Origin of the sequence: Aliiglaciecola lipolytica E3 (assembly GCF_000314975.1) — a bacterium.
Taxonomy (GTDB): Bacteria; Pseudomonadota; Gammaproteobacteria; order Enterobacterales; family Alteromonadaceae; genus Aliiglaciecola; species Aliiglaciecola lipolytica.
In genome coordinates this window covers 114374-172044 of record NZ_BAEN01000035.1, presented here as the reverse complement: position 1 = coordinate 172044, position 57671 = coordinate 114374, and the positions used below count along the sequence as shown (strand labels likewise).

Here is a 57671-nt window from a genome sequence, read left to right as displayed (position 1 = left end):
AACACGTATAATTTAAATTTGTTGGTAATATTTTCATGCAACATCGCGCTTGTAAAAGCCCTCGTATTCAAACACTTGCTATTCCATCGACAACGGACATAACAGAATTGTTTGCGCACTTTTGCCAAACAAAATGGGCTATTTTGCTCGATTCAGCCAATAGCCAACACACAAATGCACGTTTCGATATATTTGTCGCGAACCCACTGGCAACGATTAGTGCTAAACACACAACCTGTGAAATCACATACCATAATGATAAACAGTCAACCGAAATCGTCGTCGGTCAACCCATTGATGTGTTGCGCAATTTACTCAACACAACACTACCGAATACCAGTTCAAGTGAACACAACAATGAGTATGAACTCCCCTTTACTTGCGGTGCAGTCGGTTATTTTGGCTATGACTTAGGACGATGTTATGAAACCTTACCTAGTCACGCATTAGATAACTACATAACGCCTGACATGGCCGTTGGCATCTACGCCTGGAGTGTCATAAAGGATAATCAATCAGGTGTATTTTATTTGGCCGATTTACCTGACTCTGGCGCGCCCAGCAAAGCGCAAATAGAAGCGTTGATAAGTGCGACTCGCCCCACTGAAAATGATAGCTCATTTAAGCTAACTACTCCTTGGCAGGCAAACATGTCAAAACCTGCATATCTTGAAAAGTTGCAACGCATACTCGACTACTTACGTAGTGGAGACTGCTACCAAGTCAACTTAGCACAACGATTTAGCGCCCAATATACAGGAGCAGATTGGCAGGCGTATTTACGTTTACGGCACGCAAATCAAGCACCATTTTCAGCTTATATCCAACTAGGCAATAGTAGTATTTTAAGTATTTCACCAGAACGATTCTTGTCAGTGAAAGATAAGCAGGTACAAAGCCAACCAATCAAAGGCACTCGACCGCGAGATCCAGACACGCGTGTCGATCAACAAAATATTCAAGATTTATTGCATTCAGAAAAAGATCGCGCAGAGAACCTCATGATTGTGGATTTACTGCGCAATGACCTCAGTAAATCTTGTCAGGATCATTCTATTCGCGTACCAACCCTGTTTGCGATCGAAACCTTCGAAGCAGTACACCATCTGGTTAGCACAGTATGTGGCGAATTAACCCCAGAAAATGACAGTTTACATCTGTTAGCAGGGGCCTTTCCGGGGGGCTCTATTACTGGCGCACCAAAAATACGTGCAATGGAAATAATAGATGAGTTAGAGCCTGATAGACGCAATATTTATTGCGGCAGTATCGGCTATATAGACAGAAGCGGTAACATGGATACTAGCATTTGTATCCGCACTCTATTGTGTGAAGACAACAATATTTATTGCTGGGCAGGCGGCGGCATCGTTTTAGATTCAAATCCACAGGATGAATATCAGGAAAGTTTAGATAAAGTATCTAAAATACTGCCTATATTGGAATCTGAAGTATGAACAAACAAGAATTTATACGACGATTTCAACACCCAAGAAGAGTATTGCCTGAAGCCGACTTTCCCCTCGTTGGGCCGGGAAAACCTGCCGCTGTTTTAATTCCAATTATTGAACGCGCTGACGCATTAACTGTTCTGTTTACCCAGCGCGCGCTGCATCTAAAAAATCATCCTGGACAAGTCAGCTTCCCCGGTGGAAAACAAGAAAAAAGCGATACCGATTTGGCACATACCGCCCTTCGCGAAACCCAAGAAGAAATCGGCATAGCAGCAGATAAAATAACCCTTCTGGGTAACTTGCCCAAATTTCGTACCGTCAGCCGGTTTGAAGTTACGCCGTTTGTTAGTTTAGTCCAACCCGAATTCAAATTAATATTAGATCGCAATGAAGTGGATAACGTGTTTGAAGTGCCATTGGTGCATCTGTTAGACAAAAATAATCACCTAATCCATTGGGTAAAACGCAATGGAAAAAGACATCCAATTTATTTTATTAGTTGGCAAGAAAAAACCATTTGGGGGGCAACAGCGTCTTTTATTCGCCTATTGTCCAATCACATCAATTCACCGCTTTCAGAACGTTAAACTCAAGCCTCTTTCACGCCTGTAATACTCGCTGTATAAGTTTTGTTTACATAGTCATTAACAATTATCGTCTATAATTAGGCTGCAAATACTTGCCCCTTTGACTAAGTATCAGCATAGTAATATGCAATCTAATTAAGCTAGGAAATACTCTAATGATCAGCGTTTTTGACATGTTCAGCATTGGCATAGGACCTTCGAGTTCTCATACCGTTGGCCCTATGCGAGCAGCAAGTGCATTCTGCCAGCAGCTCATATCAGACAATCAATTGACTGATGTTGATCAAGTATGTGTTGAATTATTTGGTTCTTTGGGTCAAACCGGTAAAGGTCACGGCACAGGTAAAGCTGTTATCTTGGGACTGCTAGGGCATGATCCTGAAACGGTTGATGTAACCAAAGTGAATGGTTGGTTGTCGGAAATCGAAAATACCCAACGGCTCACATTAAACGGCGAACATGAGGTCAAATTCCCGCGCGAAGGGGCAATCGTGTTCCATCGCCGTAAAACCCTACCCCTACATTCCAACGGTATGACATTGCATGCTTACAAAAATAAGCAAATCTTATTGAGTCAAACTTATTATTCTATTGGCGGCGGCTTTATCGTTAAACAAGAGGATTTTCAGTCTGTAAAGAACATGTCTCTCGAAAAAGAGCAAAAGCCTCTGCCATACCCGTTTGCCAGCTCATTAGAACTTATCCAACAATGCAAAGAACATGGCCTGTCGATCAGTTCACTGATGCTTGAAAATGAATCCACTGTACAACCTAAAGCAGACGTAATCGATAAGCTTTGGAATATATGGCAAGTGATGTTGGAATCAGTTAACAATGGCATTCATACAGAAGGTATTCTACCGGGCGGTCTTAAAGTAACCAGACGTGCCCCTGCCCTATATCGTCGTCTTGAAACAGAACAAACAGCTGATCCTATGCAAGCTATGGATTGGGTTAACCTTTTTGCACTGGCCGTCAACGAAGAAAACGCCGCAGGTGGCAGAGTCGTAACAGCGCCGACAAATGGAGCGGCGGGCATCATTCCTGCCGTGCTTTGTTATTTCGATAAATTTGTTAGAAAAGTAGAAAAAGCAACCGCCGCGCGATATTTACTCACCGCTTCAGCAATTGGCATACTGTATAAAAAGAACGCGTCCATATCTGGAGCAGAAGTCGGCTGCCAAGGAGAAGTTGGCGTAGCCTGTTCAATGGCAGCTGGTGCGTTAACAGAAATCATAGGAGGTTCTGTTGATGCAGTAGAAAATGCTGCTGAAATAGGAATGGAGCATAATCTAGGTCTGACTTGCGATCCGGTAGGTGGATTGGTTCAAGTACCTTGTATCGAGCGCAATGCAATGGGTGCAATCAAAGCCATTAACGCGTCTAGATTGGCATTAAGAGGAACCGGACAACACAAGGTGTCGCTCGACAAAGTCATTAAAACTATGTGGGACACGGGCAATGATATGAAATCTAAATATAAAGAAACCGCGCGCGGCGGTTTAGCTGTCAATATTATCGAGTGTTAATTAAGCAAAACTAAACACCCTCAAACGTAAATGTTACCCGTTTATTTAACGGGTAACGTTAAACCTTTGAACATTTTTTCAACTTCATCATTATTTTTCAGCATCATCGCTTTTTCTACCACATCTTTGGTTAAATGCGGGGCAAAACGTTCGATAAACTCATACATGTAGCTACGTAAAAATGAGCCCTTTCTGAAGCCTATTTTGGTCGTGCTATATTCAAACAAATGGCTTGCATCTATTTTAACCAGATCACCGTCTAATTTATCATCCACCGCCATTGATGCGATAACACCGATGCCCACTCCCAATCTGACATACGTTTTAATCACATCAGCATCTGTAGCAGTAAAAACAATCTTAGGCTCAAGACCTGCGCGATCAAACGCCTGATCCAGCTCAGAACGTCCTGTAAAGCCAAAAACATAGGTGACCAATGAATATTCAGCAATATCTTGAATAGTTATAGAGGTTTTCTTCGCTAACGGATGGTCGCGGTTAACAATAATACTGCGATTCCAATGATAACAAGGCAACATCACTAAATCGTTGTACAAATGCAACGCTTCTGTGGCGATTGCAAAGTCTGCTTCGCCTTTTGCCGCCAAATCACTTATCTGCGATGGGGTCCCTTGATGCATGTGCAACGATACTTTTTTATATTTGCCCATAAAACCTTTGATTACATCAGGCAACGCATATCGCGCTTGGGTATGAGTTGTGGCAATGTTGAGCTTTCCCTGATCGGGTAAGGTATGCTCTCTAGCTACCGCCTTGATACTTTCAACTTTAGCCAAGATCTCACGAGATATGTTGATGACGTCCTGTCCAGCATCAGTAACATGAGTTAAATGTTTGCCACTTCTTCCAAAAATTTGAACACCCAACTCATCTTCAAGCATGCGTACTTGCTTACTGATTCCAGGTTGTGAGGTATATAGATTTTCTGCTGTTGCAGAAACATTCAGATTATTATTTAGGACTTCGACAATGTATCTTAGCTGCTGTAATTTCATTTTTATTAACCAAATACCTTTAGACGTATATGCTTATATTCAAAATATATATACCTAAGGTTACATTAATTCCATAAAATTTTAATAAAAATCTGCTTTTTTATTCCATTTTTTTGCAAAATTTTTGGTAAATACCCCTTAGTTCATGGATACTTGATATTTTGTAGCATCGTTTAAAGAGTATTAATGTGTCAGTAAAAGAGCAGCAATTAATAGACTTTTCTACCGTACTAGCGGCTGCAGTACACGATATGAAAAGTTCACTCAACCTGTTACAGCAATCAATCGATGGTCTTAATTCCTGCGTCACTGCAGATAATCAACCTGCCCAACAGTTTCTGTCAACTGCTCACTACGAATCATCCCGATTAAATACAGGATTAGTGCAACTTTTATCATTATATAGGGCGGAAATGGAAAATCTGCCGATAAATGAAGATGAATGTTTTATTGATGATTTACTCGATAATATTTTTATCACCCATGAGCAATATTTAGGTCATAAAAATATGACTATCGAAATAGAGCAGACTGAGGATTTGGTTCGTTATTTAGATCAAGATTTAATCACGCTTTTGCTCAACGATATTTTGGTAAATGCAATGCGCTATGGCAGTCATAAGTTGCGAATTTCAGCGTTTGAAGAAGATGACTGGCTAGTCATTAAAGTGGAAGATGACGGTGAAGGATATCCAAACAAGATGTTGGCCAGCAACAATGTAGACATGCAGGATATGAAGTTAAGTAATGGAAGAACTGGCTTAGGTTTGTTTTTCGCCAGACTCATTGCTTCAGCGCATCGTCGAGGAGATAGAAAAGGTGAAATTATGCTATCCAATGGTGGTAATCTTGGTGGCAGTGTATTCACTTTAAAATTGCCTTAATTATTTATTAGTTATTTAAACGTCAGTTGTTACAGGATTTATGAGTTAGATGATATTTCCCATCATAATAATTTTAATCGTTTCTTTGGTAGTAGTTGCCATTGTTGTTAATGCTTTGCAGCAACACAAAGAAAAAGTAGAAGCCGAAAAACGAACTGAAATTGCCAAGCAAAAGTCGGTGATAGACGAAACTGAAAATGTACTAATGACAGTAGATACTATACCTGTATCGCAACGTTTAGTGGCAGTTTTGCAAAATCGTATACTCAACGCGTTGAAAATCATTTATGAACTCAACCCTTCCTTGCCCGAGATAAAACAACGATTAAAAGAATCACAAGAACGGCTAAAAATGATTGATATGGAAACGCCCGCCCCCTCTCATGACAACTTCGTTTTACCTGATAGTGACAAAATGGTAATTCAATATATTCAAGCGGTGAAAAAGTTTAGGTCGCTACTGCGCTCAGAGCATGCAAAAGGCAAAATAGATACCCAGTTATATACCTTAGAAGATAGGCAACTATCGTCTTTGCAAATTAAAGTGAATGTAGAGACATTGGCTAAACGCGGCAATGCTGCTTTGCAATCGAATATGCTAGGTTCGGCTAGACAATACTTTGAAAAGGCTATTGCCGCACTCGAAGCTCAAAACCAACCCGACCAATACAATATTGAGCGAAAAGCATCACTTGAAGAGCGATTAAAAGTTATCCAAGACAATTTACGCAATGCCAACGCAAAAGACCGCGAGAAAAAGCAAGAAGAAGAAAGAGATGAATTAGATGAGCTATTTGCACCTAAGAAGAAGTGGTAATAGCTTGCTTATCCCCTTTTACTAATAATTGCCATAAGGTTTCGGCCGGTACCGAAAGCGTCTTTCTTGATGCTTTTATCATTCCAATACGACGTACCAAATTTTCACCACGAATAGGCAAACACACGAGTTCTTTATGATTAAACTGTTGCTGACATATACCGGGTACAACAGACACCCCTAAATCTTGCTTAACACATTCCCCTAAGGTTGCTAATTGATTGGCCTCTGCCACGATATTTAGGGTTATTTTTTGCTGTTCAACAAAACTCTCAATCCACTTTCTAACAGACGAACCACGATTCATCGCCACAAATGGGTAGTTGGATAACTGCTTCCAAGTAATATTTTGCTTGTTTGAAAGGGGGTGATTAGACGCTACCACAGCGATAAAGTTATTGTTTATCAGTGGTTGAAAATCCAATCCTTCTAGTTGCTCATTTTCAAATGTAAACCCAATTTCAGCTCTGCCTTCTCTGACTAGATGTATCACTTCTTCCATGACCACGTCGCGTATAGTCAAATTTATAGCCTGCCATTTTTGATGAAAAGACTTGAGAACTCCGGGCAAAATACTACTTGCAAAAGAAGGCATTGCAGCAATGGTTAGCCGTCCGCGTTGCATCGCAAACAACTCTTGCATGTCGGCAATAGCATGTTCCCAATCGTGCATCAACCTGCGAGCAATTGGCACAAACTCACGCCCTTCATGACTAAGTTCAACTTTACGTGTTGTTCTCGAAAACAGCGGGCCACCTAAATAGGCCTCCAACTTTTTGATAGACGTAGACAATGCAGGCTGTGAAAGGTGTACTTTCTCAGCGGCTTCAGCAAAGGTACTTGATTGCGCTAACGTGATAAAGCACTGAAGTTGTTTATAGGACAACATAAAACACCATTTAATAAATTTTATTTATTAATAACCATATTAAATCAATTTTACTTTAATTTCAGTTGAATTAGTATACGTTAAAATTATGTAAACAAGAGGCGTTTATGAGCGGATTTAATAAAGTTGTGACCAGCTACGAAGAAGCGTTAGCCGGCTTACAAGATGACATGACCGTGATTGCGGGTGGGTTCGGATTGTGTGGAATTCCTGAGGGTTTAATTGCCCAGATTAAAAAAATGGGTACCAAAGGATTGACTGTAGTTTCAAACAACTGTGGTGTCGATGGATTTGGATTGGGCCTATTACTCGAAGACAAACAAATCAAAAAAATGGTGTCTTCGTACGTTGGCGAAAATGCCTTATTTGAAAAACAATTGTTAGACGGCGAGTTAGAAGTCGAACTTACACCGCAAGGTACGCTAGCTGAAAAAATGCGCGCAGGCGGTGCAGGAATACCGGCCTTCTACACTGCAACCGGTTATGGTACGCCTGTAGGCGAAGGCAAAGAAGTAAAAGAATTTAATGGTCGACCGTACATTTTGGAAGAATCAATAACTGGTGACTTCGCCATAGTTAAAGCCTGGAAAGCAGATGTATTCGGTAACTGCGTATATCGTCATACTGCGCAAAACTTTAATCCAATGGCTGCGACAGCCGGTAAAATTACCGTTGTAGAGGTTGAAGAAATTGTTCCTCCTGGCGCAATACCACCGAGTCAGATTCATACCCCAGGTATTTATGTAAATAGAGTAATTCAAGGCAAATTCGAAAAACGAATTGAGCGTCGTGTAGTTGCTAAAACACAAGGAGAAATATAATGGCCTTATCTCGTGATCAAATCGCTATGCGTGTTGCTCAAGAATTCCAAGACGGTGATTATGTTAACTTGGGTATAGGCATTCCAACGCTTGCTGCCAACTACGTACCTGAGGATATTGCGGTGATGCTGCAGTCTGAAAATGGTCTCTTAGGTATGGGCCCCTATCCTTCTGAAGAGCAATTAGATGCTGATATGATTAATGCAGGCAAAGAAACCGTAACCGCAATTACAGGTGCATCTATATTTAGTTCAGCAGAAAGCTTTGCCATGATTAGAGGTGGTCATGTTGACTTTACCGTATTAGGTGCGTTTGAAGTTGATTCAAGTGGCAATATTGCTTCATGGATGATCCCCGGTAAACTGATCAAAGGTATGGGCGGCGCAATGGATTTAGTTGCAGGCGCGAAGAATATCATCGTCACTATGACCCATGCAGACAAGTATGGTAATTCTAAGTTATTAGAAAGTTGTACTTTGCCATTAACAGGCGTCAATTGTATCAACAGAATAATCACTGACTTGGCCGTTGTTGAAGTAAAAGATGGGGCGTTTCATCTTCTTGAGCTAGCCCCTGGGGTTTCGGTAGAAGAAGTAAAAAGCAAAACTGCTGGTAAATTGGTAGTTGGCGACAATGTTAAAGAAATGACCTTCTAACCTTTTTAAGTCACGCATACGCTGGGGGAATTGTCACCTCCCCCAGTAACACAATGTTAAGCTCATTGATCTCCTTTTCGGTTTATAAACTATACCTTAATCAAACCTTTCATCAGTACCTTATTACTCTACCTTTAACGTCAGTTGCAAGGTAAAATTGGCAATCAAGCACCATTACGACATGGTTAGACTATGTGTAATTAAGACAAGTTTTCAGATGAAAATTACATCTGTGTGTTAATATCTCAATTTAGCGAATCTGAAGACATTAAAAGAGAACTAACTTTGCAATTTAAAGACTTTCCCCTTGACCACCGAATTCAAAAGGCCCTTGAAATTAAAGGCTTTGAACAAGCTACTGAAATTCAAGCTCTCGCAATTGGGCAAGGATTGCTTGGTAAAGATTTGTTAGCCTCCTCAAAAACTGGGTCCGGAAAAACCTTAGCCTTTTTAATTCCTGCCTTACAGCGCGTATTAAAACAAAAAGCATTGAGTAGAAAAGATCCGCGAGTTCTTATCTTAGCCCCTACCCGTGAATTGGCTAAACAAGTATTCATGCAATTAAAATGGTTAATCGGCAATCAAAATATTTTTGCGACTTTGGTTTTAGGTGGAGAAAATTTCAATGACCAAGTGAAGGCGCTTAAACGAAATCCGCAATTCGTGGTTGGCACAGCTGGTCGTATCGCAGACCACGTGAAAGACAAAAGCTTATACTTAAATGGATTGGAATTGCTGATTCTGGATGAAGCAGACCGCATGCTAGATTTAGGCTTTGCAGATGAACTAAAGTTAATTGACCGATTCGCCGATCACCGAAAACGCCAAACAATGATGTTTTCCGCTACGTTAGATTCTGCTGAACTACATTATTTAACTGAGCGCATGTTAAACGCACCTCAACGCATAAGCGTGGGCTCTTCAACAGAACAACATAAAGACATCGAACAACACTTTTATCTTGCAGATCATCTTGATCATAAAATTGAATTACTCAAGAAATTATTAGAAAACACAGCAAATAAACAAGTTATTGTATTTACTGCAACACGTGAAGATACCGATAAGTTGTCGCAATTATTAAACGAGTTAGGATTAGACAGCGCGGCTTTAAGTGCTAGTTTAAGTCAATCTCAGCGAAGCAATATCATGAATGCATTTAGTCGTGGTCTACATCAGGTTCTAGTTACCACCGACGTCGCATCTCGTGGTCTGGACTTACGAAAAGTGGAATGGGTAATCAATTTCGATCTTCCTAAACTAGCAGAAGAATATATTCATCGAATCGGACGAACGGGCCGAGCTGGTAGCAAAGGTAATGCAGCTTCACTGGTAGGTCCCAAAGATTGGGCGAGCTTTGTTGCAATTAAGGGGATTTTGCAGCAAAGCATTGAATTTAGTGAATTCGAAGGATTGGAAGCTAAGTTTAAAGGACTAAAACCTATCAAACCTCGTTCTAGCAAAGGGCCTGTTCAGAAGAAACAAGTTAAACCTAAGCAAACTAACGCGGCAAAACCGAAGAAGCGTATTCGTGCGCAAGAAGGCACAGATGTAGGCCATATCCCAATGCGAAAGAAAGCTAAACCATCTGAATCACATGATTAGCATTTTTAAAACGCAATAAAATTAGGCTTGAATATGCAGGTTGAAGATATCAAAGTATTTATTCCTAGCAAGGAATACGATAAATCTATTGAGTTTTACAAAGAAATTGGCTTTGCTTATGAATATGTTTCTGACGAATTGAGTTTGTTTCACAATGGTGATTGTTACTTTTTCTTACAGCGTTTTTATAATCAACAATTAGCTGAAAATTTGATGATGCAATTGTGTGTTAGCAATATCGAGCAAGCTTACGCACTAGTGCAAAAATCAAATCTTAAAACAAAACTTTCCGATATTCGAACTGAAAAATGGGGCCGTGTTTTTTATTTATGGGGACCAGTTGGAGAGCTATGGCATGTGACGCAATTACATCAGCTAGAAAATTAACCCCCTATTTATTGCGCAATGAGCGCGTATTTGGCGTTAACCAACGCGATTAAATCGCTTGCCGCCAACTCAATTTCTAAACCTCTGCGTCCTGCGCTCACAAATATTGAAGGAAAAGTTTGCGCACTCGTATCAACGATGGTTTTTAAACGTTTCTTTTGGCCTAATGGGCTAACTCCGCCCAATACATAACCAGTTGCTCTTTCAACATCAGTGGGATTAGCCATACTAACTTTTTTTGCATTAATGCTTTTCGCCATTAATTTCATGCTAAGAGAAGTATTAACAGGGATTATCGCCACCGCTAATTCATGGCTGTCCAGTTCGACTACTAAAGTTTTAAACACTTGTTCTGCTGGAATACCGAGTTTTTCTGAGGCTTCTAAGCCAAATGATTTTGCATCAGCATCGTGCTCATATTGATGTACAGTAAATGCAATTTTGCGTTGTTTAGCTAAATTAATGGCTGGCGTCATAAGTATCTTTTAAAGCTATGAGCTTTGTTTATCTCCAATTCCTAGGTTACGTTTTAACATATATTCTGCTAACAACTGAGCAACCGGGTTGCTACTTTGTTGCAACGCCGTGTGCACGCCAAGCTGATCTTCTGTTGTACGGTGTTGTCCTAACTTCTCTTTCCCTTGAATATTATCAATAACCAGTTTAAAGCCCACCACGGCTTTGCGTAAACGTTGTTGATACTCCTCAGGCATGACTTGCTCGTTTGCCAACAATTGTGGCTCATAAAGAGATACCAACTGATCCATACTTTGTTGCGTGTCATTTTCATCCAGTAGGCTTATTTTTCCATAACAATGCACTGCAGTATAATTCCATGTGGGAACCGCTGGACGATTAGCGTACCAAGTAGGCGAAATATAAGCGTGAGGACCAGTAAACACCACAAGCGCACGACTCCCCTCACTATTCTTCCAGTGAGGGTTAGCCCTCGCCATATGCGCAAACAAGCAAAGATCGCCATTTTCATCGGCTTCACACATAAAAGGTAAATGTGTTGCGTTAAGATCAGTGGTAATCATGACGCCAAACCGATTATGCGCAATAAACTGTTCCAGTAATTTCTGATCGGTTAATTGAAATTTGTTAGGAACAAACATGACTTTTCACTCATATAAAAATAGTTAAATGCATTAAAAAAACCCCTTTCGGGGCTTTCATAATATCGCTAACGGAGTTGGTTAATATTCCCACCAAGCTTCCTGCCACCATTCTAAGAATTCTTCAAAATCAATAAACCCATCATTGTTGCCATCAATTAAAGAAAAGCCTTCCTGTACATGACTGGCTTTTGTTTTTGGCGACAGGATGGTGAGAAGTTCAATAAACTCAGGTAAATCTATTTGCCCATTTTTATCATGGTCAAAGAAATCAAATTCTTTACGAATCTCAGCAATCTTACTTTCATCCAATGGAGTTTTTTCGGTCATATTTTTGATCTTTTCATTTTACTAAATAAATTAATTCGGCGACCAGTTTAACGCTATATCAGTGTGGATGTCTATGCTGACTTTCCGGCTGCAATACGTCTTTCTCGTCGCTCGGCAGCTTTTTGCTGACGACGCAGTTTAGTCGCTTTTCGCGCTTCAGAACCAACATGCTCTTCATTACGCTCTTTAGCTAGATTAACTTGTTTTTCACGTTCACGAAAACGCGCTATTTGCTCTTCTGTGTGTTTACCAAAACATTTAGGGCAACTTACACCTGGTTCATATTCTGGCGTTTGCTTGTCTTCTTCAGTTATTGGAAGTCGGCAAGCATAACAAGCTTCATAATGACTTTTTTGCAGTTTATGATTTACCGCAACACGATTATCAAAAACAAAACAATCACCTTCCCAAAGCGTATTTTGCTCTGGTACTTCTTCAAGATATTTGAGAATTCCCCCTTCCAAGTGGTAAACCTCATCAAAACCTTGTTCTTTCATAAACGCAGTAGACTTTTCACAACGGATCCCACCGGTGCAAAACATCGCCACTTTCTTGTGTTTTTGCGGATCTAAATTATCTGCAACATATTGGGGGAACTCTCTGAAAGAGTCCGTTTTAGGATTCACCGCATTTTTGAATGTACCGATTTCTATTTCATACTCATTACGGGTATCGATTAAAAGTACATCTGGATCAGAAATAAGTGCGTTCCAGTCGGCTGGCTTGACGTAGGTGCCTACCGTTTTTTGTGGATCAATTCCTTCAACGCCCATAGTGACAATTTCTTTTTTCAATTTCACTTTAGTTCGGTAGAAAGGCTGAACCTCATCTAATGACTCTTTACAGGAAATTGGATTAATACGGTCATCACTATTTAAGTAAGCGATTAGCTGATCAATCGCTTCGCGTGTACCGGAAATGGTGCCGTTGATCCCTTCACTAGCAAGTAACAACGTACCTTTAATATTGTGAGTTTCTAATACATCAAGGAGGGGCTGACGCATTTCTTTATAATTTTCAAGCGCAACAAATTTGTACATTGCGCAAACAATGAATTTAGACATAAATAACCTTTTTGCGAATTGGAACGTAAAACCAAAGCATTTTTTTGCGGCGCGCAGTATATCAATTATTGGTAATTTTGCAAAAACCATAATTAATTTAAGGTTAATATCGATTCAATTAAGCGCGTTTAAAATATCGTAGAGTTTAGTTTCGTCAACGTCTATCTGACTGTCTTGCGCTCCGCTTAGGCGCTGTTGAGTGTGAAAAGCACAATTGATTAGAACGTCAGGGTCAATTCGTTTTGGATCATTATAAATTGACAATGGTTGTGGATGCATTTTTTGCCACAATAGCGCGTCACTCACATTACGAGCCACGAGTTGACTGGTTGTGTCGGCGTTTTCCCAATCTTGTGGTTGTGCTGCAAGGGAGCTTCGCGGATAAAAATGATTTTTAATCGAGCTTGAGTAATTATCAGGTTCTTGAGTAGTGTTGGCTACGTTGGGTCTGCGAAGATAATCATCCTCTAACATAGCCAACAGGAGCGCAAATTTATCGCCATGCCCCAATGCACGATTGAGTTTTCCTGTCCATTCAAGATCATGAATTACAGCATCAGATTGTGGGGTAATTTCAACAGCCAAAATAGATTCCTTTTAATCTATTTCTTATCGTGTTTAAAAAACAATTCTTTAATGCTATTTACAGACTAATTTTTTCTGTTAGTATACGCGCCTCTTTCGGAGGGGTACCCAAGCGGTCAACGGGAGCAGACTGTAAATCTGCCGGCTCAGCCTTCGCAGGTTCGAATCCTGCCCCCTCCACCACTTTTCTTTGCACAACTTCAGGCTCTACCCTGTAAACGGGGGATCAGCATTCACCTTACTCGATTGATAACACCATTCCATCCACAATGGGTCATCACTCTTATTCTGTAATTTTCAAAATTTCATTCAATTATCATCACGCAATAAATTATTCCCTGAAGGGGCTGGACGAGAAGCTGCGATCCGCAGGTCGACTATTTGTTTGTAGGGAGTTTCTAAAGACTCACTTGCGATTAGATTGCAATGGTAAAATATTTTATCAATAGCTTTTTATAGCGCTCTCAGCTAAGGTATGAGAACTAGTAGTTTCTGATTAAACAGAATCAGCCGAGAGAATCCTATGTATCAATCCAAATCCATTCAAACAATTCTAAAAACAGTTGGAACCAGCATATGTTTAATTGCATTGTCATCCTGTGCTAGCAATGACAATCCATGTGAAGAAATTTTGGAAGTGAAACAGCAACATCAAGATTGTGAAAGATTGCGCAAAACCATGTTAAAAACGGATTATCCGCAACAAGCATTAACCGCAAAGTTACAATACGAAGAAGCCTGCGTGAACTTGCGCTACTATCGCGATGAGTTTGATACTATCTGCAAAAAAGATGAAGTTCCCATTGGGCAGCCAACTACAAAAGAATAGTGCACTAAGTTTTAATAACTCAGGTCTAATTTCACGGTTTACAGTTATAGCCTTCCGCGCCTGAGAAGCAGCGAATAGCGAACCCCAGCCAGTCGTTAGCAACTTATGCAACGGGAAGTTCTGCTATCAGACCGTGAGATTTACAATTCGTTTGGATACCAGCTCTGCTGAACGGGCAATAAAATCTAATGGTACAAAGATCACATGAGTGATTAGTGAGCATGATGGGCATCAATTTCAGTTTGAGAAAGCTCCAGAAAGCGAGCGGCATTATGATAAAGAATGCCACGCTTCTCATCTTGAGTTAGAAAATCAAATGACTCTAGTCTTTTTATAGACTTTTCAATCGCATGAGGCCAGACCATTTGATCCGTCCCGAACATAACTCGGTTAAGAATGCCATACTCCTTCGCTCTCTTTAAGAACTCCTCACCATAATGCATTGGCATTGGGTGAACCCACAATACAACGCCGAGATCAGCGTAGACCTGTGGGTATGCAACCATAAGCCGCAGCGCTTCTTTGTGGAATACTTCACCAGCATGCATCAAGTACACCTTAAGTTTAGGATATTTTACAAGAACATCCTCAATGAGAAGTGGGTTGCCCAATACAAGGCGAGCGTTTGGTGATCCTCGATACGTTATCTGCGATGGCCCGCCACCAGTGTGAATAGCCACAGGGATTCCATTTTCTTCACAGATTTTTAGATATGGATCGTACACCGGATCGGCCAGTGTTTTACCGGCGTAAAAAGCACCTATCTCTCCAAAAATATCGACTTTGCCATCTTTGACAAGTCGCTCAAACTTTTGAGGCGTCCAATCTTCTGACGGGATAAAGCCAACACCACGCAGCAGCCTGTGCTCTTTGTCTTTAGATATCCAAAGTTCTTCGGATTTCGAGCTACCACTGATAACCCCCAAGACAATTTTGTGGTGTCGCATTGATTCATAGGTTTGCTCAAAGTGAGCTTCAGCTGTTGGTGGCGCTACTTTTCCGTATTGGTCAGGAGCTACAAAGTAAGTTTCGTCGTTATAACTATGCAGGTGCATGTCGATTATTGGTAAACCAGAAGCCTTTGCAAAAACCGATATAGGCAAAAACAACAGGGCAAACGCACCAAAAATAGAATTCACAAGATCGTTCTCCATTTGAATAAAAAACAGCTATGTATAGGTATAATTAAAGTTCATTTTTTATAAAATGGAAGTAGATGTTGCTTCAAAATTTCCATATTTACTTTTCTCTTATTTCCCTTAGAGAATGAGAGTTGGTAGCTTATCCTCTATTACTCATCCGTTTTTAAATGAAAAAGCGCTTACCAATGTAAGCAAAGCAAGTCAGAAGGTTGCGTTTTTTTCATCATGATGAAGTTGCTCGTATTCAAACATGCTTATCTGAGACTGTGCTAGATTTTCGCCCAAAGATATCCGCTTTTAGCGCGATCTTTATATTTAAACGGTTTGAAAAGCTAATCCTTCCATTGTCTACAATCCCTATCGCACAAATTTGCAATGCAGGTTAAAACGTAGAACGTCTGCAATTTGCTAGAATCACCAAGTCAAGTCAGCCTGCGTTCTAAGACTGTCGATTTTTGGCACCGAGCAGATAACTGGCACGGATTGGATTGTCGGCATCGAACGATAATTTGAGCTTTCACTCAGAGAAGTTAAACTGCGGTTTCCTGCAATCAGCGGACATATGATTATAGATCTTAACGCATCAGATCAGCCGGTTAGGTTAAGCCTGTAGTTTTTGCCTACTATAGCCACTTCACATCGGTTTCACACACGTCATAGCAAGATACAAAATAACTTTGAACAGTATGAGAATTATGCATGAAATCTTTTGTTTCGCTATGGACTATATGCGCTAGCTTTACTCCTGTATCACTTGCTACAACCGCGACAGAATCGCCACATGTTTTGGCTGTAAATGAGCTACAAACTACTATCACCAAAGCGATTACTGGTTTTGAGGCGACGCAACTGCGTCAATGGTCGTTTCAAGTGGAGCGTTATGAAAACGAAGAAGGCGAAGTAACCAGCAGCATTGAGCGCTTTAGTCCGCAGCAAGAGTTATCTCAGCAGTGGCAACTAATTGAAATCAATAAACGCATGCCAACCGCTGATGAACAAGATGATTTTCAACGGCGTAAGCAAGATGCAGAGGTAAATATTTCGCTGCGCTTAAGCGAACTAATTCAAACCGATAGCTTGGCAGTGGTCTCGGAAGATAGCGCCTATATATCAGCATCGTTTAATGTGTATTTAAAAAGGCTCGGGGCTGATGCATCAAAGCATCTGCAAGGAACACTCACATTTGCCAAACATGGCGAATTTATTGAGCACATCGAGATAACCAATACCGATAGTTTCTCACCCATGTTTGCCGCGACTATTGATACCCTATCGCTCAACATGGCGTTCGTAAAAATCGACCAAGCGATATTAACCCAACGTATCGACCTTAAGATGCAAGGAAGCTTTGCTTTATTTACCGAAATAGATGAAGTCTCATCAGATGTATTTTCCGATTATCAGTATATTGGTCCATGCACTTTTAACTGTTAAAACGCAATCTCACTTCTGTACCAGAGGTGCTTCGCACCTCAAGTTGCCAGCCTTGATGCTCACATAAGCGTTTGACGATCGATAAACCAAACCCTAATCCCGTACTTTGCTCACCTTTTACACCACGATCGGTCACGGTCGCAGAAATATTCGCTTGAATACCCGGGCCGGTATCGCTTAACAGTAACACCTGATCAGCAAACGAAATCATTACCTGACCTTCAAGGGTATATTTAAACGCGTTACCAATGATGTTGTCCAAAATCACCTTTAATACGTTAGGTTCGGCTAACACTTGAACTTTACAGCTATCATCAATCTCCACTTCAATCGCTTTATTTTCGAGAAGTAAGTGGTTGTCTAAGATTGCGCGCTCTAAAATCGGCAATAAGTCTATTTGCTGCGCATTTAACACACTGTACTCTTCTCTGGCGAGCACCAATAAGGTTTGAACTGTTTTCTCCATTTGCTCAGCAGCCTGATAAATACGCTGCAGAGGTTGGTTTTCAGCTTTGCTAGCATTGAGCTGAGCAACTTCAACGGCATTTTTAATCACCGCTAGCGGAGTACGTAATTCATGACTAACATCACGGGTAAAACTGCGTTCACGTTCCATCGCAGAGGCAATCCGCTCCAATGTGTGATCAAGGGCATTAGCCAAAATCCCCACCTCATTTTTCGGAAAGTCATTGGCAAAGTTTCTCGGTAAGGTATCTAACGCAACCCCGTCCACCAAGCTGGCAAGTTGACTTAACGGTCGCGCAGTGCGTCTTCCAATCAACCAAGCAATTAAACACGCAATAACGGTAACTATAACGCCACTGCCCACTAAAAATTGGATAATACCACCGCGAATAGGCCGAACTAATAACTGCTCGCTCACTTCAGCGACTAAAAATGTGTTGGGATGATCTTTGAAACGATACAGATGATAATGCAAACCGTGATTGCCGAAAAACTCTTTGCGCCGCGGCTCTTCAATCACTAAAGCACGAATGTCAGTTGGTAATTCATCGACTGAAAATGCCAACTGCATACGAGCGTTTCTCGGTGCGGGCCAGTTGCCAGTCGTCGCATATGACTGGGACAAATAATCTGCTTCTTGCTTTACGCCGCGCTCAATAAAGGAATCTTCTAAGTTGTACATCAGAGATAACGAAATTAAAGCATATATGGCTGAGATAAACAGCGTAAACAAGCAAAACCGCCAGATAATACGGCTGCTTAAACTGTGAAACTTCGTAGTTGCTTGCGTCATTTTAACACTACCTGTTCTTCAATTTTTCAATCTTCATCAATCGCAAGAGTAAAGCCCGCGCCAAATATGGTTTTCACTAAAGGTGTGGCAAAAGGTTTGTCGATAACTGCGCGTAGTTGATACACATGTGAGCGCAGTGCATCTGATTCAGTCGGCTCATCGCCCCATAATTTTTGCGTAAGCTCCGAGCGACTCACTACTTGCGGGTAAGCTTCAGCGAGTATGGTTAAGATCTTAAATCCCATGGAACTTACCGCCAAGGCAACACCATCGCGACTTGCTGATTTGCGTTTGCGGTCGATCACCAAGGGCCCTAAACGCAACTGATCACTGGTTTGCAACCGATGCCGCCGTGATAGCGCCAAGCAGCGCACCTCCAGCTCTTGTAGTGAGAACGGCTTAGTTAAATAGTCATCTGCGCCAACCTGAAAACCCGAGACTTTGTCATCTATACTGTCGCGGGCAGTTAACATTAAAATGGGAATATGACGGTCAGCCTTCTCGCGCAATGCACGACACACCTTTAAACCATCCATGACAGGCAAATTCAAATCGAGGATGACTAAATCATAAAAGCATTCCAGCGCCAAGTCTAAACCTTGATCTCCGCGCGTAGCAAAATCAAAAATATGACCTTTATGCTCCATGTATTCGGCAATATTCTTGGCAATGTTGGCCTCGTCTTCGACCAAAAGTACATGTAAACCGTTTGACTCTGTCATCCTGCAATCCTATGTAATATCAACTGTCCTATATTACTGACCCAAGGTCTTCAATAACTGCTGGGCTGGCTCAAAATCTGGGTGTTGAACTAAAATTTTCTCAACCGTCTTTTGACTTGCTATATTATCACCCAACAGTTGTTGAGTTTTAGCAATCTGTATATCTAGATTCGGGTTATTAATAGCGTCTTGCGCAACCAACATCAGTGCTAACGCATGTTGTTGCTGCTCAGCACCATCAGCTTGCTTTAAATAGTAGAAGCCATACATGCCAGCCAATGCTAGCTGATAACGCTCCGAATCTGCAGCCATTTGTGTTAACGCCGCATCGTTACCGCCTAAGAACTCAGCTACTCGAGCTAAGGTTAAATCATCACTAAAGCGCTCAACCGGTTGCACAGAAACGCCCATCGTTTCTAGCATGGCAATCGCTACACCCACGGTAGACGATGGATTTTGCCCCGTCACCAAACGACCATCTACCGCCACGTGCTCTAGCATAATATCGGATGACTGAAAAACACCACCGCGCTCGCCTAATTTGTCTTCGAGTAAAAACTCAAAGTGAGGCAACCACTTCTTGCCAAACAATTGTTCTTCGTTGTTAGTAAAACCATTTACGCGTTTTCCTGCGACTAAGTATTCGCCATTCGATAACTCAACATCCACCAGCGCCGCAGGACCATGACACACGGCCGCAATTACACCTTTTTGCTCATACACATCGGCAATGATTTGCTGTAACGCAGCATCTTTGGGTAAGTCAAACATTGCGCCTTTGCCACCAACCACAAACACAGCGTCGTAGTCATTAGCATTAAGTGTACTGATCGCTAAGGTATTATTGAGTTTGGTCATTATCTCAGTATCGGCCAACACTTGCGCGTTAAAAGCTTTATTCGGATCGAATTGATCAGCTTCAACCGCCCCGCCTTTCGGGCTAGCCACATCAACGGCAATATTGTGTGCCTGAAATACTAAATAGGCCTTGGCAAATTCATCAAACTCATAGCCCGGCTGCACTTCGCCTTTGGATTGTCCGTTGCCACTAACAACCATTAGTACAGTTAAATCTTGATCCCCATTGGGTGCTGCAGCATGTGCGTGGGTGAAGCTGGCACTTAGAAGGGTAATAAGCATTAATGCTTGGATAATAAAAAGTCGCATAAAGTATCTCCTTGTTTAGTTAGGGCCTGTTTACCCTAGTACAGAGCTACTTTATGCTTTAGTGCGTGAAACGAATGTGAAATCATTTTTGTATAGCTAAAGACTTTATTCGGCTGACGGCTCTTATTCCATTAATAGTTCTCGAATAGAGCTATTTAAGCTGTTGCGACTGGCCAAATGACCAATGATGATAACAATCGACATAATGACTAACAAAGTTGTACCTAACCAAATAAAGTCAGGCGTATAGGGTAGCGAAAATTGCGATTGATAAATCAATATACCGGCTAGCCACGTACTAGCCATTGCTCCTGTAGCGGCAATTCCGCCAGTTATAGTCCACTCTATAAGGTTAATGTGTAAACAGGTACGCTTGGGTAAACCAAAACTCATGATCACACTATTTTTCTTGCGTTCTTGACGCTCGTAAGCCAATACGGATGACACAATCACAATACTGGCTAAGCAAATAATCATCAGTGAAAAACCGCTGATAATTTGCGTGACTAAGGATAAGGTATTATCAAATCGCGCCATCATTTCGCGCATAGATACCATTCTTAATGGTTGGGTGTTGTTGCCAAAGCTCGCCGAGCGTTTCAAAGCTGTCTTCATTGGTTTCAATACTGGCCATAAAGTAATGGGGCGCGCTTAAGTATTTGATAGCGGTATTGGGCATTTGCACCCAAAAGGTAATTGAGCCCCCACCCGGCTTATAGGCATGACTGGCGACAATGGTAAATTCAACCGCTTGTTCACCCACCATAAAGATCAGCTCATCTCCCATACTTAGGCCAATATCGGTCATAACTTCTTGCTCTACCGAAATCTGCTGCCAGTATTGTGGTTCAGAATCCCACCATTGCCCATTAATCACGTGATTATTGGTAGGTACCGCATCGGTCCAATGCATTCTTATTGAGCGCTTTAATGTGGCTAAACTCTCACTAGGTCGAGTGGCAAACTCTTCCAGTGACTGCTGATTAACGCGAATAAGTTTGGCGTACATAAATGGCTTGCGTTGCCGCATCTGCCCCCCCTGCTCCAGCGCCCATGCATCAACTGCATGCATTTGTTCACTATTAGCATGTGAAACAAACAAATTACCATCGTGCTGTCGCTGATAATTGTGCATAGTGTTGCCCAAATCTCGTAGCAACATTAAGGTAAACAGTAACAAAAATGCACATAAGCCAACGCCCATAATTTGGGTTGATTTACTCAGCATGCGCTGACGCATCATAAAGGTCGCAAAAGGAATTAAACCTGAATATCGTTGCGTTAACTTCTCCCCCAGTGTCAAACTCAACCAGCTAACCAGCGCGATCAGTGCCACACAAACGACCATTGAGCCTAACACCATAATGGTTAACAAACCGTTATCTGAATAAATTGCGGTTACCACTAGCAATACAGCGATTGCACTGGCAAGGGAGACAATAGCGCGCTGATGATTAGGAAAGTTTAACACCAACTGTTTTACCGAAGCGTTTTGCAGCGACAACCAAACCGGTAACTGAAATACCGCTAATATCAACGCACCAGCACTAAAGGCAAGCGCAGCGGTTGCGAAATTCGGCTGCCATGTAAGATTGTGCAACGTTGCGGATAACCAATCCACAATCGTCCAATGACATAAGGTGGCTATCGCCAACACAACCGGAAATAGTACGGCGATGTTTAACAGCCACTTATAAATAGATACTTTAAGCCCTTCAAAGCGGGAAGCCCCGACGCTCATACATACCGCGGTAAAGTGCTGCTCTTTGCGGATCTGAATCTGCGAGATTTGATAAATCGCAATCGCTGCCATGAACAGTAAAATTACTGACGCCAAGCCCATAAAATTTTCGGTACGTTGCCAAAATAGCGCCAACGGATGCGAGCCTTGGCGGTGACGGACTTCCGCACTAGGTAGCTGATTTTGTTGCCAACGTAATAGTTGATCAATTTGCGGCTTATCAGCATTAAGCAAATAACGATATTGAATGGTATCGTCAGTAAACCCCATCTGCATAAAGTCATGCCGATGCACTAAGGCGCGCATATCCACATTGTGCCCTTCCATTAGTCGATCAGGTTCGTGATGGACAATGTGTGAAATTAACAGCGGAATACCTGCAATAATCAATCTATCGTTAACCGCTACCTCAAGTCCGGTGGCTAAGCGAGAGTCTAGCCATATCTCACCGGGATTGGGCGCAGTTTCTGCGCTAAAGGCCACCGCACTTTGACTTTTAGAAATCTGCACCTGACCTTGTAGTGGATAGCTCTCATCCACTGCTTTTAGCGTCACTCTTTGCCATTTATCAGCATGAGTCAAAGTGGTTTTTAAACTTTCCGTGTAAATTAGTGCACTACTAGTGTGTTGCAAATAGTCAAATTCATCAGCGCTCAACGCTCCGGTGTGTGTCACCACCGCATCAGCCCCCAATAAATTCGCCATATTATGCTCAAGATGTTTTTGTACCGATTCACTGGTTAAGGTTAGCGTGACAATAAACACCATCAATAAGGTCTGTGTGGCCTGCAATACGCGGTGATTAACCATGCGCGCATCTTCTAAAAACAGCCTCCAGGCCAAAGGTAAAATGAGTTTATGCATGACACTTACTCCCCAGCTCTGTGCTAAGCCACTGGCATTCCCCGGCATTAAATCGCAATTGTTGCTGCGCCTGTTGCGCCAAATAATCACTGTGAGTGACCAACACCAATCCAGCACCTTTATCGCGACAGCAAGCAAACAAGAGATCGGCAATTTCACCCGCACTTTGAGCATCCAAGTTACCAGTGGGCTCATCGGCAAAAATAAATTTGGGGTTAAACACCAGTGCTCTGGCAATAGCTACTCGCTGTTGCTCACCACCACTTAACTGCGCCGGTTTATGTTTGAGTCGGTGCCCCAACCCGACTTTTTCTAGCCATTCCTTGGCAATAGCAAGCGCCTGTTTATCACCACGTAATTTAAGTGGCAGTGCTACGTTATTTAATGCGTCGAACTCGGGCAGCAAATGAAACTGCTGAAAGATAAACCCTATCTCAGAACGAATGTGACTAATGGGTTGGATTTGACCATTGTAGCTATACACAACCTCTCCCGAGAAAGGCTGCTCTAAGCCTGACGCGAGCATCAATAGACTAGACTTACCCGAACCTGAAGGCCCAGTAATAGCGTACGACCGCCCTTGCTCAATCGAAAAACTTAAATCGGAGAACAAACTCACGCTATGCTGGTTAGTAACAAATGATTGACCAACTTTGTGTAGTTCGATTTTTGAATTGCTATGCGATGACATAAACCCGGCTCCTTGACTAGCGTGGCAACCAGGATATGTCTGAGCAAGTGAAATAGATGTGAAAGCAAAAAAGTGGGCCATGAGCAGCTTTATGAACAAAGTTTCAGTGACTGGTGTATTAACCTTTAATGACGATGTTACCGTGTCAGAATCATTTATCATCGATACTGGCAGCAGACACTAGGTTAAATTAATCGCCGCCTATCCAGTGGCACATATGCTGATATTCTGATTAGAGCGTAAAGCAGAAGTAGGTTCTGGTGTTTTCAACCGGCAGCAATAGACAAACAGCGGACATTCACAATCAAACCTATTAAGAATCCCTCTCGTGCCATTGGCAGGCACTGGATTGATGTTTAGATAAATGGCAGCAAACGACCTAAAGCGGTCATTAATATAGCGTTGCATTGACCAATTGAACTCACAACGTAAAGCGGTCGTAATAAGTTATGAGCTTTCAGTCGCAGCGTGCGCAGACGCTGACTCCTTCAAAATTGAATGATCACATTAGGTGGAAATTATCAGGCCAAACAAAACTTCCACAATTTGACATTTAAACAAACTAATCTAGTCAAAACATAGTTGTTGTAGAGGGTAGTAAATTGCGTTGATTCTTCTTATGCTCACAGCATTCAATACAATTTGTTTAATTAACTCTTAACTGTGCGTGGTTGTACACTATGCATGAAGCTCAGGAATGCGTTGAACCAATACATCACCCATTCACATTGTGTTCAGTCAATATCTCCTCTACTTTATAAGTTACTATGATTCGTTTTGTCTTATTAGTTCGTCTATAAATGCTTACTCTACTAGCTTACCAGCGAATTTGATGCAGCTTACCGTTAGGAGACATCTAATGAATGTGCTTTTACCCAGCGTTGCCAGTTTATTGCTCTTAGTAGTCGTCTCTATTTATTCTGCAAATGCTAGCGGACGTGTTGCAGATTGTCCAAAAGGCTATACCAATATCGGTTTACTCTGCTCCCGGGGTGCCGACACGTATAGCAACCCATCTAAAGTCGCGGATTGTCCTAGTGGTTATACCAATATGGGCCTAACTTGTTACAAACCCCCGTTCTCATCTAAAGGCCTCAGCAGTATGAGCTGTCAAGACGGCTGGTTTCGCACTGGGGGACGTTGCTATAAAAGTTGCAAAAGTGGTTACACCAGTGTCGGCGAGGCGTGCATGCGTGGTGTGTCCACGTTAACTTCAGGTAATATGTCGTGTAAACCGCATGAAGTGTTAAATAAAGAGATCGGGCGTTGCTATATTCCACAAGAACCAGGTCATAGTTGCTGGGCTGACGCTCCTTGTGGCAATGGCTTTAAATGCCAACCGATTGCGCAACGTTGTGTTCCTGATGATCTGCCTTTATCGTCTAATCAAATGTGCTCTGCCTTCAAAGTCGATGATTTAGTCAAGGCGGCAAAAAATGCTAATGCCACTATGTCATATGGCGGTGGTACAGCTTCTTCTGCTGCTGGAGCATACAGTCAAGAAGTTGGAACCGTGTACGGGCAGGATGGTGAGTTTGGTTGCTATGTTGCGGTATGCATTGGTGGTGTGTCTGATCTTTCAATCGCTAACTTTGCGAACTTTGGTGTCTTTGACGAATTTAGCAACGTAAGTGGGTTATCCATTGTTTCTTCACAAGGTGCGTCTGCTCCTATTATTGAGGCCGGTTTTACCACCGCACAAGTGCTGAGCACAAAAGGTCAATTCATCGGTTCGCTGAATAGTTTATCAATTGGTGTTGGTGTCTCGCCGATTCAGGTTGGTGTTATGTCGTGTTATACAGAAGTCGTTGACGGCAATCGTGAAATCGCTGAACTGAAGGACTCTGTTGATAAAGCTGAGGCCAATGCTAAAAATTTGCAGGAAGAAAAAGCAATCGAGAAATTTCTGAGCATTCAAAATCGGTGGAAGCAAAACCTGTTTTTAAACAACCAAAACGGACCTTTGTCCGCTTCAGTAGTTAAGCCCAATTGGCACAGTGCACGTTGGATAATTGAGTCCGTGACAGGGACTCAGTACATTAGAATTAAAAATTACTGGAAACAAGAACTTTACATACATAATCAGGATGGGCTAGTCGCAGTAGGAGAGATAAAACCGGGATGGTGGAGCGCGCAGTGGCAAATAGAAAAAGTACCAAACAGTCGTTACGTTCGTTTAAAAAATCGCTGGAAGTCAGATCAATACTTGCACATTCAAAATGGAGAAATTGAAAGTGGTAAAATTAGTTCTGGTTGGTGGAGTGCAATGTGGTTAATAAAATAGGCTAAATTCGGTCCCGATGTATTTTGTGAGGCTTCCATTATTACGGAAATAATGGAAGCTAATGCTAATCCGAAGGTAAACATACAACTATATAGTGGCAAGGTGTTAATGACGCCATTGTGCTTTGGGACAAATATCATCGGGTATACTCCCGCGGCAAACTAAGCTTCTAGTTAAACCAATGAATAATTGACGTTGTTGCGATGCAACTAAACCAGGTATCTCGACTCAATCAGTAATTTTTCGCAATATCGGCAAACACCAACATATTATCGTGTTTGAGCATTTGAACAGTATGTTGTGCATTATTTACACTGTACTGTTAATCTTCTTAAGCATAGAACAAGTTGCTTTAGGCCTTAGGGGCTAGACACAATCGAAATCCAAGTAAGTCTGCCATTTGACGCACACTACTTATTGCTTGGTATAACGCAGTGAATGCTAGTTTGAGGAGAAATATATGATTACAGCGATCAATTCCACCTTTAATGTTAGCCTTCGTACAGTTCAGGTTCTCTATAATGAACTTTGCTGAAGCAAGTGAGTTATTGATGTCTGGCGCAAAAGGCGTAAGTACGTGGAATCAATTACGCTCACTAAGGCAAATCAATGCAATGGACTTCAAAATAGATTTTAACCCTAACTTCGATAAACCGTTAGATTTACGTGGCGTTGATTTAGGGGGCTGTTGTTTAAAAGGATCAAATCTTTCTGATGCTGATTTAACGGGCGCTCATTTATATCAAACCAATCTAGAAAATGTAAATCTGTCTAGAGCGATTTTTACTGGTGCACATCTGGTCGAAGCTAACTTGTCTAGGACTAATCTGGATGGTGCAACTTTCGAACGAGCGGATTTGCATCAAGCACAATTATGTAAAGCAGAGGGGGCGGCTCGGTTTTCACATGCACAAATGGATCGTATTGATATGTTCGGAGGCATGTTCGATGGCTCTGATTTTAGTTCTGCGACATTAGTAGATGCGCGGCTTGAGCAAATATCAGCAATGGGAGCACATTTTATTGGTGCCAACCTATTAAGAGCAAACCTTAAGAATGCAAGACTCAATAGTCCAGTGTCGACGTTTAACCCTGCAAGAACAAGATTTGATAAGGCTGACTTATCTCAAGCAGATTTATCATCTGCTAATATGTCTTTCGTAAACTTAAGTGGTGCTAACTTATCTTATGCTAGCCTTAACAATACAAGCTTAACTCATGCCAATCTTGAGGAAGTAAGAATGATTGGCACTGCGTTAAAGGGTGCAACCCTAACAGGTTCATCTATATATGGTATTTCAGCTTGGGATTTAGGTATTGACGACAGTACGAAACAAGGCGATCTCATTATATCTAGACTCGGCGAGGCAGTGATCTCTGTCGATGACCTAGAAGTTGCTCAATTTATGTACATGCTCATGCATAACGCGGGCTTAAGACGTGTGATTGATACCATAACATCAAAGGTTGTGCTAGTACTAGGCCGATTCAGTGAGGCACGAAAACCAACCCTTGACGCTATTCGGGTTGCGCTAAAAAGTCAGCAATTTGACCTTGTTCCTATAGTATTTGACTTTGGTAAACCTGCAAGTCGATCCACTGCGGAAACCGTGTCTACTCTAGCAGGTATGGCTAGGTTTGTAATTGCTGACCTATCAGATGCTAAATCGGTATTGCAGGAATTGGGGGCAATAGTTCCAAGCATGCCCTCTTTACCGATTCAGTCGGTGATCTTAGACGCTCAACAGGAACCTGGGATGCTTGATTTTTTGAAACGCTATCCTTGGTTTCTTGAAGTGCAAAGCTATGCTGATGAAGCGGACTTAATTACCCGTCTAGATCAGGTGATTTCCCCAGCAATGAATATGTCTAAACAAATCCGCGAAAATGGGTAGTGAGTGAACAATGAATAAATTTGCACTACTCAAATACACCTCAGAACAACAAGGCAAGCAAATAGAAATCGAATTACCTTTTGTGGTTGGCATTGTGGCGGATCTTAATAGATCGGCTGTAGAATCTAAAATACCCTTTAAGGATAGGCAATTCATAGCTATAGATTTAAATAAAACTAGAGATTTTTTTAATATTGTAAAACCGTCTATAACTGTGAATTTAACGAATCTAAGTTATCAAATTCTAATTTCATTTCGTTCGTTTGAAGATATTAAGCCCGCCCGACTTGAACAATACATAGAAGACGAATTAATAAAATATGACACTTTAAATTTGTCTAAAACCGAAATGCACAACGCTTTAAACGAAATATTACAAAACGAAGGTTTACAACAGCTGCTTGGCTCATTGCGCGGTATTTATCAGCTTTTAATAAATAAGCCTAATGAGTCCAATTTAGTAATTAAAGTGTTGGATGTAAGCAAGGAAGAGCTCATAAATGATGTTAACTTAGGTGTAACACAAGAAAGTTATCTATACCGTTTAGTGTATCTACATGAATATGGCACATTTGAAGGGACACCTTACTCATTGGTACTAACAGACTTTGAGTTTAGTCAAAATGATATAGATATGAAAGTCATGGAATACTTAGCACTTCTTGGAATGAAAGCTGACTGTTTTTTCTTTTTAAAAGCTGCATTGACAATATTTGGTGATAGTTTTCAGCATGACAGTTTAGATTGGACAAAAGTTGATACTAATTTTAGCTCCAGAGAGTTTCTACGATGGCGTGCATTGCGTGATCACGAATCTTCGAGATTCGTTGCTATGATGGCAGCATTAAGACACGAAAGCACTGTTAATCTTCACGACATCGTCAACCCAGTTTTTGCGGCTGCGCTTAATTTGGTCCCGTGTTTTACGGGCACTGACTTATGGAATTTCACAAACAAGAATAATGCTTCTTTTACTGAAACTGAATCAATAAATCACCAATCTGTTAAAGCACTTACACGCTTAGGCTTTAATACCGTGAAAACTGATACAGGCACTTTACTGACTCCTGTTAGCGGCATAGTTGCGTTGCAAAGCCCCCGAAAATATTTTGAACAGAGCGCCAATCAAATTGCTAGTTTAATGGTTTCAGTACCTTATAATCTATTTGTTACAGCGTTTGTTCGATATATTACGATGATTATTAGAGAAACACTTGGTAGAGACTTGGATATTGACTCGCTAACTAGAATGGTAAATCAATGGCTTAAATTTTACATTGATGACAGAGTTAACCAGAAACAAAGAAGCGTTGATTTATTGAAACCGCTTTCTAAAGCAAGCGTTTCGATTGAAGAGGTCGCTGGCGTGCCTGGTGTTTATAAAGGTCTACTCAAAATACAGTTAAGGATTGAAGGTTTCGAACATCCACCATGCACACAACATGAATTCAACGTATTAAGCATTTATTGATAATATATTTTTTAATTTTACGTAGCGAATGAACAATGAAATCGTCTGAGATAAATGACAAATTGTATAGTGGTCTTGATCCTGCTGCTTACGATGCAAATAGCCAGTATAAGGCTCATCTTTTTGAGCAATACAAAATATACTTAGCGTCCACAGAAAATATAAGCAATAGACGACAAACCGCCAATGCTTTTTTTGTGTCGCTTAACGCAGCGCTTGTATCTCTACTTAGCTATTTATCTTTGGGTAATTCGAACTCCTTCTGGGTTGTTGCAATTGTTGGCGCTACGGTTTCATATATGTGGTATCGCTTAGTGCGATCCTATAAAGATTTAAACAACGCAAAGTTTAGAGTGATCAATGAAATAGAAAAAGTGCTTCCTATTAGACCATACAATGCCGAATGGGAAGCAGTGGGCAAAGGTGAAAAACCTGATTTATATATGCCATTTACAATCATTGAGCTTTACATTCCTCGTGTATTTATGCTGCTCCATATATTTGTTTTTTGCATTAGCGTTTATACAGTTTTGCCACAATGATCTATTGATACTTTGGTGACTTTCCCATCAGCCGATCCTATAGCGTATTCGCACCTTAAAGCAAGCTTCGTGCTTATGTGACCGTTTCACAACAAAGGAAAAATAGCCCTAGATTCATTACCCAAGTAAAGGAACAATCAGATAAGCCTTAACATGCCTTAAATATCAGTTGGGCCCATAGACAGGCTACCGACTTGTCAGAATGGATATGTAACAAACCGACCTGTTCCAATTGTAGGAAAGAAAAGGTTTCTTTGTCTCAAATTGGCTTAATATTTAAGGTTCGCATAGTTGAAGCAATTAACGTTTACGAATAAGGGCAAGTAATCATGCTCTGCTCCGAGTAATGCTTGTAAGTGGCTCGAAGCATCTTTATTTTGGCCTAAGTTAGCCAATAATAACAAGCCTACTCATGACCGCTAACCATTGAACTGTATACTTATGGACGCAATGCGTTCTGCCTTTGGTGTTTCAATCTTAACCAATACTCGGCTTGGCTTTTCATCTCCATGCTTCCAATCTCTTTTTTGAACGGGAAATGTTTGCAGGTTGATACCGTGACGCTCACGCTTGAACGACTGCATTTGGCATCGAAGCGTTTGTCAGATTTAGTTAAATTTTAGAGCTGCAAAAATGCATAATTGCGTTCCCGTCTGATTCAGCTAAGACCTTTAGAGCATCTTTACTTTTCTCTGAATTGCCTACTTTCTTTTGAGTGCAAATGCACCTAACCTTTGCAGTGCCGACTTGGCCTTAGCGTTCCCTCTATCTGCCGCTTTTTGATACCAGTCAATCGATGTTTTTAAATCCTTCGAGACACCTTTTCCCTTTTCGTACATAACGCCTAACTGATATTGAGGAATGGCATCCCCTTGTTCGGCAGCTTGACGCCACCAATTGACGGCTAGTTCGTCATTTTGTTGTACGCCTGTGCCGGACGCATAAACATTGCCAAGGTTATGTTGCGCGAGGACATGCCCTTCTATAGCGGCTCGTCGATACCAGATAACAGCCTCTTCGTCATTTTTAGTTTTACCTAACCCCTCCGCATAAGCGGTTCCCATAAGAAAGTTAGCTTCAGCTACTTGTTGTTGGGCTAACTGCTCTACATCTGTGATTACTTTAGCTGCAATTTCTTTTGCTTTATCTTTATCAGCTGGAAACCCCATGCGTCCAGTCGAATAAACCCGCGCTATCCACATTATAGCCAGTGGGTCATGTGTAGAAGCAGCTTTTTCTAGCAGTGTTTTCGCTTTACTGTCATCTACTTTCCCAGTTTCTCCTGTATACCACTTTATGGATTCCAACAAATTGGCATCAACTTGGTATTTTGCTTCACTTATATTATGAAACAACATGATTGGAATAAGTGCTATACCCCATAAAATAGAGCGAAAGGTCGCTTTTGATTTGTATGCTGCTTTCATTTCATCCTCGAACTTGATTTCTCGTTTTCACTTGCATTGCTAACTATGTTTAATTTTGTGCCTGTTAAGTGAATCGTCGCGTTTTATTCGACCACGGGTTTAACGACTTTTCGTTTTGCCAATGCGGTGGTCATGGAGCCACAAATAACGCAGATAGCTCCCAATATGACGAAAGCATCTAATTGAATTAGAGAAAATTGTTCCGGTAACAAATACTCGGCAATCAATACACTGATAAATGTAAATAATGGCCCTGTTGCGATCACTGCGCTAACTTTGGCTGCACTCCAGACGTTTAGCGCTTCGGTGAAACAACCATAGGCGATTACTGTATTCAAACAACAAAACAACAATGCAGACCACTGTAAGCCATTCATGTTGGCGACTGGGCTCAAATGAATAAAGGGAAACAACGCTAAAATCCCAATGCAATAAATCAATAAAGTAAGTTGTTTCGCTGTAAAGGAACGCAATAATATTTTTTGTAAAAGTGCATACCCTGCCCACGTGGCGGCTGCGAGCACAATCAGAAATATCCCTAAGTTATAGTCATTTACAGTGTTGAAGAGTAATCCAATTTTAGGACTGAAAAACAATCCTAATCCGGTAAACAATACAATCGCCCCTACTATTTCGAGCAGATTGAGACTCTCTTTAAAAAAAACAATGCCCCCAAGCATTAACAGTATTGGCGCAATTTGCATGACTACCTGTACTGTTTCAGGGCTAACGAACTCCAAGCTATGCACGTTAGATACGTAATTAACCACCAAAGCCAATGCTGCAATCAACAAAATAAATTGCGACTTTGGGACTTGCTTTGATAAGTTTGGCAAGGCCTTAGTGACATATAAATAAACGAAAACGACTATTGCAGCAAACAAAAATCGAATCCAAGTAATGGTCATGCTATCTAACGCTTGCAAAGATATTTGCAAAAATACCGGCAAAACACCCCAAAGTACCGCCGTAATTAACGACAACAAAAATCCGTTCAAGCTATTCCCCAAAAAATGTAACGAGCCAAGTTAAGTTAAAGTGCTAATCTTCAATTAAGTCTTGTATATCGTCAATTAAGTCGTCTATTTCTTTAATTAAATGTCTTTTCTGTTTTTCACTTATCGTGGGGAGCAAATCAGCTAATAAAGCGGCATAAACTTTGCGATTATGCTGACTGGCTTTAATGTAACTCTCACTTTTAAATTGGTCAGGGTTTTGAATTAATTGATTAAACTGTTCAATATAATCGCTTTGTTTCTCTCGATTAAGCATCAGGTTTTTACTTGCACTTTGTATTTCTCTTCGATACTCAATCCAACTTTCGAACGTCGATTCAAACTTTTCAACACTTTCGGATATCAATATTTTTTGTTGTTCGGATAACCTTCCCAACCAATCTTGCATTTGTTCTGTGGTATCTTCTTTATTTTCTTGCCAACGTTCTTGCTCAGTCTTTTTGTTTCGTTTTTCAACCTTTTCCAAGTTGTCTTTTTCTAATGCTTCAAACATATCAATGATTTGTTGATCGTTTAAATAAACCGACAATTCTGACAACTCCAAACTAATCTCGTCTCGAAAACGCTGCCAATGGCTGCTTGCCCTTGCTAAATGCGACAGCCATTGCTCTTCGCTAATATTTCCTTGCTCGACCTGACTTTTTAGCTCTTCTAAATGCTGTCGATAACGAACTAACTCTTCTTGACGATGCCATTTCAGCCATTTCTCGACCTTCACATCCAAGCGCTTTTTTTGTGATTTTTCTAATTCAACATAGTCATCCACATACCAATAGAGCAACCAGTCGACATTGTTATAGGAAAATTTTGAAGTACATCCAGTAAGCAGTAATACAACAGCACAAAAACAAAAAAGTAGATGTTTGAACATAGTAACGTTGATTCCTAGAAATTTAGCATGCGCGTTTATCCATGCGTCATATTTGACCAAAATTAATTACTAAAGCAAGAGAGACACATTAATTCTTACAATTAACTAAGAGCAAATTCGCGATCCATTCTATCCTAATTTTTTTGTCACAAGCGCTATCAAAATCTTTATAGTTCCATAAAAAAAGACTATGTTTAGCAACAGGTTATCCATCGTTGAAATTTAAGGAGCTTTATTTATGCGGAAAATTGCTTTGCTTACATCTGGTGGAGACGCCCCTGGCATGAATGCTTGCATTCGCGCCATAGTGCTTACCAGTTTACGCTATGGTTTAGAAGTATATGGATATCGTCATGGGTTCAACGGTTTATTAGAACAAGAATACCTTAATTTGCGTGCTAAAAATGTGGCAAATATTATTCAGCGCGGTGGCACAATATTAAATAGTGCACGTTGTTTAACGTTTAAATCAGATGATGCCGCAAAAGTGGCTGCTAAAAATTTAGATATTTTAGGCATTGAAGCATTACTGGTGATTGGCGGTGACGGTTCTTTTAGAGGAGCTAAACACCTTGCAAATCACTGGTCAGGACAGGTTATTGGTCTACCGGGCACTATTGATAATGACGTGGATGGCACCGATGCAACTATTGGATATTACACAGCGATCGAAACCGCGCTAGATTCGATTGATAAGGTCAGAGACACAGCAGATGCGTTTGAGCGGATATTCCTTATCGAAGTAATGGGCCGTCATGCAGGGTTTATTGGTTTAAACGCCGCCATTGCATCAGCTGCTGATCACATCATGTTGCCAGAAATATCACGCAGTTGCGACGATGAACTGGAAAATATACTGGCACATATTGAGGCAGTAAAAAAACGTCGCGGAAATACTAGCTATATAGTGGTGGTTACGGAAAACCTATGGCCTGATGGCGTTACCAGCTTAGCGCAAATACTCACAGAAAAAACCCAAATTGAATGTCGTCCGGTGATTCTTGGTTACGTTCAGCGTGGTGGTTCGCCAGTATCACAAGACCGGGTTTTAGCCACAAAACTAGGGGCATTTGCTGTTGAAGCAGCATTGGAAGGTAAAACGGGAGTGATGGTGGGCGAAATTAACCAAGAAATAGTGTGTACTGAATTGGAAAATAGCTGGTTGCAGAAAAAGCCGCTCGATCCTTATTTAGTTAAAATTCAGCAAGATTTGTTCGATATATTAAAACGCCCTTAAATAAGATTCACTGATGCAATGCCAATCAATGTTAACCATTTGATTGGCATTAAATCATTTCACTATTTAAATAACCAAACAGGCTTTAACCACTTTACAGAGTTGCCAACTCTTCAATCGGTTCGTTAAAACGTACCTTTTGGCCTTCTTTAAGTCGTTCCGCCCCTCGAGTGACTACTGGCGATTGATGGTTTAGCTCACCAAACACTTCAATTCTTTCACCTACGCCTATGCCAACTGTGACAGCCACTTGCTTAGCTTCATTTTCACCCACTATTTGATAAACAAATGCGCCTGATTTTCTTAGCACAAGTGCATCTCTGGGAACCGTCATTGCCTGATGAAATTCGCTGTGTGGCAAAGCTACACGCACCGCACCACCAATTGCATATTCCTCTGGCGTTAATTGCACACGAATTTCCATCATACGCGAACGTGCATTCCCAACCGGCACAATGGTGCGAATTGGATGCAAACGTTCGTGGTTGCCGGACAAAACTTTAACGGCTAGCCCTTGCTTAATAAATGGTACCGCAGAGAGTGGCGCTTTAATCGATGCTTCAATATTTCCTGTATCTACTACACGCAATACAGTTTGGCCGGTAGCGATATATTCGCCAGGGCTTTGAATACGTTCCACGACCATTGATTTAAACGGGGCTTTGATGTGACTCTGGGTGATTTTATACTGAGTCAGCTTTTGATCTATCTTGGCTTGATTGAGCTCTTGTCGTGCAACTTCCAACTCAGATACGATTTCATCAAGTTGATCTTTTGAGGTGTTAGCTTTTTGAGCCATGCTGCTAAATCTGGCTTGTTTCCGAGTTAATAAATCAACCCGTGACTCCCACTTAGCTACATTCGCTTTATTCTGTTCAAAATTAAGCTTAAGCATATGATCGTCTACTTTTGCCAGCACTTCCCCAGCTTCAACTAAATCACCTACTTCTGCCATCCAAGTTATCCGCCCCGGCACTTCTGCGGCAATATTTGAATCACTTCGACTCATCACTGTACCTGGCACCCATATTTGCTGCGAAATCATTTCATTACGTACATCTTCAATTTCAACTAAAGTCACCGGATCTTGTTGTGCAAATGCCGCACAACTCACAATGGCGAGACTGCTAATCAGTATTTTTCTAAATTTTAAATTTTGCATTTTGGATTCCTGATAAAACCGAATTTAAGTGTGTCTAATGACAGGTTGAGTATTAGAATTTGAAACCCGTTCTATTTTTTGAACGGCTCCATTGCGTAGACATAACAACGTCGGTAAAAGCAATAAAGTAAAAATAGTACTCACACACATTCCACCGACAATAACAGCCGCCAACCCACGGTAAATTACACTGCCTGCTCCTGGCATCAGTAATAGGGGTAACATGCCAAAAATGCTGGTCAAGGTACTCATGAAAATAGGCCGAAGACGCATTAATAATGCTTGATGCACGGCATCTTGGCGAGACAACCCTTGTCGCTCGCCATTACGAGTTTGATGTACCAGTAAAATTGCATTATTTACCACTAAGCCAAGCAGAATAATGAAACCAATCATGGTCAGTAGATCCATAGGCTGGAAACTAATTAGATTTAAAAGCCGAACGGCTATTACCCCGCCTACTGTCGCTAAAGGGATGCTAAGAATAACCATCAAACTATCGGTCAATGATTTAAACAAACCAGCCATTAACACAAACAACAACGCCATAGCGAAGAGAAAATTCTGACTCATTGTATCGATTGCTTTATTTAAGCTATCTGCGCTGCCACCATAATTAATCGCGCCATCAGTAGGCATCATAGCCATTAATTGCGGCTCAACTTCCTGTTTAATTTTTGCCATTGCTTCTTCCAATGACATGCCTTCCGGTGGGTTTACCGATAGACTTAGAGTACGACGTCGATCCACTCGTTGAATCTGACTTGGTCCAACCGCTCTTACCACATCTACCAACTCTCCTAACTGCACCATCTCACCACTTGGTGTGACAATTGGAGTAACAGCTAACTGCTCTGGATTCGCCCATTCTTGCGATTTAAAAATGATATTCATGCGCTTAATACCATCGAAGTATTCGCCAACGTACATGCCATCGCCCATGGATCGAACCAGACTTGCCACACGTGTGCGATCCATCCCGACTTCCATCATTCTGCCGTCATTAGGATAAAGTTGAATTTCCGGCTCTGCTTGCTCTAAACTCGGATTAGCGCGTACATTCGCTCCAGGGAAAGCTTCTCTGAGTAATTCCAATCCGCGTTGCGCCGCAAAATTCAGCCCTTCTTGATCGGTGGCTTGCAAACGCATATCGATGCTTCGGCCATTACCAAACCCGCCAAACAGGTTCCCTTGCATAGTAAAAGGCTCGGTATCCGGTAAATCTTTTAAAATTTCATCTCGGACCAAGTTTTCCAAATCTCTTACATCATCTTGATTTTTAGCTCGGATACCCAACGTCCCACCGTTTGGCCAAGTGATTATGTAATAGTTTTTAAGTGCAGGTTGTTTTTCGCCGGCCATATAAGGTTTTAAGCGCTCTACCACCAATGACATCACTTCTTGTTGAATAAATCCGTCACTTGCGCCTGCTGGGAAATTAAAAAATGAATCGATGGCATCGCGTTTAACGGGTGGCAGATAATCTAATTTTGGCATTAGCAAAACAGTAAACGTAATGGGCACAACCATTAAAATAAAAATGGTTGCGAATCGACGCTTCGCTGTGGCGTTGAGTAACATAATTTTATTCGCGATTTTAGTCCACAAGCCAGCTAACCTATCTGCGGGCATGTCGTCTTTTAGCCAACGACTCGCGGCAACAGGTAACACACTCACCGCGACGACAAATGAGATCATGACCGCTATCGCAATAGTTAAGGCCAGATCCGCAAACAGTTGACCTTCTACATCTTGTAAAAAGATGACGGGTATAAAAATAGCGACTGTGGTAGCAGTAGAGGCAAGCAATGCACCAAATACCTCTTTGGTAGCACGGTGTGCGGTTTTAATCCCATCTTCATTAGGTTGCTTATGCCTAACAATATTTTCTAACACCACGATAGCCGCATCCAATACCATCCCCACTGCAAACGCCAGTCCAGCTAATGAGATAACATTCAAGGAGCGGCCTGTTAATTGCAGCACAACAAACGTACTAAAAAGGGATATCGGGATGGCCAAGGCGACAATGAATGTGGCGCGTGTTTGTCGCATAAACCACCACAAAATTGCGATAGCTAAAATAATTCCAATGATTAAATTACTAGTAACCAAATTTACTGCACGATAAATGAAAATTGATGCGTCAAACGATTGCTGCATGGTTAACTTCTCGTTTGCCAACACAGATTGGTTTAACTGAGTCACTCGTTCCTTGACTGCTTCTAGTGTTGATAAAACATTGGCTTTATTTTCTCTATCGATGCGAATTGAAATCGCAGGATTACCATTTTGCACACTAAAATTTGATGCATCAGCACGTTGTATTTTGATTTCAGCAATGTCTTGTAATTTTATTGGGCTTCCATCTCGCCACTCTAAAATCATATCGCCCATTTCGGTGGGTGTATATTTGCCCTGAAAACGTATGGTATATTTACGTCTTCCCACATCTACAAATCCACCAGACACGTCATTCGAAGAACCTAACAACCTAGATATGTTGGTAATATCAATACCAAGTTCAGCTGCCAAATACGGATCGAAAACAATTTGAAACTCTTCATTACCGCCTACCCCACTTTCCATACGGACTCGTGCTACGCCATTAATTGACTCTAACTGGGGTCGAATAACATCTTCAAAAAATGTCACATACTGAGAAATTTCTTGGTTATTGCCTGGCAACTTTTGTAAGAAAAAATAAGTGAGGGCTGGCGTCCCTCCTCCGCCTCCTCCCATCATAATATTGGGAGAGAGAGCATCTCTTGGCAGTGGCGGGATACGGTTCATGCGGCTAATCACTTCTATTAACGTGCGCTGCATGTCTGTTTCTAAACCAAACTCTAAATTTACCCAAGCGTTACCTTGATTTGCCCAAGCTCGCATATTGCGAAGTCCGGGTATGCCTTGAAGTACTTCTTCCTGGGGTTCTAATATTTCAGATTCTATTTCTTGAGGTGACGCTGCGCGCCAAAAAGTTTGAATAGAAATGGTTGGTCGTTCAATATCTGGAAACAATTGAATGGGTAATTTAAATAAACTATAAACACCTAAAAAGCCAACGATGCTCACCAATATAGCTACACCGGAAGCGTTTTTTAACGCAGATCTTGTAATATCCATAAACGAATTGTCTGGTTGTTAACTTGCTGTTAACTATAAGTCGCTTTCAATGCGCAAAAAGTTTAAATCTATTAATAACAGATTAAATACGACCAATTACCGAACCCAAAATGAATAACATTTTGGTGCGATGAACGACTTAAAAATGGTAAAAAAAAAGGCCTGAAAAGGCCCTTAAAAAGTCAGTCGTAATTATAAGTGAATTAAATTCTTATCATTTCCTTTACTTTGTCTCGGTGACTGCGGCTAACTTTCAATTCAGTATCGTTACTCAATACAAGATGATATTCACCACTGACGTGACTTACCATTTTGGTGACATATTTTATATTTACGATAGCTGATCGATGTGCACGTACAAACTTTCTAGGGTCGAGTTCTTCTTCAAGTTCTTTCATTGTGCGGCGCATAATGTGAGTACCATCAGATGCGTGCACACACATGTAATCCCCTGCGGCATCAATCCATTGAATATCATCCACTTCAACGCGAGTCACTTCTGAGCCATCTTTAATGGCTAAAATAGATGGATATCTTTTATTATCAATCGCTTCACCTGATGCCAATCGCTGTAAAATATCTTCACAATCATCACCGGTATATTCAGCTACTAACTTTGCTAATTTTACTTTTTGCTCACCTTCGCTATTTTGTCCAAATACGTCAGTGACTTTTTGAATAGACGCTTTTAAACGTTTCTCATCTATCGGCTTTAATACGTAATCTAAGGCATGAATATCAAACGCTTTAATGGCATAAGTATCATAAGCAGTAACAAACACAATAATTGGGATGGGTTGTTGCAACTCTCTTAATTTATTGATGACTTGAAAGCCGTTTAAGCCTGGCATTTGAATATCAAGAAAGACTAAATCTGGTCGAAGTTGAGGAATGGTCGAAACCGCTTCTAACCCATTTTGACATTCGCCCACTAATTCAATATTTTCAAATTCTTGCAACCTAACCGCCAAGCCTTTTCTTGCTAATGGCTCATCATCAACAATTAATGCCTTAATTTTGGTTGTCACGTTCACTTACCTCAAATGGAATTCGAATACTCACTTTAATTCCCGAAGGTTGGTTGTGAGAAACGACATAAGAAAAATTATTAGAATACAACGAATTGAGACGTTCCTGAATATTTGGCAACCCAACCCCATTGCTACGATTTAATTGGCCATTTTCGATTTTTGCACCTGGGCCATTGTCACTAACTTCTAGCATCAAATCTCGACCAAAGGATTTGGCAACAACATTAATTTTGCCGCCATTCTCCATTTTTGAAATGGCGTATTTTATAGCATTTTCAATAATTGGTTGTAAAATCAAGCTTGGCACGAGGGCTTCTAGACAATTTTCGGCAATATCCCACTCCACATCTAATCGATCATCAAAACGTACTTTTTCTATTTCTAAGTACAATTCTAATGCTTGAATTTCATGTTTTAGTGGAATTTTCTTAATCGGATCTTTATCCAATGAATATCGTAAAAAGTCACTTAGCCGGCTCACCATCGCTTCAGCCGTCTTATTGTCTTTAATTAATATTAACGTGCTGATGGCATTCAGCGTATTAAACAGAAAGTGTGGGTTCAATTGGTATCTGAGCATCTTCAAATGGGCTTGATGAGCCATAGTTGACGCTTTGAGTGCATTTTGCTTTTCTTTTTGCAGCATTTGGAAATTCTTTATACCGAAATATAAACCACTCCAACATACCACCATTATCAGGGAGTTAATGGTATTGGTAAAATACATAAACCACGCCTCTGGGCGGTATCCATGTTTGTATATTTCCCAGTAATTAATATTTTTTAACACCGCCCAAAACAGCGCAATAGCATAAGCACTTGCAGCAACCGTAAATAACATTTTCCATGCATTTTGTTGATGTGCCCAGCGGTATATGTAGCGTAAAGGTATGGTAAGTAACCAGCCTGCCATTGCATTTAACGCAATAACAACAATCCAGATGCCTCGGACATCATGAAGAAACGAACCAATATAATAGACGATCGCAAAACCAACCCATCCCCCTGTATGCAGGGTCCAGAATAGCCTTTCACGATTTTCAAACAGTTTTTGCCAATTGATCAATGTACGTCTCAAGTGAACAGATTAAGCACTGATTATAACCTTAGAGATAGGATAAAACTCGTTGTTAATCCCACCCTTAGTTGCGTTAGTCGCAAATTGACTTCTGTGCTTTTTGAGCACACGAATGTTAATACTGAATATTAAAACGTTTTAGCCAATGTACCCACCACCAAGCGGGTCCCACCAGTAAAAATTGTAGATCTTTAAAAAAAGAAGGTTTCTTACCCTCAATTTTGTGACCTACAAATTGCAGAATCCACATTACGATAAATAATGCCAAACTGAATTGCCAAACTGAGATACCTAAATACGCCAATAGACGCACACCACCAAAACAAGCCAGCGTTAACAACGTCATTGCAGCACCAATTGGCCCCGACAATTTAAAGTAATACCACAACACGGGAATCGAAATGACATGCGCCCAAGTAATATCAAAGTGATTTAAAAACTCTGGAGTGGGAATCGACCAAACCAGCGCAAAGGTGACGAAATAAATAGCCGGAACGGCTATGGCATGAATTAAAATATTGGTTTTATGTTGATGGCTTTCGCCATATTCATTTAGTAACGTTTCAACTTTGCGCATATCAACCTCATACTTAGAGCTTCTGCTCCGTATTTATTTTTGTTGTTATTATTGATGTATTGGCGATGACACAAAAGCCGGCGTGTTCCCACCAAGTTATCTAGTTCAGGTTTAAGCGATCATCAATTGATGCAGCAAACCTTCAACTACTTTTTCTGAGGCCTCAAATTTCACACCAAAGTAAAAACGAGTCTCATCCACCTTCTGATTCATCACAACACCTATTAACTCTGAAATTTTCCCGTCGGGATTTTTAACCGCTAACGTAATGTGCTGCTTCAATTCTAGTTTTTGTTTAACAAGTTTACGGTCAACCGAGACACGACAGCCACTTAACGATAAATCGACTATCATGCCATCAAATAGCATCACGTCAGTTTGTGTTTCAACCACAGTAACAAATACATGCGCTTGAGCTCTTTGTTCACTTCTTAACGCATGGCACTGCAGAGACAAGGGAAAAGACGTAAATATATAATTGGCAGGCTTACTTAAAATGACATTTGTTTTCACTTTAAATGCCACCACCTCACCAGCGTCTTCTTCATGAATATACCGCACTACAAGCATACTATCTGCGTAGATTGCGTCGCGTAAACTACCCCACCTAGCTTCGTCGGGAAACTTTATAATTAAGCTACGTGTTCCATCCATACCAATAAACTCGGTCTTAATTCTCTTAATTCCAGATGCAGCCATAACCTGAAGATCTAAAGATAAACCTGGTCTCATTGCACGCAATTTACGCAAATCCTCCCGAGTTAAACCTACTTTTTCCTTCAAAATCGCCACGTAACAGAATTCCCCAAAAAGTTTAGTTGCTTATTAATATTTAAAACATAAATCCTTATAAAGTGTATGTTTTTTATCATTTAAACTAAAACTCTACAACTTTTTTAAGGTTTATACAGGGTTTCGATGCTTTATACTTAACTCGTCATATTCTATCGGGTATGCTTAAACATCGAATAGACCTTAAATTAACGGTCTAACAAACACATGTATTCACCTTACTACTGAGCGTTATTTTGCAAAAAATTAAACAAGTACATTATTCTGTCAGTGTGGACTCGATCGCAGGGCATACTTTTAAAGTTACTCAGTCCATTATTGAGCCCAGTGAAAGCGAATTAATAATTAAGTTACCTGCTTGGATCCCCGGCAGCTACATGATTCGGGATTTTGCTAAAAATATTGTTTCCATTAATGCATATGATGATCAGCAAAATGACTTAGAACTGCAAAAGTTAGATAAGCAAACGTGGAAGGTAAAAGCAGGTAGCGGCAATATTTATATTGAGAGCATTATATATGCGTTCGATTTGTCTGTCAGAAGTGCCTATATATGTGATGAGTACGCTTTTTTTAACGGCACAAGTGTATTTTTTGAAGTTGAAGGATATCAAGGTGAATGCACCGTCGATGTTACAATTCCAGCAGAGCAATTGTCGAAATGGTCGATTGCCACCGCGATGCAAGAATCGCATTCCACAACTGAGACAAAACATTTTACTGCCGAAAATTATACCACGCTGATTGATCATCCACTGATCATGGGTGAGCTAGATATCACTTGTTTTACCGTTAAAGGCGTGCAATTTGAATTTATTTTAACTGGCTCTCATCAAGCAGACACTGACAGAATATGCTCTGATTTACCCAAAATATGTGAACATCACTTAGATTTGTTTGAACATGCCGTTCCGATTACCCGATACTTGTTCATAACCCTGCTCTGCCATACGGGGTTTGGTGGTCTTGAGCACAATAGCTCAACAGTATTGCAATACGCACGCAATCAACTCCCCACTAAAAATCAAAAACATAAAATGCCTGATGGTTATCGCGCATTTTTAAGCTTGTGTAGCCATGAGCTTTTTCATACTTGGCATGTTAAACGAAATAAACCGGCTGAATTTATCCAACTCGATTTAAGCAAAGAAACCTACTCCGAACAGTTATGGATTTATGAAGGGTTTACCAGCTATATCGATGATCTAAGTTTATTGCGATGTAAGTTGATCGATGAATCCAGTTATTTTGAGATGTTAGGACAGAATTTAACTAGACTAAATCGAAATCCGGGAAACCGAAAACAAACAGTGACTGAATCAAGTTTTGATGCTTGGACACGCTTTTATCAGCAAGACGCAAGTGCGGCCAATAATATTGTAAGTTATTACGCAAAAGGTGCTGAGATTGCATTGTGCTTAGATCTGCTAATTCGCAAACATTCTCATCACCGCTATAGCATGTTTGATTTGCTCAAGTTACTTTGGCGCGATTTTGGCGCAATCAACAAAGGCACACAAAATAATTCAATTCAGCAAATCCTAAAACTAGAGCTTAATCTTGATTTAGATGCATTTTTAGAACAGGCACTGTATTCAACGTCACCTTTACCTACGCAAAGTTTACTCGCAGAATTTGGTGTAAATATGCTATTTCGTGCTCGGAAAGATGCCGCAGATAAAGGCGGTAAAGCAGCTGACGAAACCTTATTAACGGCGTTTGGAGCAACCTTCGAGGCGGCCCCGACAGGCGTCAATATACAACAAGTTCTAGAAGGTACACCTGCATTTTCAGCTGGGCTACAGGTAAAAGATAACTTAGTCGCTATTGAACAGTGGCAAGTGAATAAAGATACTGTGCGCACAATTTTAGATAACTACTCAGCAAGTGCTTCTGTAAAACTAGCTGTTTTCAGAGACGGGAAATTAAAAATATTTGAAATGCCAATCGAAAGCGCCGCGAAAGATACAATTTATTTAAACACTATAGACCCAGAAAAACAGCGATTGTGGCTTGAATAGAAGAATAGACGAATAGAAGAATAGAAGAATAGAAGAATAGAAGAATAGAAGAATAGAAGAATAGTAAATATTAAGTAGACGTACTAAAACAATAAGCGTTTTCTTGGCGTTTTAGCAAGATTCAAAACAGGCAAAGAGTGGTCATGATTGTAAGTAGCAATTTTGCGAAGCGGCGGTGACCGGTTAAAAATAACCGCCGTTTTTATTAACAATTGCTGACAACATAAAGCCAATAGTCGAACTGCAAAGAATTAGTCCAATCAAAAATAAAGGCGTGAATTTAGCAATCGCAAAGCGCACATTACGTCTTTCTATACTATCAATTACCTCATCCAAATCAGATTCATCATAATGATATCTGTTGACTATATAACGAGACGAATCCCCAACTTCAGTAAAGTAAAAATGATATTTGTCTAATAATTCTCTTAACCGAACCGGGTCCATTTTGGTTTTTTCTAACACATCCTCAAATGCAACACCATAAGGCTCGTACCCATCTAATACTTGGTGGATTTTAACTACCTCAGAAGCCTTCATGGGTTTAATGCCGATAATTGTGCTCATGGCCATATCGTATTTCATCGCTAAAACCTTTATTGTTTAATTCAAACTAAATATATCACCAAAACAATACCCCCATGGTACAGTTTTTAGTCATAATTTTGTTTAATTATTAGGTCTTGCCGGAACTAATAGTGCGGGATCGATTCGTTGACTATGCCAGTTCATACGCCAATCTAAATGTGCTCCAGTGACTCGACCAGTGGCACCAATCTCGGCGACCAGTTGTCCTTGTTTTACACTGTCACCCACTTTCACGTGTCCAGCACTTAGATGCAGAAATGTAGAAGAAACGCCATGCCCATGATCGATGATCATAGTGCCTCCCGAATAGTACATATCAGGAACCCATAGGGTGACGACACCATCTGCTGGCGCGAGCACCGGTGTGCCAGTTGGAGCAGCCACGTCGACACCAAAGTGCGGCCTTTTAGGTTGTCCGTTAAGGATTCGTTGACTTCCGTATACTCCACTGATGGGACCTTCAGCAGGCCAAATAAATGGTTGCATAAAATCCGTTCGCGGATCACGGGATAATCTTGCGGTAGCCACTTGTTGATTGTCTAAACGAATACGCGCCAATACTTCTTCAGGGGGAGTAACCATTTTAGGCGGCAGCCCTTCTATACTCTGAACAGCATACTCTCGTTTTTTTAGCTCTATTTTTTTAACCTGTTTAACTTCATCAGGTGTTTTCCAGCTTATTTCGTGATCCAATGTTGCATCGCGGCCAAAGCCAAACACAAAATACCCTTCTTTAGATACTTGCAGTTCTTCACCATCCAACCAAACCTGACTGCCGCTTTGCACCACGCCTCTAATTAAGCTTCCTTGCGATAATTCTCCGCGCAACTCGATGGCAGACACGTTTGCGCACAACATTAGTCCGATCAATACATGCAAAACATTTCTAAGCATACGCAATGGCTCCTTTTCCAACGCCTTCATAGGCTAGCACTTTGAAATCACTATCCGGTCGCTGCTGCTTTAATTCAACCGCAATATATTGCGCTAGACACTCAACAGTCGAGTCTGTATTGACAATCTCACATTCAGCTTTCGGTATGGCAAGGCTAAATTCGCCTTGCGACGATTCATATGCAAACAAAAAGTGTTGTGACGAATCAGATAAACTTTGTGTAAACAGGCCACTCTGATGCGAGATGATATCTTCTTCACTTCCGATATAGATATCACTCCAACGTTGTGCCCAATATTCTTGCCAATCTAGACTCAACTCGTCGTTTTCATACACTATTATTTTAGAACGGTGGCCGTGAGCTATTCGTTGGCAATTACCATCATGCTTTTTTAAACCATGGGTATAGTGATAAAACGGGGTATTTATGACTTCAGGTCGTAAAATTAATTCGATGCCTTCAACATTACTAGGCAAATGCGTTGCAATGACTTCCTTTAAATATTGTCCCACAGATACAATATCTACTTCTTCTGCATAAACAAAAGCATAAGCTTCAGCAGGACACAATAGGTGAATCGACTTGCCATCAGGCCGCAGAAAATCCACTTTAACTTCATCTGTGTTGGGATCTCTATTGATAATACTGAAAGGATGTTCCGCTGGCACTAACAGTTTGTGATCGACATATTCATCAATCAGAAATTTGAGCTCTTTTTTAACCTTACCAAAATCCAGCACCATACTTTCTTCGTTAAGTTCGCCATCCAAAATGACGTCGACTATCCAACTTTCACCAACCATTCCTCTTTGGGCACAAAGGTAGGAAAAGTCCATTACGGTTAAATCGTTAACAAAAAGCTGCATAGTGTAAAAGAATCCTGTGGTTCAAGCGTTATATACGCCGTAAAGTATATCGTATTGTGTTGTGCTAAGCATGTAACAAGTCAATCAACCTAACTATTATGTCGTGTAAGTTGATCTTTTAGATTTGGTGGGACACCTTTAATTAATAGTGTGTCAGAGTTGGCATCATATTGCACTCGGTCGCCATACAAAGCACGGTCGAAACTCAGGCTTATACCACCACCTTGGCCACTAAACTTTGCCAAGGTTTTTAATGCACTTCGGTCTGCTTGAAAAGACGTTTCTAGCGGTGTTTCACTTTGCTGATTAAAGTCAATAAAATTGCGTCCACCTTCTTGCGGTAGACTTTGCGACAGCTCTTCTATTTGAATATCATCGCCCTGTTCCAATTTAGCTTTATAATAATCTGACACTATTTGGCGTGTTTGTTGTTGTTCACTTTTATCTAGTTGCTCAGATGCAATATATTCATCTACGGTTTTTAACAATTGTTTATTCTGTTGTTTGATATCAACTAATTCTTCACAGCCAATAAAATGCATAAAAAAGTCAGATACTTTTCTGCCCATTCGACCTTTAATAAAACTCACGTAACGATTTTGTTCTGGTTGAGTTTTTAATTGCGTTAAGTCAATTCTTACCGCAAGTTGCATTTTGGCAAGATCGAGGTGATCACTGTAGGTCAATTCTAAGGTGTCTGTAATCTCAACATGTTGTTTAGTATTTAGCAGCGCAATCATTAAATATTCGGTGGCAAGAAATTCATAGTGGCTAAAAATAACAAAGCCCGTTTCTACACTTGCCATTTCCACCATGCTCTTTTTCAGTTTTTCACAACTGGCAACGCTGAAATCAATAAAACTATCCGGATCAGCTACCATTGCCAAAAGTTCGTTTTGAAATTCGCTATTTGCAACTACATCATTTTGCTCTTCACCTTCTGAAGATGAGTCGGTTTCTTGAATAAAGCTACCTACTCCCTTACCTGGCTTCTGATTGAACACCTGATTAATCTGATGCGCTAAGGTTTCAATATCGGGACTGATATCAAAGCACGAACTTTTAGGGACAACTGTTAATTCTTGTTGTTCATTGATCCCCAATTGATGCACGACAAAATGATGAATAACAGCACTCATGAAACTCTAACCTTCTTTTAATTATGGAAAATACGAAAACCGACTATTGAAAAACCAGCACCTAGTTACTATCTGCTCAAATACTTGTTATTATTTATATAAATCGGCTTAAAGGTTCTTACATGCCCCAACAATCCAAATATTCAGACGCTCAATTTGAAGCGCTAATGAATGACATCGTTTTTGCGCTCGAAAAAAACGAAGCAAATCGCGACTTATCTTTAATGGCGTTGGGTAATGTAATTACCAACATTTTTTTGCATCAGGTAAACGAAAGCCAGCGCGAAAAAATGGCCGCTCAGTTTACACAAATCTTGATGAAAAGTATCAATGGAAATCAAAAATAAATGATACTCTCAGAAACACCTCGTCGTATCTTGTTAACTAAGTTAGTTACCTGGGGACACTGGTTTACGCTTTCAAATATTCTCGTGGCACTTGTTATTGCTGGCATTTATGTTTTTGCTTCACCGCTACCAGATTCATTATTGGGCATTACGTTTTTATTGGTTAATTGGATTAGCCATATCGGCTTTTTGACCTTTTTTGCCTTTGTCATTCTGGTACTGCCACTTATCTATGCATTTCCCAAATCACGCTTTATCCGCGGGGCAGCCTCTACTATTGCGGCATTGGGCTTAGCGCTCTTAGCTTTTGATGCACTGCTTTACACCAAGTATGGATTACACATTAATCTGGGTTCAGCAGATTTAATTAAAAGTGAAACTCAACCGGTTATCAATGCATTTGGCTGGCAACAATGGGGTTTTTTATTGTTGTTGTTTGTGGTGTGGTTATCTTTTCAACTTATTCTAGCAAATGCACTTTGGAAGCGTATTGAACGCCTCCAACGTATCCGCTTGGGTATGCCCATCAGTGCGTTGTTTGTTGCCTGTTTTGTATGCAGTCATGCCTTACATATCTGGGCAGATGCCAACCTTTATCAACCTATTGTCAAACAAGATAATCTTTTCCCGTTGTCTTATCCTGCAACCGCTAAAGCCCTTATGTCTAAGTATGGCTTGCTAGATATTGAGAATTATAAACAACGTAAAGCGCTACTGTTTGATCGTAATGTAAAAGGCATCAAATACCCGTCTAACCCTGTGTATTGCAGCATCAATAAAAATGAACAGTTTGTCTTGTTAATTCAAACCGATGCAACTGAATTGGATTTAAGTAATACCAATCTGTCACAATACCAAGGTCATTATGATTTAAGTTCAAACGATCATTCCTCACAATTCTCAAGTCTGTTCGGGTTACCTGAAATCTATTTATCCGATTTAAACAACAAAACGCCGCTGATGCTCGAATTACCTCAGAAGTTAGGGCTACCGGTGTATTTGTATTCGCAAATACCACTTGAGCATTCGATATTATCCGGTTTAAGTACAGATTATGACGCCTTTGAACAAGCTACCCTCTCCGATAAACCAAAGCTGGCTGTCGGATTTGTAACTCATCAACAAATTCAGTCGCTACTAAATTCAGAGTTACTTGATAATAATCATGTGGTTATTTCATCCTTTGCCGCAAACCGAGAGACAATTGAACAAGTTCCTTTGTATGCTAATTTTGATTTAAAACAGAACTTATCAACTCACTTAGATTTTCCAGCCACAGTTTTAGAGCGTTTAGGGTGTGACGCACTTTCAGATGATTACTCAATTGGGCAATCACTGCATAACCCTCGTCGAAACTGGTTAGTTGGCACTAAAGGCAGCAAAGTCATTGTGATGCAAAATGGCAATCGAATTGAAGTATTATCTAATGGCAGTTATAAAATCTATGACCGTAAAACAGGTGAAGAAACGGTAGAAACACTCAATACTGGGTTGTTAAGCCAAGCCATTAAACATTTAATGCACTTTTATTGAGAGTAATTTAAAGCGGGATAATATCTGATAGAGAATTTACTTGGGTAAATCCGATATTTGTTGTGTCATCCTTTTCACTGTCAGAAAACAAATAGCGATGAGCAACGCCAGCGCTTGCGGCAGCGAGCATATCGGATAGATTATCCCCGATCATAAATGATGCCGCCATATCTACCTGATATTTTTTCCTTGCCTGCATCAGCATGCCTGGAGCAGGTTTACGACAATCACATTCTTGCAGATATTCACCAATAGCCTCACTTGGATGATGCGGGCAATAAAAAAACTCAGTTAACTGAATGCCCTGACGTTTAAACGTCACAGTCATCCAATCTGATAATTGAAGGAAATCCTCTTCCGTGTAATAACCACGCCCTATGCCCGATTGATTAGTCACAACTAAAATCAGATATCCTTGCTTTTGAAATCGTCGACAAAGGGTGAAAATTTCGTCGATAAAATCAATTTGTTCAGGTTTAGATGCATAACCGTGATCAACATTTATTACACCGTCCCTATCAAGAAACAATGCTTTAACTGTCATGATTTTTTCTCAACACCTGAATATCAAATTCAGTTTGACAAACACTGCTAGATTGTAAAAATTGATTTTTACTCTGCTCGCTTGCATGCCAATAAAAAGGGGTCATTTTAAGCAAATTTAAACGTTCTTCTGAATCTTTAAAGGCCATATCAAACCCGACTGATTCTCTTACGTGTAAACTGAAGTTGGTTGACTCTAATTGAGTCAAACTATGTTGTTTCGACTCATTGTATATGCTTTGTTTTAGTTGCTGTAAATGTGCAGGTCCAGGATTAACCAGAAGCCAAAGCCCGCCTGGCTTTAAAATTCTCGCAATTTCTTGTTCACTTGAAGGTGCAAATACTTGAATTACGGTGTCTAGCGAACTGCTTTGCACGGGAATTTTAAATGTACTGGCTACGGCAAAATGACACTTTTTGTGCGCTTTCGCTGCTTTTTGAATAGCCACTTTTGAGATATCACAGCCTGCAGCACGACAATTAAGCAAAGTATTATCCAGTTTCGAGCGGATCTGCTCTAAATAATAGCCTTCACCACAACCCGCATCAAACAGACTCACATTGTCGGTGTTACAATGGCTTTTAATTAATTGCGCCAAACGTTCAACTAAAGGATCATAAAAACCTTTTTCAAGAAACGCACGGCGCGCCACAATCATCTCTTTATTGTCACCCGGTGCTTTGCTATTGCGTTCTTGGGCTAACTGTAGATTAACGTAACCTTCTTTAGCTTGATCAAAGGTGTGATTGGATTCACATCTCCACGTACCATTTTCAAATTGCAATTGAAGGCCACAAGCCGGACAGCACCACATAAAATAACAACTACCTTGTCTAGAAAATACTGGATATATAACCCCAGCGCCTGAAAGTGGCTCTATTAAACCCTTGTTCCACCATCTAATTCAAGTGTACGTCCAGTAAAATACTCATTCTCGAAAATAAATTTAGCCGCATGGCCTAGTTCTTCAACTTCTGCCAATCGCCCAGCAGGCACTGTGGATAAAAATCGTTCGATCATTTCTGGGCGCATTTGCGCCGCCATAGCAGTATTCACTAATCCCGGTGCAATGCAACCAGTGCGGATATTGAAACGCGCCAATTCTTTTGCCCAAGTAACTGTCATAGTTGCCACCGCGGATTTTGAAGCAGAATAATTAGTTTGCCCCATATTGCCTCCGCGCGACACCGAAGATAAGTTGATAATAACGCCTGCACTTTTAGTTTCGATCATCTGAGCGGCAGCTTCTCGGGCACATAAAAAAGTGCCTGTCACATTTACATCTAACACAGATTGAAATTGCTGTTTAGACATTTTATCAACGACTTTTCCCTCTTTAACTTTCAACAACATTCCATCACGCATGATGCCGGCGCTGTTAATTAGGCCATTTAATTGTCCAAAATCACTTTTAATTTGAGAGAATACATATTCCACATCAGATTCGTCAGTTACGTTAACTGCGTAGCCTTTAGCGGTTACGCCTAACTCTGATATTTGTTCAGCGGCCGATTTAACAGCAATATCTTGCATATCTAACAACGCTAATTGCGCTCCCGCCTCTGCAAACATTTTTGCCATTGCAAGACCTAACCCTTGTGCTGCACCAGTGATAGCAATTACTTTGTTTTTAAGTTCCATAGCTCACCTTTAGTTACTTTATATTTTCACTTATTTGTTTCGACTGAATAGTTTAAAAATACTGGAGAAATCTTTTTTACCGTTTCCCTGCATGCTGTGCATCGAAAACAAGTTTTGCGCCAATGATCCCATTGGTGTGACAGATTGACTTTTGAGCGCAGTATCTAATGCTAAACCTAAATCTTTGCGCATCAAATCAACCATAAAACCACCTTGATACTCATTTGATGAGGGCACATTTTCCATAACATTAGGACACGGATTATATAATTCCAAGGTCCAATTTCGTCCGGAGCTTTGCAACATAATGTCCGACATCACTTTTGGATCAAGTCCATTATCAATAGCTAATTGCAGTGCTTCTGATGTACCGGCCATTAAGATAGACAACAGCATATTGTTACAAATTTTAGCGACTTGCCCTGCCCCTTGATCACCTGCGTGAAAAATATTTTTTCCCATGTCCTGCAGCACTATTTTGCTTTGTAAAAAATGTTCTTCGCTACCACCAACAATAAAGGTTAAGGTCCCCGCCTTGGCACCAGCAACGCCACCAGAAACAGGCGCATCAACAAATGCGATGCCTTTGGCAGATAATTGTTTGCCAACATGTTTCGCCGTATTCGCGTCAATAGTACTCGAATCGATGACTATCGTATCTTTGGCTAAATATTCTTGTAGACCTTCATTAGGATCTAAATATAAGCTTTCTACATGTTTACTGGCAGGCAACATAGAAATAACGTATTGCACTCCCCTTACCGCTTCTTTTGCGCTCGCCGCTTGGCTGGCACCTTGATCTGTTAATTGCTGCAAAGCATCGGCTGATAAGTCAAACACGCAAACTTGATGGCCAGCTTTTAATAAATTGGCAGCCATAGGACCGCCCATGTTACCTAAGCCTATAAAAGCAATGTTAGCCATTGCAATCTCCTTACATTTAAATTTGTTCTATTTAACGTTTCTAATTACAAGTCGCGTAATGGATGTGCATTCTGTGCCCATGGCGATTCAAAAAACTGCTCAATGGTTTGTTTATCTACGTCACTTGTAGATGAAAACGCCCAATTTGGATTGCGATCTTTATCAATTAAAAGTGCCCTGACACCTTCTTGAAACTCGCCATAAGTAGCGCAGCGACATGACATAATAAGTTCCATTTTAAAACACTCAGCTAACGACAACTCTCGTCCTCTTCTAAGCTGTTCAAAAACTAAATGCATAGTAATGGGTGAGCTGTAAGTTAATGAACTTTGTGCTTTTTTAAGCCACTTATCACCTGTCGAGTCAATATTTTGCAGCGCCTCAATGTAGGTAGAAACATTCTCGTTTTTGTCGATATCAGCCAACATTTCACGGTGATTCTGTAAATTCCCTTCGCGCTCAGCTTGCGAAAATTGCTTGCACAAATTGTGTAAAAGATCTGCATTCTGCTGATGACTTTGTGTCCAACTAACTGATTTCATCTTCCTTAAAAGATCTAATTTATCGGCGTGGTCAATGATGTGATCGGCTAAGTTTGCGTATATTGCATCGTGGCAATCGATACTTGCACCGGTTATCCCCAAGAAGCGACCTACACCTGCTGGCATTTTGTTAAGGAACCAACTGCCTCCTACATCGGGATAAAGCCCGATACTGGCTTCCGGCATCGCAATTCGAGATGACTCTGTCACAATACGATGACTAGCCCCGGCCATTAAGCCTAAGCCCCCCCCCATGATAATCCCGTTCCCCCAAAGTAAAATTGGTTTGGTAAACGTGTGGATTAAGTAATCTAGTCGATACTCCTGACTAAAAAACGTTTCAAGTAAATTGGGTATGGTAATATTCGATTGTTGGTGCCCTTTTGCTCTATCCCCCGCAGACTCGGACATGGCTCGATACATCGCCACCACATCTCCACCGGCACAAAAGGCTTTATCTCCGCGACTATCTATCATCACTACAGCGATTTCGTCATTTTGTTGCCATGCTTGTAATTGCAGCAACAATAAGTTGACCATTTCCAAATCGATAGCGTTTAAGGCATCCTGTTTATTGAGGGTCGCGATACCAATAAATTTGTTATTTTCACAAGGCTGAATATCGAATAGTACAGGTGAGCTCATATTCTCATTCTCCTAAACAATTAGGTTGTCATTATCTGTCAGTAAACGTCGACCAATAATGACTCGCATAATTTCATTTGTACCCTCTAAAATTTGATGCACACGCACATCTCTTACGTGACGCTCTAAAGGATACTCTTGAATGTACCCGTAGCCGCCATGAATTTGCAGAGCTTCATTACAGACTTGAAAGCCAACATCAGTTGCAAAGCGTTTTGCCATAGCACAGTAAGTCGTTTTATCTGGACTTTGAGTATCAATTTTAAATGCAGCCAAGCGTACCATTTGACGCGCAGCAACTAATTCAGTTGCCATATCAGCCAATTTAAACTGTAACGCTTGAAAGGCAGCCAGAGGCTTGCCGAATTGGGTACGAGTTTGCATATATTCAGTGGCGGTTTCTAATGCACGCTGGGCTGTACCAATTGAGCATGTGGCAATATTGACTCTCCCACCATCTAATCCCATCATAGCGAATTTGAAGCCTTCGCCTTCATTGCCAAGCAAGTTCTCAACGGGCACTAAAACATCTTCAAACGTAATTAAACGAGTAGGCTGTGCATTCCAGCCCATTTTTTCTTCCGCTTTACCGTAAATAACCCCTTTTGCATCAGCCGGAATAACTAACGCAGATATGCCACCAGCTCCTTTTTCACCGGTGCGCACCATCACCACTAAAACATCCGTTTCACCAGCACCTGAAATAAACATTTTGGAACCGTTAACGCGGTAGTTGTCACCTTCTTTAATTGCTGAGGTACGCAAAGAAGCAGCGTCTGATCCCGCTCCAGGCTCAGTCAAACAATAGGATGCTAAATGCTCTCCGGTTACTAATGATGGACACCACTGAGATTTAATACTTTGCGAGCCCCAAGAGGCAATCATCCAAGTTGCCATATTATGAATCGTCATCATTGCAGTGGTAGCCGTACAACCACTCGCTAGTTGCTCAAAAATCAGCGCAGAATCTAAACGACTCAAGCCTAACCCACCCGCATCTTCAGGCGTGTATAAGGCGCAAAAACCTAGTTCACCGGCTTTTTGAATAACACTTTTAGGAAAGAAGTGTTTTTTATCCCATTCGGCAGCATGGGGAGCAAGCTCTTGATCTGCAAATTGTTTTGCAGTTTCGACAAATGCCATTTGGTCTTCTGATAAATCAAAATTCATGTTTTTATACCTTTACCCTGATTAACCTAAGTTGATTGTCATGTTTGGACCTGAAGGAATATCGTCTTCAAACCATCTTGCAGTTACCGTTTTAGTTTCGGTATAGAAACGCACAGCCTGCTTACCGTATGCATGCAAATCACCATAGAAAGAGTTCTTCCAACCAGTGAAAGAGAAAAATGGTAGCGGCACCGGAATAGGTACATTGATTCCCACTTGCCCGACTTCAATTTCATGTTGATATTTACGTGCAGCAGCGCCACTGGCGGTAAAGATTGAAGTACCGTTGCCATAAGGATTACGGTTAACCAAAGCAATTGCTTCTTCTAATGTGTCGACCTGCATACAACACAGTACTGGGCCAAAAATTTCTTGCTGATAAATAGCCATCTTTTCGGTTACGTCAGTAAATACTGTCGGTCCAACCCAATTTCCTTCTTCGTAGCCTGGCAACTCAAACTCACTGCCATCAACTAAACAAGTTGCACCTTCATCTTTGCCTTGCTGTATTAGAGATAACACGCGTTTTTTTGCTTGCGGGCTGATCAATGGACCAAAGCCAGCTTCTTTGTCATCCCATAATCCAGGTTTAACTTCTTTTAATAAATCAGCTAGCTCAGTGATCCATGTTTTGCTATCCCCCACAAACACAGCCACCGAAATCGCCATACATCGTTGTCCAGCAGCGCCAACAGAAGCACCGACTAAATTGTTCAATACATGAGCTTTGTTTGCATCAGGCATTATTACCGAGTGATTTTTAGCGCCCGCGAAACATTGTGCACGTTTCATATGATCAGTCGCCGTCTTGTAAATATGTTGTCCAACGGGGACTGAGCCTACAAATGAAACCGCTTTAACATCGTCATGGGTCATTAATTGTTGTACTTGATCTTTTCCGCCATGCACTACGTTCAAAACACCTTTTGGTGCACCTGCTTCAACGAACAATTCAGCTAGTCGTGTGGGTGTTAAAGGATCTTGTTCAGAAGGCTTGAGCACGAAAGTATTTCCACAAGCAATTGCCATTGGGAACATCCACAACGGGATCATGGCTGGGAAGTTAAACGGCGTAATCCCTAAACACACACCTAAAGGTTGAATATAACTGTACGTATCAATCCCTCTTGCGACATTTTCTGCGGTTTCGCCCATCATCATGGAACAAACATTGGCAGCTTGCTCGACAACCTCAATACCGCGCCATACATCGCCTTTAGCATCAGCAAAGGTTTTACCTGTTTCACTACTTAGTATCTGTGCAATTTCATCATGATGCTTTTTTAATAAGGCTTGATAATTCATCATCAATCTTGCTCGTTCAGGAACAGGAACTTCTCGCCAACTGAGAAAAGCCTCTTTAGCACTTGCAACTGCCATATCCACTTCTGTTGAAGTGGCACAAGGAGCTTGAGCAATCACTTTGTTATTTACCGGATTAGTCACTGCAATATGCTGTTGTGACTGTGAAGCTGAAAATTCACCATTGATGAATAGTGGAACATTTTTCATGACATAAACCTTCAAGAAACGAGTAAAATCTATTGTGTTAACGCTTTGTAAAATAAGGTTATCAAAGTTTTAACCTTAACGTTAACGTAAAGATGAAATTAACACATTACGCTTCTGCCAACTTCTGTATACAGTTACCCAGAACCCGCGGACTTTATTGACCCGACTCACACCATAAAAGTAACTACCCTAGGGACCAATATAAGACTAGACTAGCCTCGAAGAAGCTGCCAATCCGACAAATTTGTGCCTCTGATTAGAATAAATTCAAATTGATTGAGTGGGTAAAACAACTAGGCGATGTTAATCTGTTTCTATGCTTGCTATATTGTCAAAATGAATTAAAGGGAATGAAGAAATTATCGTGGTTAGACCCAAAATCAACATAGCTGTAGTTGAAGATAATGGCATGGCCCGGATTTTGTTGCGTAATCATTTAATTCAGATGGGCTATAGCAACGTCATTTGTTATTCACACGGTAGAGAACTTAAGAAAGATTTAAAAGTTCGCCAATTCGATTTAATTTTAATGGATTTCCATTTAGGGGATCACAAAAATGGTGTCGAAGTAATTCAAGAATTAAACCGAGAAAAGTTACTTAAGCACACCACTAGTTTAATCTTTGTCACCTCCGATAGACTGCCACTAATTATCGGTCAAATTGTTGATATTCATCCTGACGATTTGGTGATTAAGCCCTACACCATACGCATCCTTGAAAAAACCATCGCGAATACACTAAAAATCCGCAAACACGTTATGCCAGTGTTAGCATTCATGGATGAAAAAAATTGGGAAGCGGCGCTAGAAAAGCTCGAAAAAATAGCAGCGAGTAACACATTACCTAAATCACGTACAAGCTTATTAAAAATTCGCGCTAGATTACTACTGAAATTAGGTAGATTTGATGAAGCCACAGCCTTGTATGAAAACGTACTAAAAAATGCAGCAAATGTGATTTGGGCAAAATGGGGGGTCATCCACTCTCAATATTTAGCCGGTAAAATTCAAATAAGTGAAGACTTGTTAAAGGATATGTTAGGTGCGCATTTAACCAATGACAAAGCGTGTGAATGGTTAGCCCGAATTTGTATTGGCAGAAAAGAATACGAAGAAGCTGAAGAATACATCGATCTTATTAAAGAAAGTTCGCTTTCCATGACAGCCGCTAAACTCAAGTCCTATGTTTATCAACTGCAAAAC

Annotated in this window: 55 protein-coding genes and 1 tRNA gene (1 of these 56 cut by a window edge); 21 read left to right on the top strand and 35 right to left on the bottom strand. The window is 40.8% G+C overall.

Annotated features, from left to right (window positions below):
• Positions 1–35: 35 nt before the first annotated feature.
• The 3 genes from pabB (at position 36) to GLIP_RS07900 (ending at position 3570) form a co-directional block, all read left to right on the top strand.
• The gene (gene pabB / locus GLIP_RS07910) at positions 36–1457 is read left to right on the top strand and encodes an aminodeoxychorismate synthase component I (RefSeq protein ID WP_008844084.1); all 1422 of its coding nucleotides are present in this window, start codon (positions 36–38) and stop codon (positions 1455–1457) included.
• On the top strand, positions 1454–2041 hold the full coding sequence (locus GLIP_RS07905; RefSeq protein WP_008844083.1) for a CoA pyrophosphatase: 588 nt from the start codon (positions 1454–1456) through the stop codon (positions 2039–2041). The genes pabB and GLIP_RS07905 overlap by 4 nt, the downstream gene beginning before the upstream one ends.
• Before the next feature lie 155 nt (positions 2042–2196).
• A complete protein-coding gene (locus GLIP_RS07900; protein WP_008844082.1) occupies positions 2197–3570 on the top strand; it encodes an L-serine ammonia-lyase in 1374 nt (457 codons plus the stop codon).
• A gap of 41 nt (positions 3571–3611) precedes the next feature.
• Here the strand turns inward: GLIP_RS07900 and cysB are convergent, their stop codons facing one another.
• Positions 3612–4586, bottom strand: a complete 975-nt coding sequence (gene cysB, locus GLIP_RS07895; RefSeq protein WP_008844081.1) for an HTH-type transcriptional regulator CysB — start codon at positions 4584–4586, stop codon at positions 3612–3614.
• Between the two features lie 182 nt (positions 4587–4768).
• Here cysB and GLIP_RS07890 point away from each other — a divergent pair, with 182 nt between their 5' ends.
• Both GLIP_RS07890 and GLIP_RS07885 read left to right on the top strand, forming a co-directional pair.
• Positions 4769–5470, top strand: a complete 702-nt coding sequence (locus GLIP_RS07890) for a sensor histidine kinase (protein WP_040522330.1) — start codon at positions 4769–4771, stop codon at positions 5468–5470.
• A gap of 49 nt (positions 5471–5519) precedes the next feature.
• A complete protein-coding gene (locus GLIP_RS07885; RefSeq protein ID WP_008844079.1) occupies positions 5520–6287 on the top strand; it encodes a hypothetical protein in 768 nt (255 codons plus the stop codon).
• Here GLIP_RS07885 and GLIP_RS07880 read toward each other — a convergent pair.
• Entirely contained in the window at positions 6271–7176 is a 906-nt protein-coding gene (locus GLIP_RS07880) for a LysR family transcriptional regulator (protein ID WP_008844078.1), read from the bottom strand. The genes GLIP_RS07885 and GLIP_RS07880 overlap by 17 nt on opposite strands.
• Positions 7177–7283: 107 nt before the next feature.
• Between GLIP_RS07880 and GLIP_RS07875 the strand changes: the two genes are divergently transcribed.
• The 4 genes from GLIP_RS07875 to GLIP_RS07860 all read left to right on the top strand — a co-directional run bounded on the left by GLIP_RS07875 (position 7284) and on the right by GLIP_RS07860 (position 10645).
• Positions 7284–7997 carry a CoA transferase subunit A gene (locus GLIP_RS07875; RefSeq protein ID WP_008844077.1) on the top strand — a complete coding sequence of 238 codons (714 nt, stop codon included), beginning with the start codon at positions 7284–7286 and terminating at the stop codon, positions 7995–7997.
• Complete coding sequence (locus GLIP_RS07870) at positions 7997–8653, top strand: CoA transferase subunit B (protein WP_008844076.1); 657 nt, start codon at positions 7997–7999, stop codon at positions 8651–8653. The genes GLIP_RS07875 and GLIP_RS07870 overlap by 1 nt, the downstream gene beginning before the upstream one ends.
• Positions 8654–8938: 285 nt before the next feature.
• On the top strand, positions 8939–10258 hold the full coding sequence (locus tag GLIP_RS07865; RefSeq protein ID WP_008844075.1) for a DEAD/DEAH box helicase: 1320 nt from the start codon (positions 8939–8941) through the stop codon (positions 10256–10258).
• 33 nt (positions 10259–10291) lie between these two features.
• Positions 10292–10645, top strand: a complete 354-nt coding sequence (locus GLIP_RS07860) for a VOC family protein (protein ID WP_008844074.1) — start codon at positions 10292–10294, stop codon at positions 10643–10645.
• Positions 10646–10653: 8 nt separating this feature from the next.
• On the opposite strand, the gene ybaK is transcribed toward GLIP_RS07860, so the two are convergent.
• The 5 genes from ybaK to GLIP_RS07835 form a co-directional block, all read right to left on the bottom strand.
• On the bottom strand, positions 10654–11121 hold the full coding sequence (gene ybaK, locus GLIP_RS07855; RefSeq protein WP_008844073.1) for a Cys-tRNA(Pro) deacylase: 468 nt from the start codon (positions 11119–11121) through the stop codon (positions 10654–10656).
• Positions 11122–11136: 15 nt separating this feature from the next.
• Complete coding sequence (locus GLIP_RS07850) at positions 11137–11763, bottom strand: FMN-binding negative transcriptional regulator (protein WP_008844072.1); 627 nt, start codon at positions 11761–11763, stop codon at positions 11137–11139.
• 81 nt (positions 11764–11844) lie between these two features.
• Positions 11845–12093 carry an EF-hand domain-containing protein gene (locus tag GLIP_RS07845; RefSeq protein WP_008844071.1) on the bottom strand — a complete coding sequence of 83 codons (249 nt, stop codon included), beginning with the start codon at positions 12091–12093 and terminating at the stop codon, positions 11845–11847.
• A gap of 71 nt (positions 12094–12164) precedes the next feature.
• Positions 12165–13157 carry an oxygen-dependent tRNA uridine(34) hydroxylase TrhO gene (gene trhO, locus GLIP_RS07840; RefSeq protein WP_008844070.1) on the bottom strand — a complete coding sequence of 331 codons (993 nt, stop codon included), beginning with the start codon at positions 13155–13157 and terminating at the stop codon, positions 12165–12167.
• Positions 13158–13271: 114 nt separating this feature from the next.
• Positions 13272–13742 (bottom strand): VC2046/SO_2500 family protein, encoded by a 471-nt coding sequence (locus GLIP_RS07835; RefSeq protein ID WP_008844069.1) that lies wholly within the window; start codon positions 13740–13742, stop codon positions 13272–13274.
• A 98-nt stretch (positions 13743–13840) separates the two neighbouring features.
• Between GLIP_RS07835 and GLIP_RS07830 the strand changes: the two genes are divergently transcribed.
• Both GLIP_RS07830 and GLIP_RS07825 read left to right on the top strand, forming a co-directional pair.
• Positions 13841–13925: transfer RNA gene (locus tag GLIP_RS07830), tRNA-Tyr, on the top strand.
• Positions 13926–14265: 340 nt separating this feature from the next.
• Positions 14266–14571 (top strand): hypothetical protein, encoded by a 306-nt coding sequence (locus GLIP_RS07825; RefSeq protein ID WP_008844068.1) that lies wholly within the window; start codon positions 14266–14268, stop codon positions 14569–14571.
• A 212-nt stretch (positions 14572–14783) separates the two neighbouring features.
• On the opposite strand, the gene GLIP_RS07820 is transcribed toward GLIP_RS07825, so the two are convergent.
• Positions 14784–15710, bottom strand: coding sequence for an amidohydrolase family protein (locus GLIP_RS07820; RefSeq protein ID WP_008844067.1), 927 nt, complete (start codon positions 15708–15710; stop codon positions 14784–14786).
• 702 nt (positions 15711–16412) lie between these two features.
• Here GLIP_RS07820 and GLIP_RS07815 point away from each other — a divergent pair.
• Entirely contained in the window at positions 16413–17147 is a 735-nt protein-coding gene (locus GLIP_RS07815; RefSeq protein ID WP_008844066.1) for a hypothetical protein, read from the top strand.
• Here GLIP_RS07815 and GLIP_RS07810 read toward each other — a convergent pair.
• The 6 genes from GLIP_RS07810 to GLIP_RS07790 form a co-directional block, all read right to left on the bottom strand.
• Positions 17137–18405, bottom strand: a complete 1269-nt coding sequence (locus tag GLIP_RS07810) for a sensor histidine kinase (RefSeq protein WP_008844065.1) — start codon at positions 18403–18405, stop codon at positions 17137–17139. The genes GLIP_RS07815 and GLIP_RS07810 overlap by 11 nt on opposite strands.
• A gap of 26 nt (positions 18406–18431) precedes the next feature.
• Positions 18432–19127, bottom strand: a complete 696-nt coding sequence (locus GLIP_RS07805; protein ID WP_008844064.1) for a response regulator transcription factor — start codon at positions 19125–19127, stop codon at positions 18432–18434.
• Positions 19128–19160: 33 nt separating this feature from the next.
• Positions 19161–20294, bottom strand: a complete 1134-nt coding sequence (locus GLIP_RS07800; RefSeq protein ID WP_008844063.1) for a type 1 glutamine amidotransferase domain-containing protein — start codon at positions 20292–20294, stop codon at positions 19161–19163.
• Between the two features lie 123 nt (positions 20295–20417).
• Positions 20418–20843, bottom strand: a complete 426-nt coding sequence (locus GLIP_RS22285; protein ID WP_226992195.1) for an FtsX-like permease family protein — start codon at positions 20841–20843, stop codon at positions 20418–20420.
• Positions 20818–22899 (bottom strand): ABC transporter permease, encoded by a 2082-nt coding sequence (locus tag GLIP_RS07795; RefSeq protein WP_226992194.1) that lies wholly within the window; start codon positions 22897–22899, stop codon positions 20818–20820. Before GLIP_RS07795 ends, GLIP_RS22285 begins: the two co-directional genes overlap by 26 nt.
• Entirely contained in the window at positions 22892–23590 is a 699-nt protein-coding gene (locus GLIP_RS07790; RefSeq protein WP_008844062.1) for an ABC transporter ATP-binding protein, read from the bottom strand. Before GLIP_RS07790 ends, GLIP_RS07795 begins: the two co-directional genes overlap by 8 nt.
• A gap of 859 nt (positions 23591–24449) precedes the next feature.
• On the opposite strand from GLIP_RS07790, the gene GLIP_RS07785 reads away from it, so the two are divergent.
• The 4 genes from GLIP_RS07785 (at position 24450) to GLIP_RS07770 (ending at position 29782) form a co-directional block, all read left to right on the top strand.
• Positions 24450–25874, top strand: coding sequence for an RICIN domain-containing protein (locus GLIP_RS07785; RefSeq protein ID WP_008844060.1), 1425 nt, complete (start codon positions 24450–24452; stop codon positions 25872–25874).
• A gap of 521 nt (positions 25875–26395) precedes the next feature.
• A complete protein-coding gene (locus GLIP_RS21385; protein ID WP_008844059.1) occupies positions 26396–27769 on the top strand; it encodes a pentapeptide repeat-containing protein in 1374 nt (457 codons plus the stop codon).
• Positions 27770–27779: 10 nt separating this feature from the next.
• Complete coding sequence (locus GLIP_RS07775; protein ID WP_008844058.1) at positions 27780–29240, top strand: type VI secretion system contractile sheath domain-containing protein; 1461 nt, start codon at positions 27780–27782, stop codon at positions 29238–29240.
• A gap of 35 nt (positions 29241–29275) precedes the next feature.
• Positions 29276–29782, top strand: coding sequence for a RipA family octameric membrane protein (locus GLIP_RS07770; RefSeq protein WP_008844057.1), 507 nt, complete (start codon positions 29276–29278; stop codon positions 29780–29782).
• A 419-nt stretch (positions 29783–30201) separates the two neighbouring features.
• Here GLIP_RS07770 and GLIP_RS21895 read toward each other — a convergent pair whose 3' ends face one another.
• The 4 genes from GLIP_RS21895 to GLIP_RS07755 form a co-directional block, all read right to left on the bottom strand.
• Positions 30202–30366 carry a hypothetical protein gene (locus GLIP_RS21895; RefSeq protein ID WP_153886295.1) on the bottom strand — a complete coding sequence of 55 codons (165 nt, stop codon included), beginning with the start codon at positions 30364–30366 and terminating at the stop codon, positions 30202–30204.
• 117 nt (positions 30367–30483) lie between these two features.
• A complete protein-coding gene (locus GLIP_RS21380) occupies positions 30484–31209 on the bottom strand; it encodes a tetratricopeptide repeat protein (RefSeq protein WP_008844054.1) in 726 nt (241 codons plus the stop codon).
• An 83-nt stretch (positions 31210–31292) separates the two neighbouring features.
• Entirely contained in the window at positions 31293–32207 is a 915-nt protein-coding gene (locus GLIP_RS07760) for a DMT family transporter (protein WP_008844053.1), read from the bottom strand.
• A gap of 43 nt (positions 32208–32250) precedes the next feature.
• Positions 32251–33096, bottom strand: a complete 846-nt coding sequence (locus GLIP_RS07755) for a DUF6279 family lipoprotein (RefSeq protein WP_008844052.1) — start codon at positions 33094–33096, stop codon at positions 32251–32253.
• Positions 33097–33334: 238 nt separating this feature from the next.
• Between GLIP_RS07755 and GLIP_RS07750 the strand changes: the two genes are divergently transcribed.
• Positions 33335–34333 carry a 6-phosphofructokinase gene (locus tag GLIP_RS07750; protein ID WP_008844051.1) on the top strand — a complete coding sequence of 333 codons (999 nt, stop codon included), beginning with the start codon at positions 33335–33337 and terminating at the stop codon, positions 34331–34333.
• 94 nt (positions 34334–34427) lie between these two features.
• On the opposite strand, the gene GLIP_RS07745 is transcribed toward GLIP_RS07750, so the two are convergent.
• The 6 genes from GLIP_RS07745 to GLIP_RS07720 all read right to left on the bottom strand — a co-directional run bounded on the left by GLIP_RS07745 (position 34428) and on the right by GLIP_RS07720 (position 42099).
• Positions 34428–35495: an efflux RND transporter periplasmic adaptor subunit gene (locus GLIP_RS07745; protein WP_008844050.1), complete on the bottom strand. Its 1068-nt coding sequence runs from the start codon at positions 35493–35495 to the stop codon at positions 34428–34430.
• 24 nt (positions 35496–35519) lie between these two features.
• Positions 35520–38621, bottom strand: a complete 3102-nt coding sequence (locus tag GLIP_RS07740) for an efflux RND transporter permease subunit (protein ID WP_040522325.1) — start codon at positions 38619–38621, stop codon at positions 35520–35522.
• Positions 38622–38824: 203 nt separating this feature from the next.
• Positions 38825–39649: a LytR/AlgR family response regulator transcription factor gene (locus tag GLIP_RS07735; RefSeq protein WP_008844048.1), complete on the bottom strand. Its 825-nt coding sequence runs from the start codon at positions 39647–39649 to the stop codon at positions 38825–38827.
• Positions 39633–40718, bottom strand: coding sequence for a sensor histidine kinase (locus GLIP_RS07730; protein WP_008844047.1), 1086 nt, complete (start codon positions 40716–40718; stop codon positions 39633–39635). The genes GLIP_RS07735 and GLIP_RS07730 overlap by 17 nt, the downstream gene beginning before the upstream one ends.
• A gap of 127 nt (positions 40719–40845) precedes the next feature.
• Positions 40846–41307 carry an Mpo1 family 2-hydroxy fatty acid dioxygenase gene (locus GLIP_RS07725; RefSeq protein ID WP_008844046.1) on the bottom strand — a complete coding sequence of 154 codons (462 nt, stop codon included), beginning with the start codon at positions 41305–41307 and terminating at the stop codon, positions 40846–40848.
• Positions 41308–41418: 111 nt separating this feature from the next.
• A complete protein-coding gene (locus GLIP_RS07720) occupies positions 41419–42099 on the bottom strand; it encodes a PilZ domain-containing protein (protein ID WP_008844045.1) in 681 nt (226 codons plus the stop codon).
• Positions 42100–42335: 236 nt separating this feature from the next.
• Between GLIP_RS07720 and GLIP_RS07715 the strand changes: the two genes are divergently transcribed.
• Complete coding sequence (locus GLIP_RS07715) at positions 42336–44120, top strand: M61 family metallopeptidase (protein ID WP_008844044.1); 1785 nt, start codon at positions 42336–42338, stop codon at positions 44118–44120.
• A gap of 183 nt (positions 44121–44303) precedes the next feature.
• Here GLIP_RS07715 and GLIP_RS07710 read toward each other — a convergent pair whose 3' ends face one another.
• The 4 genes from GLIP_RS07710 to yejK all read right to left on the bottom strand — a co-directional run bounded on the left by GLIP_RS07710 (position 44304) and on the right by yejK (position 47609).
• Positions 44304–44705, bottom strand: a complete 402-nt coding sequence (locus tag GLIP_RS07710; RefSeq protein ID WP_008844043.1) for a hypothetical protein — start codon at positions 44703–44705, stop codon at positions 44304–44306.
• An 84-nt stretch (positions 44706–44789) separates the two neighbouring features.
• The gene (locus GLIP_RS07705; RefSeq protein WP_008844042.1) at positions 44790–45602 is read right to left on the bottom strand and encodes a M23 family metallopeptidase; all 813 of its coding nucleotides are present in this window, start codon (positions 45600–45602) and stop codon (positions 44790–44792) included.
• Positions 45595–46470 carry a 6-pyruvoyl trahydropterin synthase family protein gene (locus GLIP_RS07700; protein ID WP_008844041.1) on the bottom strand — a complete coding sequence of 292 codons (876 nt, stop codon included), beginning with the start codon at positions 46468–46470 and terminating at the stop codon, positions 45595–45597. The genes GLIP_RS07705 and GLIP_RS07700 overlap by 8 nt, the downstream gene beginning before the upstream one ends.
• 89 nt (positions 46471–46559) lie before the next feature.
• Positions 46560–47609, bottom strand: a complete 1050-nt coding sequence (yejK, locus tag GLIP_RS07695) for a nucleoid-associated protein YejK (protein ID WP_008844040.1) — start codon at positions 47607–47609, stop codon at positions 46560–46562.
• Between the two features lie 122 nt (positions 47610–47731).
• On the opposite strand from yejK, the gene GLIP_RS07690 reads away from it, so the two are divergent.
• Together GLIP_RS07690 and GLIP_RS07685 are read left to right on the top strand one after the other, a co-directional pair.
• Positions 47732–47956 carry a YejL family protein gene (locus GLIP_RS07690; RefSeq protein ID WP_008844039.1) on the top strand — a complete coding sequence of 75 codons (225 nt, stop codon included), beginning with the start codon at positions 47732–47734 and terminating at the stop codon, positions 47954–47956.
• A complete protein-coding gene (locus tag GLIP_RS07685; RefSeq protein ID WP_008844038.1) occupies positions 47957–49489 on the top strand; it encodes a DUF3413 domain-containing protein in 1533 nt (510 codons plus the stop codon).
• 7 nt (positions 49490–49496) lie between these two features.
• Here the strand turns inward: GLIP_RS07685 and gmhB are convergent, their stop codons facing one another.
• The 7 genes from gmhB to GLIP_RS07650 form a co-directional block, all read right to left on the bottom strand.
• Positions 49497–50033 carry a D-glycero-beta-D-manno-heptose 1,7-bisphosphate 7-phosphatase gene (gmhB, locus tag GLIP_RS07680; RefSeq protein ID WP_008844037.1) on the bottom strand — a complete coding sequence of 179 codons (537 nt, stop codon included), beginning with the start codon at positions 50031–50033 and terminating at the stop codon, positions 49497–49499.
• Entirely contained in the window at positions 50023–50847 is an 825-nt protein-coding gene (locus GLIP_RS07675; protein ID WP_008844036.1) for a putative RNA methyltransferase, read from the bottom strand. The genes gmhB and GLIP_RS07675 overlap by 11 nt, the downstream gene beginning before the upstream one ends.
• Before the next feature lie 65 nt (positions 50848–50912).
• On the bottom strand, positions 50913–51674 hold the full coding sequence (locus GLIP_RS07670) for an SDR family oxidoreductase (protein ID WP_008844035.1): 762 nt from the start codon (positions 51672–51674) through the stop codon (positions 50913–50915).
• A 30-nt stretch (positions 51675–51704) separates the two neighbouring features.
• Positions 51705–52598 (bottom strand): 3-hydroxyisobutyrate dehydrogenase, encoded by an 894-nt coding sequence (mmsB, locus tag GLIP_RS07665; RefSeq protein ID WP_008844034.1) that lies wholly within the window; start codon positions 52596–52598, stop codon positions 51705–51707.
• Between the two features lie 44 nt (positions 52599–52642).
• Entirely contained in the window at positions 52643–53785 is a 1143-nt protein-coding gene (locus GLIP_RS07660) for an enoyl-CoA hydratase/isomerase family protein (RefSeq protein ID WP_008844033.1), read from the bottom strand.
• 12 nt (positions 53786–53797) lie between these two features.
• Positions 53798–54955 (bottom strand): acyl-CoA dehydrogenase family protein, encoded by a 1158-nt coding sequence (locus tag GLIP_RS07655; RefSeq protein WP_008844032.1) that lies wholly within the window; start codon positions 54953–54955, stop codon positions 53798–53800.
• Between the two features lie 21 nt (positions 54956–54976).
• Positions 54977–56467 carry a CoA-acylating methylmalonate-semialdehyde dehydrogenase gene (locus GLIP_RS07650; RefSeq protein WP_008844031.1) on the bottom strand — a complete coding sequence of 497 codons (1491 nt, stop codon included), beginning with the start codon at positions 56465–56467 and terminating at the stop codon, positions 54977–54979.
• Between the two features lie 364 nt (positions 56468–56831).
• Between GLIP_RS07650 and GLIP_RS07645 the strand changes: the two genes are divergently transcribed.
• Positions 56832–57671: the 5' portion of a response regulator gene (locus tag GLIP_RS07645; protein ID WP_008844030.1), read on the top strand. It continues 822 nt past the right edge of the window; the window shows 840 of its 1662 coding nt (coding positions 1–840); its start codon is at positions 56832–56834; its stop codon lies beyond the right edge, outside the window.

Bases quoted from the DNA above. Each gene is read 5' to 3' on its own strand.
- GLIP_RS07660 (WP_008844033.1), bottom strand. From the start codon at position 53,785: ATGAGCTCACCTGTACTATTCGATATTCAGCCTTGTGAAAATAACAAA.
- GLIP_RS07710 (WP_008844043.1), bottom strand. From the start codon at position 44,705: ATGAAATACGATATGGCCATGAGCACAATTATCGGCATTAAACCCATG.
- ybaK (WP_008844073.1), bottom strand. From the start codon at position 11,121: ATGACGCCAGCCATTAATTTAGCTAAACAACGCAAAATTGCATTTACT.
- GLIP_RS07725 (WP_008844046.1), bottom strand. From the start codon at position 41,307: ATGCGCAAAGTTGAAACGTTACTAAATGAATATGGCGAAAGCCATCAA.
- GLIP_RS21385 (WP_008844059.1), top strand. From the start codon at position 26,396: ATGAACTTTGCTGAAGCAAGTGAGTTATTGATGTCTGGCGCAAAAGGC.
- GLIP_RS21380 (WP_008844054.1), bottom strand. From the start codon at position 31,209: ATGAAAGCAGCATACAAATCAAAAGCGACCTTTCGCTCTATTTTATGG.
- gmhB (WP_008844037.1), bottom strand. From the start codon at position 50,033: ATGACAGTTAAAGCATTGTTTCTTGATAGGGACGGTGTAATAAATGTT.
- GLIP_RS07885 (WP_008844079.1), top strand. From the start codon at position 5,520: ATGATATTTCCCATCATAATAATTTTAATCGTTTCTTTGGTAGTAGTT.
- pabB (WP_008844084.1), top strand. From the start codon at position 36: ATGCAACATCGCGCTTGTAAAAGCCCTCGTATTCAAACACTTGCTATT.
- GLIP_RS21895 (WP_153886295.1), bottom strand. From the start codon at position 30,366: ATGCAGTCGTTCAAGCGTGAGCGTCACGGTATCAACCTGCAAACATTT.
- GLIP_RS07685 (WP_008844038.1), top strand. From the start codon at position 47,957: ATGATACTCTCAGAAACACCTCGTCGTATCTTGTTAACTAAGTTAGTT.
- GLIP_RS07845 (WP_008844071.1), bottom strand. From the start codon at position 12,093: ATGACCGAAAAAACTCCATTGGATGAAAGTAAGATTGCTGAGATTCGT.
- GLIP_RS07860 (WP_008844074.1), top strand. From the start codon at position 10,292: ATGCAGGTTGAAGATATCAAAGTATTTATTCCTAGCAAGGAATACGAT.
- GLIP_RS07670 (WP_008844035.1), bottom strand. From the start codon at position 51,674: ATGGAACTTAAAAACAAAGTAATTGCTATCACTGGTGCAGCACAAGGG.
- GLIP_RS07750 (WP_008844051.1), top strand. From the start codon at position 33,335: ATGCGGAAAATTGCTTTGCTTACATCTGGTGGAGACGCCCCTGGCATG.
- mmsB (WP_008844034.1), bottom strand. From the start codon at position 52,598: ATGGCTAACATTGCTTTTATAGGCTTAGGTAACATGGGCGGTCCTATG.
- GLIP_RS07775 (WP_008844058.1), top strand. From the start codon at position 27,780: ATGAATAAATTTGCACTACTCAAATACACCTCAGAACAACAAGGCAAG.
- GLIP_RS07870 (WP_008844076.1), top strand. From the start codon at position 7,997: ATGGCCTTATCTCGTGATCAAATCGCTATGCGTGTTGCTCAAGAATTC.
- GLIP_RS07850 (WP_008844072.1), bottom strand. From the start codon at position 11,763: ATGTTTGTTCCTAACAAATTTCAATTAACCGATCAGAAATTACTGGAA.
- GLIP_RS07785 (WP_008844060.1), top strand. From the start codon at position 24,450: ATGAATGTGCTTTTACCCAGCGTTGCCAGTTTATTGCTCTTAGTAGTC.
- GLIP_RS07790 (WP_008844062.1), bottom strand. From the start codon at position 23,590: ATGTCATCGCATAGCAATTCAAAAATCGAACTACACAAAGTTGGTCAA.
- GLIP_RS07690 (WP_008844039.1), top strand. From the start codon at position 47,732: ATGCCCCAACAATCCAAATATTCAGACGCTCAATTTGAAGCGCTAATG.
- yejK (WP_008844040.1), bottom strand. From the start codon at position 47,609: ATGAGTGCTGTTATTCATCATTTTGTCGTGCATCAATTGGGGATCAAT.
- GLIP_RS07880 (WP_008844078.1), bottom strand. From the start codon at position 7,176: ATGTTGTCCTATAAACAACTTCAGTGCTTTATCACGTTAGCGCAATCA.
- GLIP_RS07815 (WP_008844066.1), top strand. From the start codon at position 16,413: ATGAAATCTTTTGTTTCGCTATGGACTATATGCGCTAGCTTTACTCCT.
- trhO (WP_008844070.1), bottom strand. From the start codon at position 13,157: ATGTCTAAATTCATTGTTTGCGCAATGTACAAATTTGTTGCGCTTGAA.
- GLIP_RS07700 (WP_008844041.1), bottom strand. From the start codon at position 46,470: ATGCAGCTTTTTGTTAACGATTTAACCGTAATGGACTTTTCCTACCTT.
- GLIP_RS07705 (WP_008844042.1), bottom strand. From the start codon at position 45,602: ATGCTTAGAAATGTTTTGCATGTATTGATCGGACTAATGTTGTGCGCA.
- GLIP_RS07655 (WP_008844032.1), bottom strand. From the start codon at position 54,955: ATGAATTTTGATTTATCAGAAGACCAAATGGCATTTGTCGAAACTGCA.
- GLIP_RS07875 (WP_008844077.1), top strand. From the start codon at position 7,284: ATGAGCGGATTTAATAAAGTTGTGACCAGCTACGAAGAAGCGTTAGCC.
- GLIP_RS07900 (WP_008844082.1), top strand. From the start codon at position 2,197: ATGATCAGCGTTTTTGACATGTTCAGCATTGGCATAGGACCTTCGAGT.
- GLIP_RS07810 (WP_008844065.1), bottom strand. From the start codon at position 18,405: ATGACGCAAGCAACTACGAAGTTTCACAGTTTAAGCAGCCGTATTATC.
- GLIP_RS07650 (WP_008844031.1), bottom strand. From the start codon at position 56,467: ATGAAAAATGTTCCACTATTCATCAATGGTGAATTTTCAGCTTCACAG.
- GLIP_RS07825 (WP_008844068.1), top strand. From the start codon at position 14,266: ATGTATCAATCCAAATCCATTCAAACAATTCTAAAAACAGTTGGAACC.
- GLIP_RS07905 (WP_008844083.1), top strand. From the start codon at position 1,454: ATGAACAAACAAGAATTTATACGACGATTTCAACACCCAAGAAGAGTA.
- GLIP_RS22285 (WP_226992195.1), bottom strand. From the start codon at position 20,843: ATGCGCGAAATGATGGCGCGATTTGATAATACCTTATCCTTAGTCACG.
- cysB (WP_008844081.1), bottom strand. From the start codon at position 4,586: ATGAAATTACAGCAGCTAAGATACATTGTCGAAGTCCTAAATAATAAT.
- GLIP_RS07675 (WP_008844036.1), bottom strand. From the start codon at position 50,847: ATGTGGTGCTGTCCGGCTTGTGGCCTTCAATTGCAATTTGAAAATGGT.
- GLIP_RS07755 (WP_008844052.1), bottom strand. From the start codon at position 33,096: ATGTTCAAACATCTACTTTTTTGTTTTTGTGCTGTTGTATTACTGCTT.
- GLIP_RS07745 (WP_008844050.1), bottom strand. From the start codon at position 35,495: ATGCAAAATTTAAAATTTAGAAAAATACTGATTAGCAGTCTCGCCATT.
- GLIP_RS07795 (WP_226992194.1), bottom strand. From the start codon at position 22,899: ATGCATAAACTCATTTTACCTTTGGCCTGGAGGCTGTTTTTAGAAGAT.
- GLIP_RS07800 (WP_008844063.1), bottom strand. From the start codon at position 20,294: ATGCGACTTTTTATTATCCAAGCATTAATGCTTATTACCCTTCTAAGT.
- GLIP_RS07805 (WP_008844064.1), bottom strand. From the start codon at position 19,127: ATGACAGAGTCAAACGGTTTACATGTACTTTTGGTCGAAGACGAGGCC.
- GLIP_RS07740 (WP_040522325.1), bottom strand. From the start codon at position 38,621: ATGGATATTACAAGATCTGCGTTAAAAAACGCTTCCGGTGTAGCTATA.
- GLIP_RS07770 (WP_008844057.1), top strand. From the start codon at position 29,276: ATGAAATCGTCTGAGATAAATGACAAATTGTATAGTGGTCTTGATCCT.